The sequence below is a fragment of the Helicobacter cetorum genome (assembly GCF_900198405.1).
In the GTDB taxonomy this organism is placed as follows: Bacteria; Campylobacterota; Campylobacteria; order Campylobacterales; family Helicobacteraceae; genus Helicobacter; species Helicobacter cetorum_C.
In genome coordinates, this window is sequence record NZ_FZMR01000004.1 from 1 (window position 1) to 57671 (window position 57671).

A 57671-nucleotide genomic window follows, 5' to 3' on the forward strand; every position below is an offset into this window, starting at 1 on the left:
GAAGATTGTAATTCGTTATAAGTGTTGAGTTTGGGGGGTAAAGCCATAAAAGTAAAATGCAAGGCTTGTTGGTCGGCTTTGGGAAGAGATGCGTTGATGTTGTTAAGGATTTGCTTGATTTGGTCTTTGTTGGGATAACTCCATTGTGCATCTGAATTAGCCGTATTGTTTGTTACTGCTATACTACCTTGTTGGAAATGGGGGTATTTACTCCACATGGTATTGTAGTAGTTTGAAAACTTATTGACAGCTATACCTATTTGTTGGTTATTATTAGACATAAGAGAGCTAATAAGATTGCTTAATTCACTAAACCATTGCAAGATATCTTGATAAAGTTGTTTGTTGCTGATACCTTTTGCATTGACAATGGGGATAGAATTAAAATATTGTCCAAATCCTTGCGTGCCTTCAATATCGCAAAAAACAGAACAAGCCCAGCTAGCAATCTTAAAAATAGGATTATTTGTTTGCATAGTAGCTTGTATGTCATTATATAAATTACCATTTAGAGTAAATAATTGATTGATAGCAAATAGAGCTGATGTAGTTTCTTTTGAGGTTGGCATGTTTGTTAATGATTCTTGTAATTCGTTCAAAATAGGAATAATAGAATCATAGTAAGCGGCTAAGGCGCTTGAATCATTTTTGAAATTACCATTGAGATAAATTTGTGCATAAAGCTTGGGAATTTGGGCATAAATTTTATTGAGATGGGGGTTATTAATTGTTTGTAGAATGGTTTGCAAAGCTGAGGGAGAATTGATTGTTTGGCTAGAATGTGTATTATCGGGTTTAGCATTATAGGGGTAGTGAACAATGGTATTTTTAGTAATGGTATAAGAAGGATTATATATGCTTGATTGGATTGCAGAGAGTAGTTGTTGACTTAAAGTTCCTGAAGTTTGACTTGGTGGGTTAGAACTTTGGGGTTGATTAAAGGCTTCAATAATTAATAATGGGGTATAATCTATACTTGATTTTTGTTCTAAAATTTCTTTAAAGGTTTCTAAAATTTTTGTTCCTAAAACCCCTTGACTAGGACCTACTAGACGTCCATAATAATTATTGACATTTGGCGTAAATTTAGGATTGTAATTTGGGTTACCTTGTGTTGCTTGAGCAAGCTGATTGATAGCTAAATCAATTTCTTTAATAGCTTGTTGGATTATTGCAGAACGCTTGGTTACAGAAATATTTGAACCATTTGTTAAGGGTGTAAATAATTTATTGAGTTTTTTAAAAATAGTATTGTTGTTATCATAGACATCCATTGAATCGGCAACATAGGGTAATACGGAATAACATATAGCACTACAATTTGAATCAATAGATGATATCCAGCTAATTTGAATGTTTTGCAAAAGATTGATAGTATCCAAATAGGCAGGACTTTTTTGGTCTATATTTTTATCATTTTTTAACTCTTTTAAAATTTTTCTAGTATAGTATAGAGGCATAAAAAGGTTTTGAACATAGGTGTTTGTTAGATTTGCATAAGGCTCAAGCCCTACGCTATATTGTAAAAGTCTCACAAGGTTTTTTAAAGAATGGTTTTTTGTTAAAATAGAGCTATCTTGAATATGTTCTAAAAAATCAATTACGCTTTGTTGGACATAATAACTAGGATTATTCTGTTTTCCTAAAGTTTTAATTTGTTGTTTTAGAGCTTGCAATTGTTGCTTGTTAAGAAGTTTTAAATTGTCTATATTTAGCAATCGTTTATCACTTAATGGAGCAAAGGTGTTACCCCCCCCCCCCCCAAAGAATTGTTGGGGTTGTAGTTTGGATTAGTCATAGTAGAACTTTGACTCATTTGTGCCATTTGATAGTTAGCCCCTAAAAACCAAGCACTTTCTTCAACCATTAAAGAACTAGCTAGAGATAAACTTAAACTTAAAGCACTAAAAAATTTTAATCTGTTATGAAACATTAAGAAATTTCCTTTTTTAAATGATTTTACGAATGGAATAAAAATAAGTTTTAATTGTAGCATAAAGGGGGGGTAAAAAATCGTGTTTTTAAAGCTAGAAACCTAAAGAACGCAAAGAGAAACGCTTAAAAAATTCTGTATATAAAGCAGATATTCCACTAACTGAGCTACAAAACCCCTTAAAAGCAAAACAGCATCACAAAAAACAATGCCATAAACACTTGATAAACTTAGGTATAAACATCTAAATGGGGTCTGTTATAGATTTGCTCCACATTTTCCCCATTAGAGTCTAAAAGCGTGGGTTCTACTAAAGATTTATCTTGGATACTCCCATCATTATTGATAGTTTCTAAGGCTTGTAGTCTGTCAAAATTAGGAGCGTTGTTAGAATTAGCAGAAGAAAAGCCATCTTGAGCGCTCGTTTTTTCTATGTTTTGTTCTGCTTGACTTCTATCTCTAATATTGCTATCACCATTAATATCGTTTAGGGTTTGGAGTTGGGTAAAGTTTGGGGTGTAGTAATTAGTGTTAATATTCATAAGTTATCCTCATTTAAATATTAAAGCGTTCGTCGCCATTATAGCAACAATCCATTAAATCGCCTAATCGTAAAACCTTGCATGAATTTTCAATCAAATCAAAAATTTCCATAAGCCCATGCAACTCCCTATGGTAGGCAAAAATCCCACACCCCTTAATGAATACAAAAAACTTCCCACTCTCTTGTAATTGGCGTAAAATTTCAATATTAGCCCTTTCATACCAATTATCATAATCTCTAGGGTCATAGATAGGCACTTCTTCGCCTAAAAACCTATGCCCTAAATAATCTCTAGGCAATAGTTTCTCATGCCTTAAAGAATAAGCCAAGCTATAAGGCGGTCTTGCATACGCAATGAATTTAGCATCCAAAAATTCTTGATAAACACTTGCATGGATTGATGAATCAATACTAGCCTCTCTCCAGCGATAATCCACCTTATCATGCAAAACCAGCAAAGTATTTTCATTAAGATGGTCAAATACTGCATCTCTTTTATTGATGATAAATTGATTTGTGCCAATTCGTGCTGATATGGAGCCTTGATAAAGTCCAAAAAAACCTTTCCTAAACATAGACAAGGAAATATCTTTGAGCGCAACAATTAAATCGGTGTCAATCCCTCTAGTGTGCATGTTCATGCTTGGCATGATAACAAGTTTTAACCTAATTTATCCTAACCTTGAAAACTTGATTAAGTTAAATCAATATACTAAGTAATTATTACTTAGTTACTATCATTAAACTTTATACTACTAAACTAAACTTATAAGAAAAATCCCATAATTTTTAGCGTTTTTAGCAATCAAGTGATAATTTATTAACTTTTTATGCTACAATTCACTCGTTGTTTCATCAAACTAGTATGAACTAACGAGATTTTTAATTTTAATGGTGTTTAAAAAGTTTAGCTTTGAGGTTTATTTGAATGGGTAAAAAAGAGAGCATCTTAGATTTGTTTGTCAAACACTATGTGCAAACCTTAGAACCCATTAGCTCCAAACGCTTGAAAGAAGCCCTAGATTTAAAGGTATCTTGCGCGACCATTAGGAATTATTTTCAAGCCCTCTCTAAAGAGGGAGCGTTGAAACAAGCCCATTGTAGTAGTGCACGCTTACCGACTTCTAAGGCATTAAAAGAATATTGGCAAAGGTCATTAAGATTAGAGCCATTAGACTTAAAAGAAAAAGCCTTAAAAGAGGCGAGCGAACGATTTGGTATCTTTAGCCTAGTTAAAAGACCTAATCTAGCGTGCTTAAATGCTGTCATAGCATATGAAAAACGCTTTCTGATTATAGATTTTAAGGCGTTTGCTTGCGTTCTAGATTATAGTGCTAAAATGCAAGATTTTTTGCAAAAACTTGTAGGCAAGAGCGCTATAGAAGTGCGTCAAATCGCCATTTCTGTAAATGCTCTAAGTTTGGCCAAACAGCTAGAGAACTTAGAATATTCTAATCTCTCACGCTTTAATACGCCAAAATTAGAGCCACTTATACAAAGTGCCTTGTTTTTTGAGGTGCTAGATGGCAGAATCTTAGAGCGTTTGAAAGAGGGCTTGCATTTTATAGAGCCTAACAGCATGCTAGTGGTGTGTTCGCTCAATAATTTGGGTGCTAAACTGCTATGCTTTGGAAAATTAGAATGCGACTATACGCATTTTTTTAAAACCATTTCTTAAGGAGGAAAGGTATGAAAGATTGTTGCAAAAACCAGCAAGAACATGACCAAAAGCAAGATGAAACCCCTTGTGGTTGTGCTTGTGATGAAAACCAAGATGATAAAGGCGAGAGCCAAGAAAATCATGCACAAAAAGAGCCAAAAGATGAAGAAAATTTTGAGCTTAAATACAAAGAAATGCACGAAGAGTATTTAAGAGTGCATGCGGATTTTGAGAATGTGAAAAAACGCTTAGAAAAAGACAAGAGCATGGCATTAGAATATGCGTATGAAAAAATCGCACTAGATTTATTGCCTGTGATTGACGCGCTTCTTGGAGCCCATAAGAGTGCCACAGAAGAGAATCAAGAAAGTGCGATTTCTAAAGGCTTGGAACTTACGATTGAAAAGTTGCACGAAGTTTTAGCCAAGCATGGCATTGAAGGGATTGAATGTTTAGAAGAATTTGACCCTAATTTTCACAATGCGATTATGCAAGTTAAAAGCCAAGAGAAAGAAAATGGACAAATCGTGCAAGTTTTACAAAAGGGTTACAAGTATAAAGAAAGGGTTTTAAGACCTGCAATGGTAAGCATTGCTAAAAATGACTAATTAAGAGTGATTAAATTTATTTTATAAAGAAAGGATAACACATGGGAAAAGTTATTGGAATTGATTTAGGGACAACCAACTCTGCAATGGCTGTGTATGAAGGTAATGAAGCTAAGATTATTGCTAATAAGGAAGGTAAAAACACCACTCCATCTATTGTAGCATTCACCGATAAGGGCGAAATTTTAGTGGGTGAGAGTGCTAAAAGACAAGCGGTTACTAACCCAGAAAAGACTATTTATTCTATTAAGAGAATTATGGGCTTGATGTTTAATGAAGACAAGGCTAAAGAGGCTGAAAAACGCTTGCCTTATAAGATTGTAGATAGAAATGGAGCTTGTGCGATTGAAATTGCAGGCAAGGTTTATACCCCCCAAGAGATTTCAGCCAAAATTTTAATGAAACTTAAAGAAGATGCTGAGAGTTATTTAGGAGAGAGCGTTACAGAGGCGGTTATCACTGTTCCGGCTTATTTTAACGATAGCCAAAGAAAAGCGACTAAAGAGGCAGGCACCATTGCGGGGCTTAATGTTTTAAGAATTATCAATGAGCCTACTTCTGCGGCATTAGCTTATGGCTTAGATAAAAAAGAGAGCGAAAAAATCATGGTTTATGATTTGGGTGGGGGAACTTTTGATGTTACCGTGTTAGAAACGGGCGATAATGTCGTAGAAGTTTTAGCCACAGGGGGCGATGCATTCTTAGGGGGCGATGATTTTGATAATCGTGTGATTGATTTTCTAGCAAGTGAATTTAAAGATGAAACAGGCATTGAGATTAAAAACGATGTTATGGCGCTCCAACGCCTAAAAGAAGCCGCTGAAAACGCCAAGAAAGAATTAAGCTCTGCAACTGAAACTGAAATCAATCTGCCTTTCATCACAGCAGACGCTACAGGACCTAAGCACTTGGTAAAAAAGCTTACTAGGGCTAAATTTGAAAGTTTGACAGAAGATTTAGTGGAAGAGACTATTTCTAAGATTGAAAGCGTGATTAAAGATGCAGGGCTATCTAAGAATGAGATTTCAGAAGTGGTTATGGTGGGTGGTTCCACTCGTATTCCTAAGGTTCAAGAAAGGGTAAAAGAATTTATCAACAAAGACTTGAATAAGAGTGTGAATCCTGATGAAGTCGTAGCTGTGGGTGCGAGCATTCAAGGGGGCGTGTTAAAAGGCGATGTGAAAGATGTGCTTTTATTAGATGTTACACCATTAAGCCTAGGGATTGAGACTTTAGGGGGCGTGATGACCAAGGTCATTGATAGAGGCACTACTATTCCTGCTAAAAAATCTCAAGTGTTCTCCACTGCAGAAGATAACCAACCGGCTGTGTCTATTATGGTTTTACAAGGTGAAAGAGAATTAGCTAGAGACAATAAATCTTTGGGTAAATTTGATTTGCAAGGCATTGCTCCAGCTCCAAGGGGTGTGCCTCAAATTGAAGTAACCTTTGATATTGACGCTAATGGTATCTTAACCGTATCTGCACAAGATAAAAATACTGGCAAAAGCCAAGAGATTAAAATTTCTGGTTCTAGTGGCTTATCTGATAGTGAAATTGAAAAAATGGTTAAAGACGCTGAGTTGCATAAAGAAGAAGACGCTAGAAGAAAAGAAGTTATTGAAGCAAGAAATCAAGCCGATAGTCTTGCACACCAAACGCAAAAGAGCCTTGATGAGCATAAAGCGAATTTGAATGAAAATGATGTGAATGAGATTCAAAATGCGATTAACGCTCTTAAAGATTGTGTTAAAAATGATAACGCTACTAAAGCTGAGCTTGAAGATAAATCTAAGGCCTTAGCTCAAGTGGCTCAAAAACTAGGCGAGGCTATGGCAAATAAAAATAATACCGAAGGGACTAAGAAAAAAGATGATGATGTGATTGATGCAGAAGTGGAGTAAAACGCATTTTTAAAAAACAAGGGAATTAAAGCTCCCTTGTGCTTATCTCTTTTAAAATTTCAAACCTTTTTTAGGGTTGTGAAATGTTTAAAAAATTTGTTTTCTATCTTAACTCACACTTTTATAAAGCACTATTTGCAATCTAAATAATGATGATTATAAGTATTATGAAAGTATAATTATGATTATAAATTGTAAAATAGAGCGACCATGAAAAAAGAAAATAAAATAGCAGTATTTTTTGACTGCGAAAATGTATCTGCAGAATATGTTGACTTTGTATTTAACGAATTGCAAAATCGTGGTGAAGTGATTATCCGACAATCGTTTAAAGATTGGGACAGCAATTTGGAATCAAACAGCACTAAGGCTTGGGATAGAAAATTGCATGAAAAGTTTGCCATAGAACCTATACAAGTGTTTAGTAAAACCGGGAAAAATTCTTGCGATTTAAGAATACAAAGAGCCATACTTGAAACAATCAATCAAGACCATATTGATACCATTGCTTTGGTGTCTAGTGATGGCGATTTTAGAGATTTGATTATCACTGCAAAATCAAAGGGTTTTGATTTTATCGGTTTTGGAGAGCAGTCAAAAGCACCTAATTGGATTGGAAAAACTTATACAACTTTTATCAATCTTGAAAAACAAAGAACCATACAAGATGAAGTGATTTTAGAGGTAATAAAAAATACCATAGAAGAAAATAAACAAGATAATGGATATATGCTTGCGAGTAATTTGGGTGATGCGTTGCGGAAAAAGAATGCAAGTTATATTGCAAAAAACTTTGGCTCAAATTCATGGGGTGAGTTTTTGAGAAAATATGATGCCATTTTTGAAATAAAAAGCATCAGTAAAAACAATAATGGCATTAAGGACACCTTAGTTGTCAAAATAAAATAGTATATCTTACCCCCTATAGCAAGATATAATTTCATCGCTAAGTTATTAATTTGTTGTTGTTTGAATGAGAATAAGGCATAAACCACCATAAAACCTTTTCATTTGGTTTGTTCTCCATTCTTTTTATGCAGTAGTTTTCAAACAACTGAGTTTAAATTTTTGTTTTAACGCACCCCTAATTTTTCTAGTGTGGGGGCAACATGTGCTTAAAGACTTCGCCTCTTGGATTAAGTGATAAAAGACTTTGATTTACCGAATATAATTAGGTGTAGTAAAAATCAAAAGAGCGGTAGCTGTTTAAATCATTTTTTAAATGGGCGATAGCATAAGGAGCGATTAAAAATTCAAAGCCAAAGAATTGTTTTAAAAGGTTTTTAGGCTTGTATTTGGGGCTATTTTTTTCTTTTTGAGAAATATCTAGCGCTTTTCTAAACGCTTCTAATAAAAAAGTGCCTGTGCCTGTAGCAAAATCTAAAAGCGTGATATTTTCATTATCTAAGGCACTAGATAAACCTTTAGGGGCAATATTTTTAAAATGCTTGGACAAAAGGCTATCTAAAGAATGGATAATAAATTTTACTACAAAACTAGGGGTATAATACACGCCTTTTCCCTCTCGTAATTCAGGGTCATAAACACTTAAAAAAGTTTCATAAAAGTGTAAATAAGGGTCTTTACTCTCATTATCTTTATAATTATTCAAATCTCTAACAATGCTACCTACATCAATATAATTGATTAAAGTAATGATTTCTTCTAAAAGCCATTTAATCTCTTTAATTTCATTCAAATTGCCTAAAAAGTTCGCCATTTCTCTAATGAGCGAAAAATTTTTAGGGATTAAGCGTTTAACATTATCAAGGTTGATTTTTTGGTTAGGATTATTGAGTTTAGCTAAAAAGAGGCTATAAGTGAGCGTTTGAGCGAATGAATCGCTAAAGTCATTAAAACTTAGCTCTTTGTATAGATATTCTCTAAAATTATTAAAAATCATTTCAATATCAGAGTTTTCTTGGTTTATGATTAAAGAATCTTTTAAATAACGAGTGCGTATGCTTAAATGAGTGGCAAAATCTTTTGCGGTAGTGATTTGATTAACTTCTTGATTTAAAAATTCATTAAAAAGTTCAACAAGGTTTTGTTCTTTTTTAAGATTGGGTTTTGATAACGCCAATTCTTCTTTACTAGCGACTTGTATTTCTTTAACCACATAAGGATTATTCCTTTCATCTTTTTTAACCCAAATAAAATTAAGATAATCTGTTAATATCAAGTTAGGACTTAATTCTAAATATTTAGCGACTTGTTCGCCATTAACTAGGCTATTTAAATTCGTTCCTAAACGCTTATTTTCTACATAGCCTACATTAAGCCCTTTGTAATAAATACGAAAATCAGGTGCCCCTCTTCCTTGATTGTCTCGGCGTGGCTCGTGTTCTAGCTCATATTCGCTATTGAATTTTTTAATGAGCTTTTTTAGTAGAGTGTGTAATTCAGGGCGGTAAGTGTGTTCGTTGGTGTTATTATCAATTCCCTTAAGTTCTTGTAAATAAGTTTTTAACATTCTATATTCCTTAATAGCGTTCTTGGCGAAATATCCGCCTTTTCTAAAGGGGTAAATTTTTCCATTTTATAAGCTTCTAGACTTGCTCGCCCTATCATGGCTGCATTATCACTACAAAATTCTAAAGGAGCTAAAACAAGCTTGCAATCAAATGCACTACATAAATTTTCAAACGCCTTTCTTAAGGCTAGATTTTGACTCGCTCCTCCCACAATGCCAAAAATTTTGGGGCGTTTGGTTTTAAAATAGCGTTTAATCTGAGCGATTAAATGCTCTATCGCTACACTTTGAAAATGATAGCAAATCTTACTTTTTACTTCATGGTTTAAATTGTGAGCGTTTTTTTCAATCTCTAAACGCACCGCATTTTTTAAACCTGAAAAGCTAAAGGCTATTTGTGGGCTATTTCTTAAAGGAATGGGAAACATTAAAGGCTCATTTTTATACGAGTAATCAAGGGCTAATTTTTCTACTATAGGACCTCCCGGATAGCCTAAATTTAGCATTTTAGAAACCTTGTCAAAGCTCTCTCCAAAGCTATCATCTAAACTAGAAGCCATGATTTTAATGTCTTCATAGCAACTAGCCTCTAAAATCAAAGAATGCCCCCCTGAAACCAGTAGCACGCTTAAAGGCATACAAGTTTGCTTTTCATTGATAAAGAGCGAATACACATGCCCTCTCAAATGGTCTTCTAAAATTAAGGGTAAATTTAAAGACAAGCTCAAGGCTTTTGCCATCATCAAACCTTCTATTAAGGTTACACTCAAACCCGGCTGACTCGTAATAGCTATGGCTTTAAGCTTAGAAAAATCATTATTTAAGCTCATTTTAATGCGTTCTAACAATAAGGGCAAACTCTCAGCATGAAGGCGTGATGCAAGTTCAGGCACAACGCCCCCATAAACACTATGGTGCTTTTCTTGAGAGATTTTAAAATGAGCGATGAGTTTAGCACTCTTTATATCCGTAAGAGCTAAAGAGCTGTCATCACAAGAACTTTCAATACTTAAAATCATTATTTTTGTCTTTATGTGTTATTTTTCTTAAGATTATACCTTGTTAGCACACATTTTAAATCCTTTAAACTAAAACTAACTAATGCTATTTTATAATCCTTTTAAAAAATCAAAGGTTATTGATTGCTTGTTTCTAGCTTTTTAAATCAAATAGACCTCTTTAATTTGGGGGTGTTGTTTAGCCGTTTTCAAATTAAAAATGGTCGTATTTATGGGGTATGTTCTTACAAATCTTCAAAATTTGTCAGCGACTATGAAGAAAGCAAAGAACAAGTTTTAAACGCTCTTAATACCTTAAGTGTGCATAAAATTTGGCAATTTAATAATGAGAAACTTACAAAAGTTAAAGGCACTTTTGTTTTTGTCTTAGAAAACAACTTGAATTTAAATGAAAATTCATTTTACAAGAAACTTTTAAATTTACTCATAGATAATGACTTTTTTAACCCTGAAAATTCTCATTCAATCACCCCTAATCAAAAACTCTTTTTAAGTGGTTTCTTTGAAAGTAGGGGTAGTATTGACACGCAACGCAATTTTTTAACTTTGGATTATTTTTTCCATAATTCCTTAGAGTTTAAAAAATTCAATTACTTAATAGATAATTTGAATATCCCTAGTGAAGTATTAAATTTTAATTTTAGAGAATTGCAATTTCAATACACACAAGGCATTAATCAGCGTAACGCTCAATTTAGGATTTATTTAAATTGGTATTTACACTTTATTGGGCTATTTAACCCCTATAAAGCACAAATTGTTAATTATATTTTAAAAAATACTCTCACTTTTGAAAGCGGTTATTACAAACTAGATTTTAAGCCCACAACCACTTATCGTGGTAATGGCTTTACAGAACGCACCCATTTTTATTTTAAAAATATTTACCAACAAGATTTAGATAATAAAAGCATTGAAAATTTAAGAAATCAATTATGGTCTTTAGAACATAGCGACGAGTTTAAGCGAGATAGCAAAATCATCAATTTTTACCGCCTTTTTACGCCTAATCTTTGCAGTGCATGTTGTGATGATTATGATATTAAAGTAAGAAGTTTTATCTCTTTGCCTTTATACAAAATCACACAAGACCCTAACGCTTACTATACCGAAATACACCATGTTATTTCTTTAGGTAAAGACAAAGAATTAGATGTGTTAGACAATCTCGCTAAGCTTTGTCCTACTTGTCATAGGGCTTTAAAAAGAGGGGCTAGTAGTAAAGAGCATCAAAAACACTTAATTACAAATATTTTAAACCATAACAAAGATAATTTAGAATTCGCACAATTGCGTTTTAATACTAATGATTTTTCAACGCTTATTGATAACATTTATGAAAGCCTAAAATGAATTATAGAATTTTAGATTTATTTTGTGGGGCTGGGGGGTTTAGTGCTGGGTTAGAACAATTAAGAGAATTTAAAACTTTAATAGGACTAGATTTTGACAAACAAGCCTTAAACACTTTTAAAAACAACCATAAAAACGCTATTTGTATTTGTGGGGATATTACACAACAAGACATTAAAAAAGAAGTGATACAACACGCTAAAAATTTAAAAATCAATATGATAATTGGCGGGCCACCTTGCCAAGGCTTTTCTAATAAAGGGAAAAATTTAGGTCTCAAAGACCCTAGAAATTTTTTATTTTTAGAATATATAGAAATTGTAAAATCCTTAAAACCTGAGATTTTTATCATTGAAAATGTGAAAAACTTAATTTCGTGTGCTAAAGGCTATTTTTTAGAAGAAATCAAGGCGCAGTTTAACGCCTTAGGGTATCAATTAAGTTATAAAATCCTAAATGCTAAAGATTATGGTGTGCCTCAAAGTAGAGAAAGGGCTTTTATTGTCGGAGCTTTAAATTTTAGTTTTGATTTTAATCATTTAGAAATTTGTAAAAGCGTGGATATAAAAGAGGCTATTAGTGATTTAGCTTATCTTAATTCTAATGAAGGTGCGTTTGAAAGCGCTTATTTAAACCCAGTTGAGTCTAGTTATCAAGCTTTAATGCGAGAAAATAGTAAAAAACTCTATAACCACCAAGCGACTAATCATAGCAAAGTGGCTTTAGAAAAATTAAAGCTTATCCCTAGCGAGCAAGGCAAAAACTACCTCCCCAAAAACCTGCATGGCAAACAACAATTTAAAAGCACATGGGGGCGTTTAGCTTGGTCTAAGTTAAGCCCTACGATTGATACAAGGTTTGATACCCCAAGCAATGGCACAAACTCTCACCCAGAATTACACCGCTCTATCACGCCAAGAGAAGCCGCTAGGATACAAAGTTTTAAGGATAATTATATTTTTTATGGCAATAAAACAAGCATTTGCAAGCAAATCGGTAACGCTGTGCCTCCGCTCTTAGCCCTAGCCTTAGGAAAAGCTCTTTTAAAAAGCATAAAATAATGATACAAATTTACAACGCTAACGCCTTTGAAATCATAAAAGACTTTAAACAACAAAATTTAAAAGTAGATGCCATAATCACTGACCCCCCTTATAACATTTCGGTTAAAAATAATTTTTCTACCCTAAAAAGCGCTAAAAGGCAAGGCATAGATTTTGGAGAATGGGATAAAAATTTTAAGCTTTTAGAATGGATTAAACACTACGCCCCCTTAGTTTCTAAAAATGGCTGTATGGTTATTTTTTGCTCGTATAGATTTATAAGCTATATCGCTACTTTTTTAGAAGAAAATGGCCTAATAGTAAAAGATTTTATCCAGTGGGTTAAGACTAATCCTATGCCTAGAAACACAAATCGGCGTTATGTGCAAGATAGCGAATTTGCTTTATGGGCGGTTAAAAAAGGGGCTAAATGGACTTTTAATAAACCTAGTAGTGAAAAATATTTACGCCCTTTAATTTTAAAAAGCCCAGTAGTGAGCGGAATTGAAAGAACTAAGCACCCCACACAAAAAAGCCTAGCTTTAATGGAAAAAATTATTTCTATACACACTAAGGCTAATGATATTGTGCTAGACCCCTTTATGGGGAGTGGCACAACCGGTCTAGCATGTAAAAATTTAGGGCGCAAATTTATCGGTATAGAATTAGAAAAAGAGTATTTTTCAATCGCACAAAAGCGTTTGGGCTAGTTTTTAAAAAAATCTCATCTTGTAAAGATTGTGTTATAGTTTCTTAAAAATATAGGATTTTTTAATGAAAAGAATGTTAGCAGAATTTGAAAGAAACCAAGCGATTTTAATGGCGTTTCCCCATGAGTTTGGCGACTGGAATTATTGTATTAAAGAAGCCAGAGAGAGCTTTTTAAACATCATTCAAACCATAGCAAATTACACAAAGGTTTTAGTGTGTGTTCATACTAACGATAATATCGGTTATGAAAGGTTAAAAAATTTATCTAATGTGAATATCGCACGAATTGATACAAATGACACATGGGCGAGAGATTTTGGAGTTATCAGCATTGAAAATCAAGGCGTTTTGGAGTGCTTGAATTTTGGTTTTAATGGCTGGGGGTTAAAATACCCATCAAATTTGGATAATCTAGTGAATTTCAAACTCAAAAATTTAGGGTTTTTAAAACACCCCTTAAAGACTATGCCCTATATCTTAGAAGGTGGGAGTATAGAAAGTGATGGGGCTGGAACTATTTTAACCAACACTCAGTGCCTACTAGAACCAAATCGTAACCCCCATTTGAATCAAAACGACCTAGAAAACATGCTTAAAAAGGAATTAGGAGCTAAACAAGTGTTATGGTATGAGCATGGCTATTTAAAGGGTGATGATACAGATAGTCATACCGACACGCTCGCTCGGTTTTTAGATAAAGATACCATTGTTTATAGTGCATGCAATAATAAAAATGATGAGCATTATGAAGAATTAGCCAAAATGCAAGAAGAATTAAAAGCCTTTAAAAAACTTGATGGCACACCTTATAAACTAATCCCTTTAGAAATCCCCGAAGCGATTTTTGATGAGAACAACGAACGATTACCGGCTACTTATGTAAACTTCTTATTTTGTAATAACGCCTTAATCGTGCCAACTTATAACGACCCTAAGGATACACTCATTTTAGAGACCTTAAAACAACACACTCCCCTAGAAGTAGTAGGCATAAATTGTAACACCCTAATCAAGCAACATGGAAGCTTGCATTGTGTAACGATGCAACTATATTAAATAAAATCACGCTTTTTGGCGTGGTTCAAGGCGTAGGCATGCGCCCTTTTGTAGTCGCCCTAGCTCAAAAATTAGAGCTTGTAGGCTTTGTGCGTAATGTCAGCACTGCCCTAGAAATTGTCTTGCCTAAAAACAAGACCGAGTTATTTTTAAACGCTTTAAAAAACAATTTACCCCCCTTAGCTTTGATTGAAAAAATTACAATTAACCCTTATCACAAAGCACTAAATTTTAATGGTTTTAGGATTTTAAAAAGCAAGACTAAAGCTTTAAATTTGCGTAGTCAAATCCCCAAAGACTTGGGCGTGTGTAAAAATTGCTTGTCTGAAATTAAGGATAGACACTCCCCCTATTTTCATTATGCTTTTAATTCTTGTGCGAAATGTGGGGCAAGATACAGCCTTTTAAACGCCTTGCCCTATGACAGAGAAAACTCTGCTTTAAAACCTTTCAAACTCTGTGAGTTTTGTTCTTCTATTTATAAAGACCCCACAAATAAGCGATTTCATATTCAAGGCATAAGCTGTCAAAAATGCGGTATTACGCTTAACTATAAAGAATTAAAAGATTATGACGCCCTTTTAGAATGTGCTAAAGATATTCAAAAGGGTAAAATCATCGCTCTTAAAGGCTTAGGGGGTTTTGCCTTTATCTGCGATGCGAGAAATCAAGTAACTATAGAAAAATTACGCCTTTTAAAAAATCGCCCCTTAAAGCCATTCGCACTCATGCTTAAAGATTTAAACACAGCACAACAATATGTGTTTTTAAACGAGTTAGAATGCGAGAGCTTAAGCTCTTTTAATGCCCCCATACTCTTAGCCCATAAAAAAACTAACACTCCATTAGCCCCAAATATCGCCCCTAACTCCCCTTTTTATGGCGTCATATTGCCCTATACCCCTTTGCATGCTTTATTATTAGATTTATTAGATTTTCCTATTATTTTTACGAGTGCGAATTTTAGCTCCCAACCTTTAGCGAGTAATGAAGAAGAAATTAAAAAACTGCATTTTCTCTATGATTTTAAGCTCACGCACAACCGCTTTATTATTCATAGGATTGATGATAGTATCACGCAATGCGTGGATAATAAAATCCGTTTAGTGCGTTTAGCTAGGGGGTTTGCCCCACTTTATATTACCTTACCAAAGCCCCTTAAAAAGAAAGAAAAAATTTTAGCTCTAGGTGCGGAGCAAAAAGGGCATTTTAGCTTGCTAGATAGCGAGACTTCCACGCTTTTACTCTCGCCTTTTTGTGGGGACTTGAATGTTTTAGAAAACAAAAACCACTTTAAAGAAACTCTAAATTTTATTTTAAACACCTATGATTTTAAGCCCACGCTTTTAGCTTGCGATAAACACCCAAACTACACCACCACTAAAATGGCTCTTAATTTTAACATACCCTTATTACAAGTCCAACACCACCATGCCCACTTTTTAGCAAGTATCCTAGACGCATTTTTACAAGATAAATCATTGAAAGACACGCAAGTTTTTATAGGCATTATCTGGGATGGAAGTGGGGCTTATGAGAATAAGATTTATGGGGCAGAATGCTTTATAGGGGATTTTAAAGAAATTAGAGAAGCCGCTAGATTTGAAGAATTTTTGCTTTTAGGGGGCGAGAAAGCTATCAAAGAGCCTAAACGCCTAGTTTTAGAAATCGCTTTAAAATACCAACTCAACAGGCTTTTAAAACGCATTCAAAGGCATTTTAACGAAAATGAATTAGAGGTTTTTAAACAAATGCATGAAAGACAAATTCAAAGCATAGCCACAAATTCCATAGGGCGTTTGTTTGATATTGTGGCGTTTAGTTTAAGCTTAGTAGAAAAGATTAGTTTTGAAAGCCAGAGCGGTCAAGTTTTAGAAAATTTAGCCAAAGAGAGCAGTGAAACTTCAATTTATCCTTTTGAAATTAAGGACAATATAGTGTGTTTAAGAAAATTTTATCAGGCGTTTGAAAATGATTTGGATATTTTAGAACCTAAACATATCGCTAAGAAATTTTTTAATAGTTTAGTAGAAATCATTATCGCTTTAATTGTGCCTTTTAAAGAGTATGCAGTGGTGTTTGGTGGGGGCGTGTTTTGTAACAAACTATTATGCGAGCAATTAGCTAAACGCTTAAAAGAGCTTAAAAGAGCTTATTTTTTTCACAAAAATTTTCCGCCTAATGATAGCAATATCGCTATCGGTCAAGCTTTAATGGGGTATTATCAAACTCAAATTATCAAAAAGGATTAACAATGGATAGCGTAACTCTAGCATGTGGGAATGGGGGGCAAGAAACTAATGCGTTAATTGAGCAAGTGTTTATGCCTTATTTAAAAGAATTTATTAGTGCTTTTAATGAAGATGCCCCTAAGTTTAGGGCTAATGGGGAGTATTGTGTCAGCACGGATAGTTTTGTCATTACGCCCTTAGTTTTTAATGGGGGCGATATAGGGAAACTCTGTGTTTGTGGGAGTGCGAATGATGTGAGCATGCAAGGGGGCGAACCGCTTTATTTGAATATAGGCTTTATTTTAGAAGAAGGCTTAGAAATCACTCTTTTAAAACAAATTCTACACTCCATTCAAAGGGAGTTAGCCAAAGCGAATCTAAAACTGCTCTCATTAGACACTAAGGTCGTGCCAAAGGGGAGTGTGGATAAGCTTTTTATTAACACAACCTGTATCGGTAAAATCATAAAGCCAGAGATTTCTTCACAAAATCTAAAAGCCAATCAAGTCATTATTATAAGCGATAGTATCGCAAACCATGGGGCAAGCTTGTTTGCTATGCGTAATGAAATCAAGCTAAAAACGAGTTTAGAAAGCGATTGTCAATTACTCTATCCCTTATTAAAACCCCTATTTTTAAGCGATTTAAAAATTTATGCTCTAAGAGATGCAACTAGGGGCGGACTAGCAAGCGTTCTAAATGAATGGGCGAATAGTTCAATTGTAAAAATCATTATAGAAGAAGATAAAATTCCTTTGAAAGAAGAAACTCAAGGCATTTGTGAGGTTTTAGGGCTAGAACCCTACGCACTAGCTAATGAAGGGGTATTTGTCCTAGCTATGGATAAAAAAGACGCCCCTAAAGCTCTAGAACTCTTACATGCTGACAAAAAAGGCAAAAACGCTTGCATTATAGGCGAAGTGTTTGACAACCCCTATCCTAGTGTAACTTTAAAAAATGCATGGGGTTTTGAAAGAATCTTAGAAATGCCAGAAGGTGAAATCTTACCTAGGATTTGCTAGATAAAAAGAAATTCAAGCTAAAATGTGGCATAATCGCTCTTAGTAATTTGAAGTTAGAAAGGTTTAAGTGTTAGCTCTCTCTTAGTAGAAAACGCCCTTTTTAAAACACGAACGCATGAAACTATATAGCTTTCCACAGATTAAATCTTATTTTGATATGCTTAATCAAAAAGTATGGAGACAATATTATGGCAAAAAATAAGAATATTGTAATTTTAAAAAATATTGATGACTTGAAAGATGAAATTGATTATAAAGACTTTGAATATAAAGAGCATTTTAACTTGTTGTGTGAATTAATCCCTAACAATGATTTAGAAAAATTAGAAATTAAAGCTATTGATGAAAAGAACATGAAGACTGAAGGGCTTGTATATGTGTTTGTTATTCAAGGTAAAATTTTCAAAATCGGTCAAAGTGTCAGAAACATAGGAGGGCGTGTATCAAATTATAATGGTGGTAAAAACCCTCGTAATGATACAAATCATTTTATATTAAAATCGCTTTTAAAAATTAATAAAATCGTGCAAGTATATGCGTTTTTCCCAGAAAAACATACTTACACTTTGTTTGGTGAGACCCATCAAGATAGCCCTACTAGGCTAGCCGAAAAAATAATTACAAAAAATTTTAAAGATAAGCACAAAAAACTTCCTATCGGTTGCAAACAAAACTAAAATATCCAACCATAATTAAAATAAATATGCATGTTTTTTGGCGTCTCACTTAATTCTACTTCGCTTATAGTGGTGTCTTGCACGCTTTTAGCGTTGATGTTTTGCTTAAGTAAGGGCAAGGCTATGCCAATAGAAAACTTAGAATGCTTGTAGCGGTAATTAATGCCGGTTGTAAAATGGATATTCCCTAAGTTTTTATTGAGTTTAATTAGCCCATTGCTCTTATAATTATTCCATAAGCCCCTAAGACCACCAAAAATCCCAAAAACACTACGAACGCTGTCATTAGTATAACTCGTATAAAAATCTATAAGCAAATTGCTCCCCACTCCCAAACCTAATTGCGTTACTTGATTTAAAACACCTTTAAGATTTGCATTATTGTAATTAAAAAAGCCGTAGTAGGATAATCCTATATAGTCATTAAAATATTGCTGATAGCCTAGCATGGCATTAAAGCCTAGCATAGGGGCTTTAAGGGTTTGTTCTTTGGTGCTAGTTTGAATATCATTATTATTTGCTTGATTTGAAAGTGCGATAAAAGCGTTGCTTAAATGCTCGCTAAACATAGAACTTAAGCTTGCATTGATAGAACTTTCTGTGCGGGTGGTGCTATTATCTTGGCTAGGAAGTTGCAAGTAGCGAGATGATACGCTTACTTGAGCATGTTGCAAACCTTGCTCTTTTTGTGCTACAACAGAGATGCTTGGAATATGTTCAAGGGGTCTGCATTCTGTTTTATTATTTACATTAATCCCATCACAATCGTATCGTTTTGCTTTATTTTCTCCAAGCTCATGCTTTACCTTACTTACATCATCAACTACTTCTACTTGTCCTTTACCATCAAAATAAATAGGCAATTTGCCTTTAGCCCCTAATTGTATCCACGCATCAATAGTTAGAGCCGGAAAACCATCGCTTAAAGAGCTTGTCATATTGCCCGTATGAGAGCCACCATTTCCAAGTGCATATCCTTTAGTGTGTGCAAATTCATGTAAGACAACATGAGCGTTACCATATTTTTGCATACAATTTCCAACAGCAAGTTCATTAGGTGCGTCGCAATATTTATTATCTTTTAGTAAATCTAGCTTGCCAAGATTTAGAAATTCAGATTTTACAGCAAAATAACTACCTCCTGCTTTCGCCTGTCCTCGCACATTGCTTGTATTGGCAAGCACTCTTAAGCTTAGGTTTGGGGCATCAGTTCTAAACTTATCAATAACCGTTTGTGGCTCAATGATACCCCCTTTCCAACCATTCCAAAACTTAAAGGGTGCATTTCTTACCATATCTTCCCATTCTTTTGAGTCTATTACATACGCTATGCTTAAGAAAGTATTAAAATAATTTTTAGCATCTTCTGTTGTCATTTCCACTACACATGGATAAAGATTATTGGGTTTAGTAGAAACCCCTCCATTCTTACAATAACTCCAATGTTGTTCATTGCTAAAATGCCCACTAATATTAGTTGTAATAGTATTAATGGCTTCTAAAACCCTTTCAGTATTGCCATCAGCTCCACTACCTGCCTTTATTATAAAATCTTGAGGGTCAATAGAACCCTCAAAATATTCTTTTAAATTAGGAAATTGACTAGGGTCTAGCAATACTTCTTTATCCGCACCTAGTTTGGCAATCGTAGCGATTTTAATCTCTTTTGCTTGGGAATTATCTGTAGCTCCATTTTCCAAATACTTGACTACCACATTAACATTTTCTAAATCATAAGGCAAGAAGTTTTGAATGCTGACTTTACCTTCTTTATTTTCAAGCGTGATTTTAATGGGTGCAGTAGTGCTAAAAGCACGAGAAGGGTCTGTGATATTGTCTTTCGTAAAAAGTTCTTGGCTATTAGAAGTATCAATCGCTTTTATATCTTTCTCTAGTTGCTTAATATCAGCTCCATTTTTTAAAGTAGGGTATTTTAAAACAACTTGTTCAGGCTCATCTATTTGAGGTTCATCTGCTTGGGGTTCATCTATTTGAGGGGAAGAGCTTATTTGGTCTTTATTTATGCTTGCTTGGGGTTTATTTATTTGAGAGTTATTGCTATTGCTTTGGTTATTAGGAAATGCTAATGAGGGAGGGTTACTAATTGGGGTCAATCTTTTTGCTCTTTCTCTTTGCCTAGCTTGTAATTCGCCGGTTTCAAACCCACCCTCTACAAAAAAGCCGTCTTTTGGGTGGGCCTCTAAGTTACTCAATAACCCTACAAATACTAAAGCCACGCTTTTATTTAGCTGTTTTAAATTCATTATAAGATTTTTATTATTTTTCAAAATATTTTGCCTTTTACTCTCTCTTTTTCTCTCTCGTTTAATCATGGTTTATCCTTATAGTTTATCAGTGCTATTATTGTCTTAATTTTCTTTATTTTTGATTAAATTAATTAAAAGCTATTAAAAAATAAGAGAAATAAAAGCAAAAAGCAAAAATTAGAAAAGATTGTAAATATGAAAGAAAGGGGGGGACAAGCACCGCCCCCAAAGATAAAAAGGCTTAGTGCTGTTTGAAAGGGTTGTCTATGACTTTTTTTCTATCCACAATATAAGGGATTAATGCCATATGACGAGCTCTTTTAATCGCTACTTCCACTCTTTCTTGCCATTTTTTGCTATTACCTGTCAATCTTCTAGGCATGATTTTATAGCGCTCTGATAGCGTGTGCTTGAGCATGTCTAAGTCTTTGTAATCAATAAAATTGATTTTAGCCTCAGTGTATTTGCAGTAGCGTTTTGAATAGCGTTTTCTTTCCATAATTTTCTCCTTAAATTAACCCTTAAAAAGGGATTTCTTCTTCATCTATATTGATTTCAGGCACGCTGTTTTGGTATTTAGGTGGCTGTGCCTGAGGTTTTTCTTGTGCATAAGCGTTTTGGTAATTAGAATAGCCATTAGAGGGGCTTTGAGAAAAGTTATCATGGCTTGTATAGGCGTTATTATAAGAATTAGTCCCAAAAGAAGAGTTGTCATGATGAGCTTGCTCTTCAGTAGGTTTTTTATCCATAAATTGTAAGGTATCAGCCGTAATGGTGTGGCGTGAATTTTTCTTACCCATTTGGTCTGTCCAACTCTCCAAAGTCAAGCGTCCTTCTACAAGCACACTTGAGCCTTTGTGTAAAAATTGGTTAGCGATTTCTGCGGTGCGCCCAAACAAACGCACATCTATAAAACAAACTTCTTCGCCTTGCGTGCCATCTTGTTTTTTAAAACGCCTATTTGTTGCTAAGCCAATGGTTGCAGCTGCTGAACCACTTGGCAAATACTTTAATTCTACATTCCTAGTCAAGCGTCCTACCATAATCACTTTGTTATACATAATTAAAGTCTCTCTTTAAAGGTCTTTCCAATTTAACAACGCTTACTCGCTGTGAGCCTCTGTGCTTTCTTGCGGTTTTTCGCCATGCTCACTATGCTCATGATGATGTGTCTCATGATGATGGTGTGCATGTTCAGATTTATGGCTTTCTTTAGCATGAGTTGGCTTTTTATTAGCTTTATCCACTAAAGAATGCCATGCATCTACTTCTTTTTTGCTAGTGTATTTAACAACAATAAAGCGTAAAACATCTTCATTAATGCGATACAATCTCTCAAGCTCTAAAATCATTGACGGAGGAGCTTTAAAATAAATCACATAATAATAGCCTCTCTTATGTTTTTTGATTTCATAAGCCAAGTTACGCATACCCATATCTAAATTGGTCTCAATCGTTCCGCCATGCTTAAGAATGACTTCTTTATAGAAATCAATTTTTGCCTTGATTTCTTCTTCTACTAAAGTAGGTTTGAGGACAAACATCGTCTCATAATGCCTCATTAATTCTCCTTGTGGTTGTATAGCCCTTTTTTTACTAAAAAAGGGCAAGGTCTAAAAAACTCTGCATTTTATCGTAAATAGCCTTGAATTTTTATTAAATACAATAATCCTAGCTCTTTTTTACCTTGCATGCTTTGGATATGCCATAATTTAAAAATCTCAAAAACTTTCTTATATCCTATTTCTTTCAAGCGTAACGCTCGCTTAGTATAGCCATCTATTATAGCTTGTGGGGGGGCATAGCCAAGAACTTCTAAGGCGTTGACAGCCCCTGTTGTTTTAATATGGGCAAAAAATAAAAAAAGCTGGTAAAAATACCTTTCTACCCCCCTTAAAATATCTAAATCTTTTACCCCCTCTTTAAGCAAATATTGATAAGTTGCAAGCATTTCATTTTGATTTTTGCCAAAAAGTGTCTCAAAAAGCTTTTGCAAATCCATATCCCCCGCACAGCTAGAAAGCTCTTTAATATCTTCTATGGTAATAGGGCGTTCTAAAATGGCTAATTTTTGCAAATCGCTATGCGCAATACTCAAATCATTGTTATCAATTTCAAGCAAGGCACTTAATAAATGGGCGTTGATTTCTATTTGCAAACTTGTTGCACTCGCTTGCAAAAAACCCAAGCTTTCTGAAAGATTAGGCATAAAAAAGCGTGCGTAAGTCATTTCATCTTTTAATGAGCTTTTATGAAAAGCTTTTAATAGCGTCTCACTAAGGCGTTTGTATCTGCTTGCATCATCACTCTTAGCCCCATAAAGCCCTATAATCAATCCATTGGCACTATGACGCTCTAAGGCTTTTAAAAAAAGACTAATATATTCTTCTCTAAATTTTTTGCGTGCTTTTTGCAAAAGTGCACTTTCAAGCTCTAAAACTACCAAACTAGGCTCGCCAAACAAAGAATCTTGCTCCAATAGAGTTAAGATTTTATCTGGCTCATAATCAGTGGTGTAAATAAGATAAGTTTCTACGCTAGGGTTTTTTTGAGCGATTAAAGAGCGGATTTTTTGCGTGTAATGTTTGATAAAAAAATCAGATTCTCCATATAGCAACACTGCTTTTGGAAGCTTTGTTTTTAAGTAAGTGTCTAAATCGTTGCGATAAAGTTTGCCTAATCTTTTATTGCGATACATTCAAATCCTTTGTTTAATCTCGCCTCTAATCTCGCCTGAAACTAAATCTGCTTGAGTGATTTTTATGCACACTTTTTCTAGCGTATCAAAAAGGTGTTTGGATTTTACTAAAACTTTAGCCCCTATTAGCCTCTCTCTTAACCCTACAACAATAAATTCCTTATTTTCTAAAACCACACCCTCAAATTCTTCATTAAGATGTTCTAAAGCATAGCGAGCGAATTTGCGTTTTCTAAAATCTCTTTCAATCAAAGCCACATTTTTTTGCAACGCATTCAATTCAGCGCATAAGACTGAGACTTCTTCAAGCAAGTAAGCAAGCTTTTTATCATTTCCAAACAACAATTCTTTTAATATTCTATGCAACATTAAATCGCTATATCTTCTAATAGGCGAAGTGAAATGCGTGTAACTCTCAAATCCTAAGCCAAAATGCCCCTCATTGATAGGGCTATAGCGTGCCTCTTGCTGAGCTTTGATAATAATATGCCCTACTTCATTTTCTAACCCCCTCTCTTTGGCAAGCTCTAAAACATGGCTTAAAAAATCATGCAAAGACATCTTTTTAGAGCGTTCAAATCCATAGCTAAAAAGCTTAGCACTCAAGCGTTTTTGCTGTTCTAAAGTGGGTTTTTCATGCACACGATAAATCCCTTGCCCCCCTAAAGCCTTATCTAAAAGTCTTGCACTCGCTTGATTAGCTAATAGCATAGCCTCTTCTATAATGCTATGGGCTATCCCCTCTTTATCCAAACACAAGCTTTCTAAACGCCCCTTATTATCTAAGCAAAGCATTCTTTTATCATTGACAAAATCAAACCCTTTTTTTAAACGCTCTTTTCTTAGTTCTAACGCTAAGGGTAAAAAACTTAAAAGGCTTTTTTGAATGTTTTTAGACAAAGCACAAGTTGTAGAATGACTTAAAAAATCCTCTATTTCTTCATAGCTAGTGTTAGCCCGCACTTCAATAATAGCTTGAATGAGCTTAGCCTCTTGCAAAGCGTTAAGAGGAATTTCCCACACCATAGCAAGGCGCTTTTCTGTAGCCCTCAATGAACAAGCCCCTTGGCTAAGGCTAGGGGGCAACATAGGATAGACATGGTTAGGAAAATACACGCTAAAGCCCCTTGTTCTAGCCTCTAAGTCTAGCACTGAATGCAATGGCACATACGCGCTCACATCAGCAATCGCTACAAAAAGCGTGTTTTTTTCTTGGTCATAAAAAATCGCATCATCAAAATCTTTGGCATCTTTTGGGTCAATAGTGATAAAAGGCAAGCGCGTATAATCTTGGCGTTTTACAAAGCCTTGTGCTGGCGTTTGAGAAAAACTTTGTGCCATATTTAAGGCATCGTTAGAAAATTCTGTTTTTCTACTCAAAAGGCTTAAGGATAATTTTTCATCTATTAGAGGGTCTTCTAAAGCCCCTAAAATCTCTATAATTTTACGCTCTTTAATATCTATTTCAACCACACAATGTCTAGGCAGTTCTAATAAGGATTTTTGGCTATGCTTTAAAATAATGGGTGTTTTTAAGGGGTCTTTGAAACTTAAAGCGACTATTTTTTGGCGGACTTTAGCCAAATAGCACACCATAGAAGAATGCGTTTTGATAGAAAGAGTGGCAATATAGCGTGCTATAGGGCGTTTGCGATTAAAATGGATAGAACACAATATAATGGCATTAGGGGCAACATGCTTAGGAAGTCCTTTAATAATGGGGTCTTTAGAGTGGTTAAATCCTAGCGAGATTAAAAACGCTCGATGCTCTTTAGCGTAATCAATTCTACCAATATCAAAACCTTGTTTTAAAATAAGATGATTTTTTTTAATCTCTAAAACTTCTTTAATCGCACTATTTTCTAAAAAAGCTGAGAATTTTTTAGGAACACTTTTTACCCCATAGAATAACTGCGTCAAAAAGCGTTGCATTACAAGACACTTTGCATTATTTTAAAAGCCTCTTCATAGCTTATTGTGTGATGACTAAAATATTCAAAGCTCAAAGACGCTTGAGCTAAAAGCATGTTTGTGCCATCTTGAATTTCTATCCCCATAGAATGCGCTAAGGATAAAAAGGGCGTTAAGGTGTTATACATCAAATCATACGCTAATTGAGACTTTTTAAGAAGTGTTATTAAAGGCTCTGAGGCTAGAGGTAGTTTATTATCCAAGCTCGCTGAAGTGGTGTTGACTACCAATTCAAAAGATTTTTGAGGTAAATCTTGCCAAGTTTTGCATTCACAGCCAATTTGTTTAAAAAATTCTAATTTTTCCTTAGAGCGATTTAATACGCTCACTTCTATACCTTGTTTTAATAATTCACATGCCAAAGCCCTCGCACTCCCTCCAGCGCCTAAAATAAGAGCGTTTTTAAAAGGGTATTTTAGAGTGCGATAAAACCCAAGTGCATCCGTGTTATAGCCTATAATTTCATCATTCTCTAAAATAAGCGTATTAACAGAACCGCATTGTTTAGCAATGCCCTCCACCCTATGACAAATCTTAAAAGCCTCTTCTTTAAAAGGCAAGGTAACATTCGCTCCACAAAGTCCTAAATTCAAAAAAACTTTTTTAAGACTTTTTTCTAAAGGAAGTAGCAAGGGGTGGTAATGCCCCAAAAAACCAAGCTTATCTTTATAAGCTAAAAAACAAGCGTTATGGATTAAGGGTGATTTAGAGTGCTTGATAGGATTACCAAAAACCCCAAAAGATTTTAAAATCATCTTTTAAAGCTCTTTTTAATGCAAGGTCTCTTCATGGGTTATTTTTTTTAAAAGCTTAAAAAATACATAACCTTGCATAGAAGAAGAAAATTGGATTTTTGCCCAATCGTTTTTTATCTCTAAAACTTGCACGCTTTGGTCTTTTAAAAGCCCTCCAATAACCTTACCCCTAGTGCTAGGTAAGGCACGCACATTCACGCTTGAAGGAATAACCGCATAATCGCCTAAAATATGCATGTTTTCTTGCGGTTTTTCTAGGGCATTTTCTTTGATTTCTACTTGCGAATTTTCTATATTAGGAGTGGCATCTATAGAATGATCGCTTTCATCAACGCTTTGATTTTGAGATGGCGCAACTCCTTGAATAGGGGTTTCTTTTAAAGGTTTTTGTTCTATGCTCTTATCAATATTCAAATCACTATGTGTAGGCGTATTTTCTACAGCTGGGGTTTCAACCACTTCTAATGTCTTTGAAGTCTGCTTTGTAGCATAAACTCCTCCCATATATACCAACACATACCCCAATAAAAAAGCTATAAGCACCAATAAAGGTTGTGCATAAAGCCTAAAAAAAAAGTTCATCTTTACTACCTCAACACAACAAAATTTTGCGTATTTTTTAACTCTAAAGTCCCTATTACACACGCATGATTACCTAATGTTTCAAGCACCTCTAAAAGCGCCTCCTTGCCTACAATTAAAACCATTCCTATCCCCATATTAAACACTCTAAATGCCTCTTTCTCGCCCACTTGTTCTTTAAGAATAGCAAAAATTTCAGCAAAATTTAACGCTTGCTTATGAATAACAGCGCTTAAATGCTTAGGCAAAATGCGTGCCACATTTTCTAATAACCCCCCTCCTGTAATGTGAGCTAGGGCTTTAAGATGTTTTTTGACGCTCTCTATCTCAGCCACATAAATTCGTGTAGGCTCTAACAGCACATCTATTAAAGGCTTATCGCCCAACATAGTGTGATACTTAAAATTCAAATCCTCTAATAGAATTTTATACGCCAAAGCATAACCATTGCTATGTAACCCTGAACTTTTAAGACCCACTAAAACATCGCCCTCTTTTAATGTCTTTGGGCATTCTAAATCCTTTTCTTCACAAATTCCTACTGCAAAACCCGCTAAATCAAAGTCTTTATGCGTATAAAATCCGGGCATTTCAGCGCTCTCGCCCCCTAAAAACGCTATATTCGTCATCAAACAACCTTGCGTAATACCCCGAACAACTTCTATGGCCTCTTCCTTGATTAGTTTCGCACTAGCATAATAATCCAAAAAAAATAGAGGCTTGGCAAAATGACACAATAAGTCATTCACACACATTGCCACTAAGTCAATTCCAATCGTATTAAAACGCCTTGTTTCAATAGCTAAACGCAATTTTGTCCCCACTCCATCAGCGCATGCTAAAAGCACAGGCTCTTCATACCCCTTAGGCAATTTGAACGCCCCAGCAAAACCTCCAATACCCCCTAAAACTTGCGTATTAAAAGTGGATTGTGCCAAAGGCTTAATCCATTCTACCAAAGCATTCCCTTCATCAATATCCACACCCGCTTGCTTGTATGTCTTATAAGCCATTCTTTCCTTTCTTAACGCTTTTCAAAATCAATTCTAGGGTCAATCACAGCACAAAGCAGATCACTTGCTAAACTTGCAAGCAATCCTAAAAGCGTAAAAATATAAAGCGAGCCAAAAATAACCGGATAATCCCTACTTACAATACTTTCATACCCTAATAACCCTAGCCCATCTAAACTAAATATAATTTCAATGAGTAAACTTGAGCTAAAGAATATGCCTAAAAAAGCTTGAGGAAACCCAGATACCACTAATAAAATCGCATTACGAAATACATGCGCATAAAAAATACGCCCCATTGAACAGCCCTTAGCTTTAGCGCTCACCACATAAAGCTTTCCCATTTCATCTAAAAAAGAATTTTTAACTAAAAGCGTGAGACTTGCAAACCCACCCAAAGAAATACAAAGAACAGGCAAGGTAATATGCCACAAATAATCCTTTATCTTGCCTAGCGTGCTTAAGCTTTCAAAATTATCGCTCACTAGCCCCTTTAAAGGAAACCAATGCAAATAATTCCCCCCTGCAAAAAAGATAATCAACACTACTGCAAATAAAAACGCTGGAATAGCATTAGCAATAATAATTGCCATACTACTAAGCACATCTAAAGGTTCATTATTGTGTCTAGCCTTAAAAATCCCCAAAGGAATAGAGATCAAATAAATTAAAAGCGTGCTAAAAAGCCCTAAAGAAATAGATACAGGCAATTTTTCTTTAATCAAATCTACCACTTTAATTTGGCGATAAAAGCTCTCCCCAAAATCAAACTTCAAATAGTTTTTAAGCATTAAAAAATAACGCTCGCTAATAGACTTATCAAACCCATAGAGTTTTACCAATGAGGCGTATAGCTCAGAATCTAAGCCTTGAGCGCCTCTATAAGTGCGTTCTTTATTGGCAATACTAAGCGATTCTTTAGAAGAGGCATTATCAAGCTTTGCCATTATCTGCTCTATAGGACCTCCGGGTGCGGTTTGAATAAGAAAAAAATTAATCGTAATAATTCCAAGTAAAGTAGGCACAATAAGACACAAGCGTTTGAATATATAAGCTATCATTTTGAACTCTTTATTGTATTATCCCACCACAAATAAGGGGAGAATCCATAGCTAGGGGTGTAAGTTGGCATGCCAATTTTTTTCCAAACAGCCAAACGATAATTAGGCAAGTAAAAATGTGGCACAACATAAAACCCCCACAATAACACTCTATCTAACGCTCTAGTGGCATTAACCCGTTCATCATGGGTTTTTGCCATAATGACTTTTTCAATCAAATTATCCACAGCTTTATTAGAAATGCCCGCATAATTTCTAGAGCCTTTTTCTTTAGCACTATATGAACTAAAATAAAAGCGTTGCTCATTGCCCGGAAAAGGCGATTGCCCAATCACGCCTACAATCATATCAAAATCAAAACTTTTAAGGCGGTTCATATATTGGCTCAAATCCATGCGTTTGATTTTCATCTCAATGCCTAAAATCTTTAAATTCTTAGCATACGCTAAAGCCAATCTTTCAAATGCGGGGCTATTTAAAAGCAGAGTAAAACTAAAAGGTTTATGGGTTTTAGGGTCTATCAAACGCATGTTTTTGAAAGTGTAGCCGGCATTTTTTAAAAGCTGTTGGGCATATTTTAAATTCTCTCTTAAATTATAGTTTAAAACATCTGCACCATCAGTTCTTGGCACGACAAAAGGCTCATTAAAAACCCTTTCATCTAAGATTTTTTGATAAGGGGTCAATAGGGCTTTTTCTTCAGGGCTTGGTAAAAGAGATGACGCATAAACAGAATTGTTAAAAAAACTCGTGGTGCGTTCATATTGTGAAAAAAACAAGTTTTTATTAGCCCATTCAAAATCAAAGGCATAGAATAAAGCCTCACGCACCCTCTTATCCTTAAAAACTTCACGGCGTGTGTTAAAGAAAAACCCTTGCATGCCACTTGGCATTTTATGATGGATTAAATGCTTAATGATTTCTTTATTTTCTATTGCCTTACCGGTATAGCCTCTAGCCCAAATTTTAGCCACGCTTTCAATCCGCCAGTCATACGCTCCGCTTAAAAAGGCTTGTAAAGCAATGGTTTCATCTTTGTAATACTCAAATCTCACTTGATTGAAATTAAATTGCCCTTTTCTGCTTGGAAGATTCTTAGCCCAATAATTAAAATTACGCCTATAAACAACTCTTTTGCCAATATTAAATGAAGAAATCACATAAGGACCACTAGATACCGGAATTAACAAAGGGTTTTTATCAAAATAATCTTTTTGAAAAGCTTTTTTAAAAAAGATTTGTAGTTGCCCTAAAATCAAAGGCAACTCTTTATTTTCAGTGGTTTTAAAGATGAATTTAACACGATGTTTGTCTAAAATAACGCATTTTTCTACATCTTGGTAGTATTGCTTGTAAATAGGCGAACCAAGTTTCATAATCGTATCAAAGCTAAATTTTACATCAACAGCCAAAATGGGAGCGTTATTGCTAAATCTTGCTCTTTTATCTAGGGTAAAAATCACATAACTATTATCCTTAGCCACTTCTGCATCTTTAGCAATCAAAGGATATTCTGCATAAGGCTCATCTAAACTTTGTGCCATTAAAGTATCATAAATTAAATCCAAGCCTTCTACTTTAGTGCCTTTAATAATAAAAGGATTTAAACTATCAAAAGTCCCTATTGCATCATTTCTTAAGACCCCACCTTTTGGGGCGTTAGGATTAACATACTCAAAATGCGTGAATTTATCCTTGTATTTAGGTTCTTCGCCCAAATACAAATAGGGCGTTGCTTTTAAAGTATAAAATACCCCTAAAAATAAGCCCAAAATTTTAAAAAACACTTAAATTAGCCCCATTAAATCTTTAGCTTTTTGATAAGTCTCTTTAGCTAAGGGTCTAGCTTTTTCTATACCTTGATTTAACACCATTCTCACTTCATCATCACTAATTTCTTTATATTTTTCTTGTATGGGTTTTAAGGCTTGGATAATCACTTCAGCTAATTCTTTTTTAAAATCCCCATAGCCCTTATTTCTAAAACGCTCTTCTATATTTTCTTTGCTTTCATGACTTAAAAGCATATAAATGTTTAAGAGATTAAAAATACCTTCTCTATTTTCATCAAATACAATTGTGCCAATAGAATCCGTAGTGGCTTTTTTGATTTTTCTAAGAATCACATCAGGTTCATCTAAAAGAAAAATCGCATGATTTATTCCCTTATGCGATTTACTCATCTTAATACTTGGTTCATCTAGTCCCATAACTCTTGCCCCTACTTTTGCAATCAAAGGTTCAGGCACTTTAAAGCATTCTCCAAAATCCCTATTAAACTTCTCTGCTACATTTCGTGTGAGCTCTAAATGCTGTTTTTGGTCTTCTCCCACCGGCACCAAATCCGTTTGATACAATAAAATATCTGATGCCATTAAAACAGGGTAATTAAAAAGCCCCACATTCACACTTTTTGGGTTTTTTAAAGACTTGTCTTTAAATTGCGTCATGCGTTGCATTTCCCCCATAGACACTTGACAATCTAATAGCCACGCTAATGCTGGGTGTTCATCAATTTCACTTTGAATAAATAACCCTGATTTGCTAGAATTAATCCCACAAGCTAAAAGTAATTTGACTAATTCATAGCTTTGAAATTTTAAAAACTTAGGCTCTATGGGTAGAGTAATGGCATGCGAATTGACCACACAAAAAAGGTTTTCATATTCATCTTGCATCCTAACCCAGTGTTTAATCGCTCCTAGATAATTACCCAAATGGATTTGTCCTGTAGGCTGAATGCCTGAAAAGACTCGTTTTTTTTGCATGCGTTAATTATCCTTTTTTAAATTAATTTGACCAAGATATTTTAAATTCAAATATTGTAGCAACCTAATTCTAATATTTCAATGAAACCTTTTAAGAACGCCTATTACCCCAAAAGAGTAGCGCCTCATAGCTTAATCTCTCAAAAGGCATGCGTTTAAAAAGGCACTTTTTTTGCGCGAAAGTCAGCATTGAGCCTCCTAAAAGTCCGGATTTTTTAAGATGATTAAAAAAATCTTGCTGACTCTTAAATTCTAAAACCATGCGTTTTATCTCTATATCAATATCAAAACCTAAAAAAGCGTTTTGAAGTAGGGTTTTAAGTGTATTAAGATTTCTCAAAGGCGAAGTCGTGCCTAAAAACTCATGCACTTCATGCAAACTAAAATCCGTATGAATGACTAACGCCACTTCCTTGCTAGAAAAAGCAATTTTTTCTAAAACATCTTTTAAATCCTTTGCCCATTGCAACGATGAAGAAGAAACAATTAAATCATAAGTTTTAAAAGCATATTTTTCAAAATCCGCATGCTCTAAAAAAACTTTTTGAATATTTTTAGAATGCGTGGGGTGTAGTTCAAGCATGTTTATAGAATTATCTAGGGCGATAAAATCCTTAATGCTAATAGAATATCGCTCTAAAATTTGAGCCACCGTACCACTGCCTGCGCCCAAATCTAAAACTTTTACATAAGATTTTTGATTTAAGCGTTCAAGCAATAATAAAGCAAAGTTTTGTTGCACAATAGAATTAGTGCCATAGGTTTTAGCATGCTTATTAAAAGAGTGAAGAAAACTTGGCATTGCCCCTAATACTACCTTAATGGTTATAGTTAGATGAAATTTTAGTGTATTCTTAGCAAATTTTAGATAAGATTATAGGTAATTTTTGCTAAATTTTAGGGATATTAAGGAATTAGTGTTTATGACAAGCGTGCTGTTTTGGTTGCAAATTGTTTTAGCTGTATTGATTGTAATTGTGGTCTTGTTGCAAAAAAGCTCTAGTATTGGACTTGGGGCTTATAGTGGGAGCAATGATTCTTTATTTGGTGCAAAAGGACCAGCAAGCTTTATGGCAAAACTAACCATGTTTTTAGGCTTGTTATTTGTGATTAATACTATTACACTTGGCTATAGCTACAATAAGGAATACAATAAAAGTATTTTAGATGATACCAAGACAAAAAAAGAGCTTTCACCTTTAGTCCCATCATCTGGTTCTCTAAAGCCCTTAGAGACGCCAACTAATTCTTCTCTAAACCCTCTTGCTCCAAAAACAGAACTAGCCCCCTCTTTAGAGCCAACGCAAGCCCCAAAACAAAATCCAATAGAAACGCCAAAGCCCCAAAAACAAGAAGATTTACAAAAAGAAACTACGCCTAGTAAAACTAAGTCTCAAAACAGCGCTCCAAAAAAGCAAGAAACTAAAAACAATAAACCCACTCCAACCAAAACTACCGATAAAAGCACTCCAAAACCTACCACGCCCAACACCAAAGTAAAAAAGGAAGACAAATAATGCTACAAGCTATTTATAACGAAACCAAAGATTTGATGCAAAAAAGCGTTCAAGCACTAAGTAGGGAATTTTCTACTCTAAGAAGTGCAAAAGTTTCAGTGAATATTTTAGACCATATTAAAGTGGATTACTACGGTACACCTACAGCCTTAAACCAAGTAGGCTCAGTGATGAGTTTGGATGCAACCACCCTTCAGATTAATCCTTGGGAAAAAAACCTACTCAAAGAAATTGAAAGAGCCATTCAAGAAGCCAACATTGGCGTAAATCCTAATAATGATGGCGAAACAATTAAACTCTTTTTTCCGCCCATGACAACAGAACAAAGAAAACTCATCGCAAAAGATGCCAAAGCCATGGGCGAAAAAGCTAAAGTAGCTGTGCGAAATATCCGCCAAGACGCTAACAATAAAGTGAAAAAACTAGAAAAAGATAAAGAAATCAGCGAAGATGAAAGCAAGAAAGCCCAAGAACAAATCCAAAAAATGACTGATGAGGCCATTAAAAAAATTGATGAAAGCGTGAAAAACAAAGAAGATGATATTTTAAAGGTTTAAAAAGAATGGATATTAAAGAATGCTATAAAAACGCTGGGGCATTGCTAGAAGGGCATTTTTTACTTAGTAGTGGGTTTCATTCTAATCACTATTTACAATCTGCTAAGGTATTAGAAAATCCTAAACTAGCCGAACAATTTGCCCTAGAATTAGCCAAACAAATTAAAGAGGCTCAAATAGATATTGAATGCGTATGCTCACCTGCCATTGGGGGCATACTTGCTGGATATGAACTCGCAAGAGCTTTAGGCGTGCGTTTTATCTTTACCGAAAGAGCCAATAACATAATGACTTTAAGGCGTGGCTTTGAAGTCAAAAAAAATGAAAAAATCTTAGTGTGTGAAGATATTATCACTACTGGAAAATCTGCAATGGAGTGTGCGAAAGTCTTAGAAGAAAAGGGAGCTAAAATTGTAGCTTTTGGAGCTTTAGCTAATAGAGGAATTTGCAAACGCACCCATTCTCATTTAGAGGCACAAAAGGGTGCATGCTTGCCTAGCAATTTACCTTTTTTTGCGTTAGAAGACTTTGTTTTTGAAATGCATGAACCTAGTGCTTGTCCTTTGTGTGCTACAAGCACTGCTATAAAGCCCGGAAGTCGTGGCAACTAAAAAAAATCGTGCTAAAACTCTTTTAAAACCCTCGCCCATTAAAAACACCACAAAAAATACCTACCAACCCCACCTTTCAAAAGAACTTGGGGTTACTCTACGCTTAAAAGCTTTTATAACCGACATTTTTATGATTTATACCCCCATGCTTTATTTTATGACTTATATTGTCTTGGGGAGTGCAGAGAATTTTAGAGAAAATCAAGGAGCGATTTTTTTATGTCTGTGTTGGTATGCCATTGTGCATAGCTTATTTATCGCTTTTAAAACTCAAAGCCCCGGAATGCGTTATGCGAATTTTAGATTAATCAAAAATAATAGCGAAAAAGTGGGCTTTTTCTTGGCTCTATGGCGTTTTGTTATATGGATATTTAGCATGGGATTACTGATAGGATTTATTGCACCTTTTATTTTTAAGTTTTTCTTGCATGACAAACTCAGTGGCACTCACATTGAAATCATCAAGGAATAAGAATGAAAAACTTAGTTGTCTTAAGCGGAGCAGGGATTTCTGCAGAAAGTGGGATTAAGACCTTTAGAGATTCTAATGGCTTATGGGAAGATCATGATATTATGGAAGTTGCCTCGCCACAGGGTTGGGAAAAGAACCCACAAAAAGTGCTAGATTTTTATAACGCTAGACGCAGACAACTTTTTGAAGTTAGCCCTAATGACGCTCATAAAGCTTTAGCTGAATTAGAAAAATATTATCAAGTTAATATCATCACTCAAAATGTAGACGATTTGCATGAAAGAGCGGGTTCTTCTAAGGTGTTGCACTTGCATGGGGAATTATTGAGTGTGCGCAGTGTTAAAAATCCTAATTTAGTCTATAAATGGGAAAAGGATTTACAAATAGGCGATTTAGCTGAAGATAAATCGCAACTACGCCCTGATATTGTATGGTTTGGCGAAGAGGTGCCATTCTTAAAAGAGGCTATCTATTTAATTAAAAGAACTCATGTTTTAATCATTATTGGCACTTCATTACAAGTCTATCCAGCAGCTAGTCTTTTTACTTATGCTCCTAAAGATACCCTTATTTACTACATTGACCCTATGGCTAAAAATGCTCGTATGCCTAAAAATATTCAATGTATTAATGATAGTGCAGTGAATGCTATGCAAAACTTAATGCCTAGACTCATTGAAATAGCATAGCTACTTTAGAGTAATAAGCATAATTTTTGCATTTTTCAGCTAAGGGTTAACAAAAATATGGTTTAATCTATTTCATCTTTTGCTAAAAATAATAAAAAGGAGTTTGAGAGCCTAATGCAACAAGCCACAGAAGCATTGAATCACCCCTATTTTGGCGTTTTTGTTTTGTTGGTATTCACTTTTTGGGTGTTTAACTTAACCTTAAGAATCCAACGCTTTTTAAGCCGTAAAATGGCTCAAAAAAAAGGCGAAAAGCTTAAACTTGCTCCGTATGAGTGCGGACCTGTGGCTCTCAAACAGCCTAATAGAGTTTCTCATCATTTCTATATTATGGCCATGCTTTTTATTTTATTTGATGTAGAAATCGTTTTTATGTTTCCTTGGGCGATTGATTTTAAAAAGTTAGGCTTGTTTGGGCTAATTGAAATGCTAGGCTTTGTCTTCTTTTTAACTATCGGTTTTATTTATGCTCTCAAGCGAAACGCTTTGAGTTGGCAAAATTTAGAGGTGAAATAATGCAACAAGCACCAATTGTTCTAAGCACTTTGGATAAATTATTGAATTGGGGGCGTTCTAATTCGCTTTGGCCTTTGACCTATGGCTTGGCGTGTTGTGCGATTGAGATGATGGCAACAGGGGGTTCAAGGTTTGATTTTGATAGATTTGGCACGATTTTTAGAGCCAGTCCTAGACAATCTGATGTGATGATAATTGCTGGCACACTCACTAAAAAACATGCCGAGTTTATGCGTAGACTCTATGACCAAATGCCTGAACCTAAATGGGTGATTTCTATGGGAAGTTGTGCAAATACCGGCGGAATGTTTAACACTTATGCGACCGTTCAAGGGGCTGATAGAATCATTCCAGTGGATATTTATTTGCCCGGTTGTGCACCACGCCCAGAGACTTTACAATACGCTCTTATGGTTTTACAAGATAAAATCAGACGCTCTAAAGCGATTAAACAAGATGCCCCTAAAAGGTTAGTGTAATGATAAGAAAACAATCTCCCTATGAAGATGTGCAAAGAAAATCACGCCAACATGACCGCTATAAAATCATAGAGCCTACCCCTAAAAAATATTTAGAAGGCAGTGCTTATGAAGTCATCTATAACCATCTCTCTTACAAGCATGAAATTTTAGACAAATACATAGAGACTAATACGGCTGTATTTTGGATTAAAAAAGAGGATATTTTTTCTATCGCTACGATTTTAAGGCATTTGGGTTATGAGGCTTTGAGTGAAATGAGTGCGATAGATTTGTGTGCTAAAAAAGGGCATTTTGAATTGTTTTATCAATTTGTAGGTTTTGGCGATAATTGTAAGAATCGCCGTAGGGTGCGCATAAAATGTATTTTAAAGCCTAATGAGAGCGTGGATTCCTTAAGTTTTTTATACCGCTCAGCGAATTGGAGTGAAAGAGAAGCTTATGATATGCTTGGCATTGTGTTTGATAAGCACCCCTATTTAAAACGCATTATCATGCCTAATGATTGGGTAGGACATCCTTTGTTACGCTCTTATCCACTTAAGGGTGATGAGTTCGCTCAATGGTATGAAGTGGATAAAATCTTTGGCAAAGAATACAGAGAAGTCATTGGCAAAGAGCAACGAGATAGTGCTAGGGTAGATGAAAAAGATACTTTCAATTTTGCAAAAGTTGGCTATGAGCAAGGCAAGGGCGAAGCATTAAAAGAAACAGAAGAAAAACATGCGTTTAAGAAAATTCCTTTTGTTAAGGATTTGCACAAACTCGCTCCCACTATTTTAAAGAAGAGGCTATAAAATGGCTCAAAATTTTACTAAACTCAACCCCCAGTTTGAAAACATCATTTTTGAACATGATGACAATCAAATGGTGCTAAACTTTGGACCCCAACACCCTTCTAGTCATGGACAATTACGCTTGATTTTAGAACTAGAAGGTGAAAGGATTATTAAGGCTACCCCTGAAATTGGCTACTTGCATAGGGGCTGTGAGAAGTTAGGCGAAAACATGACTTATAATGAATACATGCCTACCACAGACAGGTTAGACTATACTTCTTCTACAAGCAATAATTACGCTTATGCTCATGCCGTAGAGACCTTGCTAGATTTAGAAATCCCACGCCGAGCCCAAGTGATTCGCACGATTTTATTAGAATTAAACCGCATGATTTCACACATCTTTTTTATCAGTGTGCATGCCTTAGATGTAGGGGCGATGAGCGTGTTTTTATATGCGTTTAAGACAAGAGAGTATGGGCTAGATTTGATGGAGGATTATTGCGGAGCAAGATTAACGCATAATGCCATAAGAATCGGAGGTGTACCTTTAGATTTGCCTCCTAATTGGCTAGAAGGCTTAAAAAAATTCTTAGGCGAAATGAGAGAGTGTAAAAAACTCATTCAAGGTTTATTAGATAATAACCGTATTTGGCGTATGCGTTTGGAAAATGTGGGCGTTGTAACGCAAAAAATGGCGCAAAGCTGGGGTATGAGCGGCATTATGCTAAGAGGGACTGGCATTGCCTATGATATTAGAAAAGAAGAACCTTATGAGCTTTATAAAGAGCTTGATTTTGATATACCGGTGGGTAATTATGGCGATAGCTATGATAGGTATTGCTTGTATATGCTAGAAATTGATGAAAGCATTCGCATTATTGAGCAACTCATTCCTATGTATGCTAAGACTGATACACCCATTATGGCTCAAAATCCGCATTATATTTCTATGCCTAAAGAAGATATAATGACTCAAAACTACGCCTTAATGCAACATTTTGTCTTAGTAACTCAAGGTATGCGTCCACCGGTTGGAGAGGTGTATGCCCCTACAGAAAGTCCTAAGGGTGAATTAGGGTTTTTTATCCATTCAGAAGGTGAACCCTACCCTCATAGGTTAAAGATTAGAGCCCCAAGCTTTTATCACATCGGAGCTTTGGGCGATATTTTAGTAGGGCAATATCTAGCTGATGCAGTAACCATTATTGGCTCAACCAATGCGGTATTTGGCGAGGTGGATAGATGAAACGCTTTGATTTACGCCCCTTAAAAGCGGATATTTTTGAACGCTTAATAGAATTGATTGACAAAGAAATGCAAGTTAATGAAGTGGCGATTTTTATGTTTGAAGTGGGAGATTTTTCTAATATTCCTAAGAGTGCTGAATTAATTCAAGAAAAAGGGCATGAATTACTCAATTCTTTGCGTTTTAATCAAGCCGATTGGACGATTGTTGTGAAAAAGAAGGCTTAATTTTGAGTGCTTTTAACCCCCATTCTCTTTTAGAAGTAAGCTCATCTCTTAGCTTAGAAGAAGCCTATTATTTGGAGCAATTATCTCTCAAAAAAGGGTTTCAGATAAACTATAAGATGACTAAAGATGACCTAAAGCTTTTAGAAAAAAGCGATTTATGTATTCTATTTGGGGGATTTTCAAACGCTTGTTTGAATGCTAATGAGCGTTTGTTATTAGAACATATCCATCAATCAAAACTTAATTACGCCTTATTAAGACCCTTACAAGACACTAGAGATTTAGAAGAAACTTGTTTTTTTATGTCTTATGAGATTAACACTGAAGTGGCAATTTTAACCCTAATTTTAAGGGGCATTCTAGAAAAAAAATCACAATTAAAAGGGCATGTTTTAGAAAATATAGATGTGGGGTATCTAAGCTCTGAAGCTAATATGAGTGAAGAAGAACTACAAGAGCTTATTATGCTCATTTTTAAAGCTCAAAAGGTGGTGCTTGTGTTAAATAGAGAAATCACAAAGCATGCTAATGGCGTATTTTTATACACTCTTTTGAGTGAGTTACAAAATTACCTAGAAATTTTGCATATTCCTTGCAATGATTTAGATGCAACGCCTACTTTTTATCATTCAAAAGACAAAGAGCTATTATTAACAACAGCCCTAAAAGAACAGATTCTACCTTTTGAACCACAACTCAAATCAAAAGATTTAGAACCTTTAGAACAAATCCATGAGGCTAATGGCTCATTTGTCTATCTTGCTTATAGCAGTGCTAAAAACCCAAAACTATATTTTTCTAAACAATTTAAAATGGCAAATAAAATCAATTACTCTAAAGCACAACTTCAAATCTTAAATAAAACGATAGAATGCGAATTAAAAGAAAGCCCTTACTTGAAAGGCTTAGTTGCGATTTTAGAAGGGGCTTTTTTTGAAACTTATCCCTACGCCCCCATTACTAACTTATCCCACTCTCAAGGAAATTTATGATTAAAGTAACCATCAATGGTAAAACAATTGAATGTGAAGAGGGACAAAGCGTTTTAGAAATTGCTAGAAGTGCTGGCATCTACATTCCAGCCATTTGTTATCTAAGCGGTTGTTCGCCCACTGTTGCTTGTAAAATGTGTATGGCTGAAATGGATGGCAAACGCATTTATAGTTGCAACACTAAAGCCAAAAATAATGCTGTGATTCTCACTAATACCCCTACCTTAATGGCTGAAAGAAAAAGCATTATGCAAACCTATGATGTAAACCACCCCCTAGAGTGTGGCGTGTGCGATAAGAGTGGGGAGTGTGAATTACAAGATATGACGCATTTAACGGGCGTAGAACACCAGCCCTATGCGGTTGCTGATGATATGAAAGAATTAGATACATGGGCAAAAGCCTTGTATGACCCTAATTTGTGTATCATGTGTGAGAGATGTGTAACCACTTGTAAGGACAATGTGGGCGAAAACAATCTCAAAGCCACTAAAGCCAACTTACACGCCCCGGATAAATTTAAAGACAGCATGCCAAAAGACCCTTTTAGTGTGTGGAGTCGTAAGCAAAAGGGTATTATTTCTTTTGTGGGTAGTGTGCCTTGCTATGATTGTGGGGAATGTATTGCGGTATGCCCTGTGGGTGCTTTGAGTTATAAAGATTTCGCTTACACAGCTAATGCATGGGAATTGAAAAAAATTCATTCTACTTGCACGCATTGTTCAGCGGGGTGTTTAGTCCAATATGATGTGCGTCATTTTGATACTCTAGGTGAAGAATCTAAGATTTTTAGAGTGTTGAATGATTTTTATCATAACCCTATTTGTGGGGCGGGGCGTTTTGCCTTTGATGTGAGCTCTAGCTCTGAAGGTAGCATCAATCTTAAAGAAGCTCAAAACGCTCTAAAAGAATGTAATGCGGTGCGAATAGGCGGAGATATTACGAATGAAGAAGCGTTTTTAATAGAGCGTTTGAGAAAGCAACTAGGTTTCAAAATCTATAATGAAGATTTATATCATTTCCAACAATTTTTGAAAGTATTAGGCGAAATAAAATATCCTAGTATCGAAGAAATCAAAGCTTCTAATCTAGTCATTACGCTTGGGTCTTCTATCAAAACAGAAAACCCGCTTGTGCGTTATGCTATCAATAACGCTCTCAAACTCAATAAAGCAACTTTAGTGGTTCTGCACCCTATCAAGGATAATGCGTTAGCGAATTTAAGCCGAAGTGTTCTAAATATCACACACAAAGTGGGGGCTGAAGAAATTCTTTTAGGCATGCTTTTAAAAATGCTTAATATTGAAAGCGTGTGTTTAAAAAGCCTAGAAGATTCCAAACAAAGCGTTGTAGATGAAGTAGCTCTAAAAAAATTAGAAGAAGAGCGTCAAAAAGCCCTAGAAGAAAAGAAAAATAAACAAGAAGAAAATAAAGAAAAAAACGAACTCCCAAACAACGAAGAAGTAGCTACACAAGAGCAAGAACAAAAGCAAGAAGAGCCAGAAAAAGAAATTGAAGTGCCTACAAAAACCACTTATTCTATGCTTGAAGAAATAGGCATAAACCTAGAGACTTATGAAAAAATTCTCGCACTCTTGCAAAAATCAAGCAACACCTTGCTTGTCATAGGCGAAGAGATTTATAGCCATAAACAAGCTTTAAATATCGCTAAAATGTTGCGTTTATTAGCTCAAAAGAGTGCTATTAATCTCACTCTTATCCCACCTAGTGCGAACGCTTTAGGTATCGTTTCACTTTGTGAGTTAAGCGTGCAAGATTTTGAAGATGAAAAAATTGTAGGCATTCGCTCTCAAGGGGATTTTACAATCAATAGCGATGACAAGGTCTTTGAAAAAGGTGCAACTAACGAAGTCAATTTCATTTTACCTAGTTTAAACCAGCTAGAAGGCACTATAACCAATATTGAAGGGCGTGTTTTACCTTTAAAACCGGCTTTAAATTTTGAAGGCTATGACTTGAGCGATATTATGCAAGGCTTTGGCTTTATTGAAGAAAATTTAATAGAATGCACTAAGCAACTTCCTACAGAAGCTGGTTTTAAAGCCATAGATTTTGATGGCTTGACTAATTATTTTACTAATGATAGAGCTAATCATAGGGGCTACAAACTAGAATCAAGTCATTTTGAAAACAGCGCTAAAGAATATGAGAAGACAGAATGCGAACCTATCAAACCCCTAAAAGAGAAAATCACATTCAATGCGTATTTGAAATACCCAGAAACGCAATTCAACCACGCTACTAATAAAAGTGAGAACTTGCAATTAAAAGCCGGCATTTATGTTTCTAAAGCTTTCTTAGAAAAATTGAATAAGGAAGTGGGACAAAGCATTACTTTAATTAAAGAGCAAGATGAAGTTACAGGCATTTTGTATTTAGATGAGAGTTTAGAGCAAGATGTGTTTGTTATTTCACCCTGTCTTTTAGATAGTGTTTCAAACCTTTTCAAAGAGAGCGTATTTGATAGCGTGAGCTTAAAGGAGCAAGCATGAGTGCTTACATCATTGAAACTTTGATTAAAATCTTAGTCTTAGTAGCTGTTTTTTCAGCCCTAGGGGGCTTTGCCACTTATATTGAGCGAAAAGTGTTAGCCTATTTTCAACGCCGTTTAGGGCCTTGTTATGTAGGGCCTTTTGGGCTTTTGCAAGTCGCTGCTGATGGTATTAAACTTTTTACCAAAGAAGACATTATTCCCCAAGGGGCAAATAAATTCATTTTCACCCTAGCCCCCATTATTGCTATGGTGAGTGCGTTTGTGTCTATGGCGCCCATTCCTTTTTTCCCTAATTTCACTTTGTTTGGGTATGAAATCAAGCCTATTATTTCTGATATCAACATTGGCTTTTTATTTTTCTTAGCGGTAGGTTCAGCAGGTATTTATGCACCTATTTTAGCTGGACTTGCTTCTAATAATAAATACTCTTTGATAGGTTCAGCAAGAGCTACCATCCAGCTACTTAGTTTTGAAGTGGTAAGCACCTTAACCATTTTGGCTCCCTTGATGGTAGTAGGCTCGCTCTCTTTAGTAGAGATTAACAACTATCAAAGCGGTGGTTTTTTAGATTGGCTCGTATTCAAACAGCCTTTGGCTTTTATTTTGTTTTTAATCGCAAGTTATGCTGAGCTTAATAGGACTCCTTTTGACTTACTAGAGCATGAAGCAGAGATTGTAGCAGGCTATTGCACCGAATATAGTGGCTTGAAATGGGGCATGTTTTTCTTAGCAGAATATGCGCATTTATTCGCCTTTTCTTTTGTGATTTCTATTGTATTTTTTGGCGGATTTAACGCATGGGGCTTTATTCCGGGTGGCATAGCCATTTTAATTAAAGTGTGCTTCTTTGTCTTTTTATCCATGTGGGTTAGAGCGACTTTTCCGCATGTTAGACCTGACCAGTTAATGGGCATGTGCTGGAAAATTATGTTGCCTTTAGCGTTATTAAACATTGTGCTAACAGGCATTATCATTTTGATTTAAGGAAGATTTTATGGCAAAACAAGAATACAAGCAACTTCCTAAACGAGCCGAAATTCAAAGTGCTACAGAGCATTTTAAAGATACTATAAAAACAAGTCTGGGTTTGGATTTGTTTAAGGGCTTAGGGCTTACGATTAAAGAATTTTTTAGCCCTAATGTAACCATTCATTATCCTATGGAACAACTTCCTTTAAGCCCACGCTATCGTGCGGTGCATAATTTGCAACGCCTTTTAGACTCAGGCTCTGAAAGGTGTATTGGCTGTGGGCTGTGCGAAAAGATTTGCACGAGCAATTGCATAAGAATTATCACGCACAAAGGCGAAGATAACCGCAAAAAGATTGATTCTTATACAATTAATTTAGGGCGTTGTATTTATTGTGGGTTATGTGCGGAAGTCTGCCCTGAGTTAGCGATTGTTATGGGTAATAGGTTTGAAAATGCCAGCACCCAACGCTCTCAATATGGCTCTAAAAGTGAATTTTTAACTAGCGAAGAAGACGCTAAAAATGGCTCGCATAAAGAGTTTTTAGGTTTTGGTTCAGTAAGCCCTAATTACAATGAGCGCATAAAGGCTACTCCTTTAGATTATATAGAAGAGCCTAAAGAAGAAGTAAGCACAGAAAACAGCACACAAGAAAACGCTAAAACAGAAGAACAATCTACAGAAAATACCCCACAAGCGCCAAAGACTGAAGAAAAAACTAAAGAAACCCCTATTCAAGGCACAGAAACCAACAAAGGAGATGCGTAATGTTTGAAACAATTGCCTTTTATTTCTTTGCTATCCTTACTTTAAGCATGGCATTAGTAGTCATCACTACGACTAATATTCTCTATGCCATTACCGCACTAGCTAGTAGCATGGTGTTTATCTCAGCCTTTTTCTTTTTGCTTGGGGCTGAGTTTTTAGGCGTGGTGCAAATTACGGTTTATGTAGGGGCTGTCATTGTAATGTATGCCTTTGGCATGATGTTTTTTAACTCGGCTGCTGAAGTAGTTGAGCGTAAGCAAAGCCCTAAAATCTTGTGCGTGCTTTCGTTTGGAGTAGCGCTACTGCTTACCTTAATTTTTAGTGCACCTAGCATTGGAGAAAAGCTCGCTCATCTTGGAAACGCTCAAAACGCCATTGATTCAGAAATCCCTAACATTAAAGCAATTGGTTATGCGCTCTTTACTAATTACTTGATTCCTTTTGAAACGGCGGCTTTAATGCTTTTAGTGGCTATGATTGGAGGAATCGCTACAGGGATTCAAAAAATCCATGGGAAAAATAACGCGCAATTTGTAAAGGAATCTCTATGATAGGCTTAAACCATTATTTAATTGTTTCAGGGCTACTCTTTTGCATTGGCTTGGCTGGAATGCTTAAGCGTAAAAACATTTTGTTGCTCTTTTTTTCTACAGAAATCATGCTCAATGCGATTAATATCGGCTTTGTAGCGGTTTCAAAATACAAGCAAGATTTAGACGGGCAGATGTTTGCACTCTTTATTGTTGCAATTGCTGCTAGTGAAGTAGCAGTTGGTTTGGGTTTGGTGATTTTGTGGTTCAAAAAACACAAGAGCCTAGATATTGATTCTTTAAACGCTATGAAAGGTTAAACATGCAGTATTCTTCTTTATTATCTGTCGTATTGTTTTTGCCTTTAATTGGTGCGGTTTATGCGGGGCTGTTTGGAGCTAGAACTAAAGTATTGCATGTAGGCATCTTTAATTCTTTATGCGTGCTTATTTCTTTAGTAAGTGCTGTTATTCTTTTCATTCAAGCATGGCATAATCAAAGCTATGAAAAATATTTATTTGATTGGATTAGTATTGGACATTTTAAGGTCGGCTTTTCTCTTATGCTAGATAATATCAATGCTGTGATGATTGTAGTTGTTACTTTAGTCTCTTTTTTAGTGCATGTGTATTCCATAGGTTATATGGAACACGATGAAGGGTTTAACCGCTATTTTTCTTATCTTTCTGGCTTTGTGTTTTCTATGCTTATTTTGGTTTTGAGCGATAATTTCTTAGGACTTTTCATTGGCTGGGAAGGGGTTGGATTATGCTCTTACTTACTCATTGGCTTTTGGTATCACAAGAAAAGCGCAAATAACGCTTCTATTGAAGCCTTTGTGATGAATAGAATCACAGATTTAGGCATGCTTATGGGTATTATTTTGATTTATTGGAATTTTGGCACTCTTCAATATAAGGAAGTTTTTAACGCCCTTAATAGCGTGGATTCTCAAATGCTCTTTTATATTAGCGTTCTGCTCTTTATTGGTGCTATGGGAAAAAGCGCGCAATTTCCTATGCACACATGGTTAGCAAACGCTATGGAAGGGCCTACCCCTGTATCTGCTCTCATTCATGCTGCAACTATGGTAACCGCTGGAGTGTATCTAGTCATTAGGGCTAATCCCTTGTATAGCGCTGTTTTTGAAGTGGGTTATTTTATCGCATGCTTAGGGGCGTTTGTGGCTTTCTTTGGAGCGAGCATGGCCTTAGTCAATAAGGATTTGAAACGCATTGTGGCTTATTCTACGCTTTCTCAATTGGGTTATATGTTTGTAGCGGCGGGTCTTGGAGCTTATTCTATAGCTCTCTTTCATCTATTCACGCATGCATTTTTTAAATCACTTCTTTTCTTAGGCTCAGGAAATGTTATGCATGCTATGGAAGACAATTTAGATATTACCAAAATGGGAGGGTTATACAAGCCTATGAGAGCTACAGCTATTTTTATGATTATAGGCTCAGTAGCGTTATGTGGTATTTATCCCTTTGCAGGATATTTTTCTAAGGATAAGATTTTAGAAGTGGCTTTTGGAATGCACCATCATGTTTTATGGTTTGTGCTTTTGATTGGAGCGGTTTTTACTGCCTTTTATAGTTTTAGATTGATTATGCTCGTATTTTTCGCACCCAAGCAACATGCAATCCATCACCCCCATGAGGCTAAAAATTTCATGCTTTTAAGCATGTTGCCCTTAGGAATTTTAGCTGTTATTGCTGGGTTCTTTGAAGAGCCGTTCTTCCATTTTATTGCTAAAGTTATCCCTAATGTTGAGGAATATCCAGTCCCTTTAGCTCTGTTAATTAGTATCACTACTATAGTGGTATTATTAAGCATTGCTTATGCAATTTTTAAATATAAAAATGGTATCACTTCTAAAAAAGAGGGTGGCTTTTTATACAAACTATTACTCAATCAATATTATATCCCACAGCTTTATTTAGGGATTGTAGGTATTTTTAGCACTATAGCAAAGTTTTTACACCAAGTTGTAGAATTAAAAATCATTGATACGATAGTAGATAGCATAGGCAGAAGCACTTTTGTTATAGGGCGTGCGTTTAGGGCTTGCCAAGATGGAAATTTAACTTCCATGTTACGCTTTATGGTAGTTGGGGTTTTAATCTTGTTAGTATTTGTGGCTGTTTTTGGGAGATAAGAAATGGAATATTTACATACACATCTTTTAAGTGTGGTGATTTTTTTTCCCATGCTGAGTGCTGTGTTCGCATTCTTTATGAGTGCGCAAGCTAGTAGAGCGTATGCAATTGTCATTGCTTTGATTGAATTATTGCTGGCGTTGTTACTTTGGCATGGGTTTGAAAATCAAGCCATAGGCATGCAATTTGAAGAGACTAAAGAATTGATTTATCAAATTGGCGTGAATTATCATGTGGGTATTGATGGGATTTCACTCTTTTTGTTGCTTTTAAACGCTATTGTAGTGCTATTATCTGTGATTTATGTTAAAGAGCATCGCAAAGACTTCGCCATTTGTCTTTTGCTTTTAGAGGGCATTTTAATGGGCGTGTTTTCCTCTTTAAATGTGATCTTATTCTACACTTTTTGGGAAGTCTCGCTTTTACCGGTGCTTTATCTTATTGGGCGTTTTGGCCGCAACAATAAAGTCTATTCTGGCATGAAATTTTTCCTTTATACCTTTTTAGCATCATTACTCATGCTCTTAGGCATTTTATACATTGGGTATGACTACGCACAAAATTATGGAGCATGGAGCTTTAATATTTTAGATTGGTATCAATTAAGTTTTCCTAAAGAAGTCAAAATTTGGCTCTTCTTAGCTTTCTTAGCAGGGATTGCGGTTAAAATTCCGCTCTTTCCTTTACACACATGGTTACCCTACGCTTATTCTAACGCTCCTACTTTAGGTTCTGTTATGCTCTCAGCCCTACTTTCTAAAATGGGAACTTACGCGCTATTACGCTTCTTGCTTCCGCTTTTTCCCAATCTCTCAGAGATGTATTTAACCCCTATCGCTTTTTTAGCGCTCTGTATGATTATTTATGGAGGCTTTTTAGCTTACACTCAAAAGGATTTAAAAACTCTCATCGCTTATAGCTCTTTTTCACACATGGGTGTAGTGGTGCTTGGGATTTTTTCTTTTAATATTGAGGGGATTTCTGGGGCGGTGTTTATGATGTTTGCGCATGGCATTACAGCTATGGGATTATTCATGCTCGCTGGCATTTTAGAAGAACGAACGAGCAGTTTAGAAATCGCTCGCTTTGGGGCGATTGCCAAAACGGCTCCTATTTTTGCAACCTTTTTTATGGTGGTCTTAATGGCAAATGTTGGCATGCCCTTAAGTATTGGTTTTGTAGGGGAATTTTTAAGTTTGCTAGGCTTTTTTGCAGTCCATCCAATTTTTGCCATTATTGCTGGAACGAGCATCATTTTATCAGCAATTTATATGCTTAGCTCTTATAAAAATATCTTTTTTGGAAAATTAAAAGCAGGAAGTAATCAAGTGAGCGTATTTGAAGACTTAAATGCTCGTGAAGTAGGAGTTTTAAGCGTTATTTTAGCTTTAATTTTAATCTTGGGGATTTATCCTAAATTGCTCTTAAAACCCATTGAACAAGGCTCCAATCAGCTTTTAGAGATTATGCAAATTCGTGCAACACCCCTAGTGGGTCTGTTGCAAGAGAACCCTAAAAATAAAGAGGCCACCCATGTTGTTAAATAGCATTCACATTCCATTTGATGCTTTCAAGCTCCAAAGTATTTTGCCCATGCTCGTTGTAGTGTGTGGAGGGATTTTCACGCTTTTAATCAACGCATTCACTTCAAAATTTTCACGCAATTTGAATGTGTTTTTATGCATGCTCTTTTTAGCCTTAGATTTTTTAGTTACTCTAGGTCTTGAAGAACAAGATAGTGCGTTTTTTGGGTTTTTAACTTTAGATAATATTTCGCTAGTATCACAAATTATCATCTTAACTTCAGCCTTTTTACTCATCTTCTTAGCTCTCTCTAAAGAACGCTTTAATGAATTTCAAACCGCTGAATTTTACCCCTTATACTTATTTATTGTAGCTGGTTTTCAATTTATGGTTTCAAGCGATCACTTGCTCTTAATGCTTATTGGATTAGAAACGGCATCTTTGCCTATTTGCGTTTTAATGGCATTAAGCAACAAACGCTATGGCTTAGAGGCTGGCATTAAGTATTTTACTATGGGGGCTATGGCGAGTGCGTTTTTTTCTATGGGGGCTATGGCACTTTATTTACTTAGCGGTAGCTTAAACCTTAATGATATAAGCATTCATTTTAGCACAGAGGGTATCACACACCCCATGCTTTTTGCTATAGGGGTTATCTTTCTTATTGGAGCGATTGGTTTCAAGGTCTCTTTAGTGCCTTTTCATACTTGGATGCCTGATGTGTATGAGGGCAATAACCCTATTTTTGCAAGCTATATTTCTATTGTGCCTAAAATCGCTGGTTTTGTTGTTGCTACTCGCATTTTTGGAGTGTTTATGGATACCCACATTGCTTGGGTAGAAAATGTTTTTTACGCTCTTATTCTTATTACCATTACTCTTCCAAATTTTATTGCTCTATGGCAAGAAGATGTTAAAAGAATGCTTGCTTATAGCTCTATCTCACATTCTGGTTTTGCTCTAGCTTGTGTGTTTATTCACACCCCAGAGAGTCAAAAAGCTATGTTTGTCTATTGGTTTATGTTTGCATTCACTTACATTGGCACTTTTGGTATTTTATGGCTCTTAAAGAGTAGAGAAAAAACATGGGATGAGCGCTATGACCACCCCTATTCTAAATTCAATGGTCTTATCAAAACGCACCCCTTAGTCGCTATCTTAGGCGCTATTTTCATCTTTGGTTTAGCTGGTGTGCCACCTTTTAGCGTATTTTGGGGGAAATTCTTGGTTATTGAAAGCGCGTTAGAAAACCACTATGTGCTCTTAGCACTTGTTATGCTCATCAATAGTGCAGTGGCTGCTTTTTATTACTTCCGCTGGCTAGTAGCGATGTTTTTTAACAAGCCTACGCAAACTCAAGGGCATGGCGATATTTATACCCAAAACGCCACTATGCCTATTTATGGAGTAGCAGCCTCTATGGCACTTATTTGTTTATTCTCAATTTTTATGGTGCAAGGGTTATTAGAATTTGTGGGTTAAATCATCAAGGATTTTTTATTGCTTAATCCTTGCAATTTTAAATGCTTATTCTCTCCAAGCCTTAAGTTTCACTCTCACTCAAGGCAAGGAAGAGGAACAAAGTTTTTCTGTTCTAACCTTACGCCATAGCGACGCCTTTTCTTGTGCGTATAGCGATGAAAAACCCCATAGTGGAATAACTGCCCCCCTTAAAGTGAAACGCCCTATAACTTGCATGATAGATTCTGTTCCTAAAGAGGGTTTTACTCCTGTAGAAAACGCTTTTTTTAAAATCACTTCTTCTGTCTCTAAAGGGCATTTCTATTTGTATATCAAGCCAAAACCTTTACGCCGACAAGCGCTTTTTTCTTTTGCTAGAGATTATAAAAATGCAGTGCCACTTTTTCAAGAAAACGACTCCAAGGCTAAAATGTGGCAAATCATAGGCTATAACCAAACCTTGCCTTTTTTAAGCGAAAAAAGCACCACTCAAAAGGGGTTGAATTTTCCTATCGTCATTGAAGATGTGCAAACCCCTATCATTCAAGAATTAGACATTGATAGCAAGCCCCTAGTAACTACCAAAGGCTATGATTTAGACGCCTATTTAGAGGCAAAAAATCAAGTGGAGGCACAAGCGTATTTTGATGCCTTGCGCACCATTAGTCGTATTTTTAAAAATTACCCCCAAACCATTTTTAAAAAGGATTTGTATCAATTAGAAATCATTGCCTTAAGCAAACTAGGCATTAAAAAAACCTTGTTAATAGATATTGGCACTAAATGGGTTAAAAACTATCCTACCGACCCCAATATCCCTGAAGTGCTATACTATGTAGCAAAAGCTTTAGATGAAAACAACAATTATAAGCAAGCTATCCGCCATTACAAACGCATTCTTTTAGAATACAAACACTCTCGCTACGCTCCTTTAGCTCAAATGCGTTTAGCCATTGAGGCAGCTAATGCTACGGACTTAAGCGGGGCAACCTCTATGTTTAAACAAGCGCTCTCTAGCGCTAAAGACAAAGAGAGTGCAAGCGAAATTGCTCTGAGCTGGGCTGAAATAGAAATTATGTATCAAAATTTCAATAACGCCAATCTTCTCATTCATAAAGTCATTCAAGCTAACCCTTCTTACATCTCTAAACATGCTCAATTAGGTTTAGAACTGCTTGCTATGCTTAAAAAAAATCAAATGAATGAAAGCGCTATTGAAGTAGCCAAGCTACTTATCCAACAAGATGATAGCTTAAAGATTAAAGAACAAGCGCTCTATGATTTAGGGGCGTTGTATGCAAGGATTAAGGATTTTAAGAACGCTCATCTTTATAATCTAAAGTATTTAGAAACCTATGGAGACTTAGCGCATGCACCTATTGTAAGGACTAGAGATGAAAATGTGCTTTTTTCTATGAGTGGGAACACGCAAGAAAAAATCGCTCACTACGATAAAATCATTCAAAATTTTCCTAACTCTAATGACGCCCTAAAAGCTACTGAATTAAAAGCCCAATTACTCTTTGATGAAAAACGCTACACCGAAGTTTTAAACATGCGCCAAGCTCTACCTAAAGATTTTCCTCTCATTCAAAAAACTCTCAACACCCTTTCTAAAGAAATGTTAAGTAAAAACAACTGCAAACAAGCCTTAAAATACCTAGCTCAAATCAAAGAGTTTTCTTTAGAAAAAAATCAGCAAGCCGATGCATTTGATTGCTTGTATTTTGCTTCACTTAATCAAAAAGCACAAACCATTGCCTTAAACGCTTTAAAAATAGCTAAAACCCCTAGTGAGAAATTGCCATGGCTTTATCGTTTAGGGCGTAATTATTACCGCTTAGGGGATTTTAAAAATTCCACTCTTTCTTCTAAAGACGCTTTAACACTCGCTCAAAGTTTGGATAAAAAAGAGTTCTATAATATCGCTTTTATTTTATTTGCAGACTATATACAAAATAATGAAAAAAATTTAGCTTTAGAGATTTATGCGTTTTTAGAAAAGCATTTCAAAGACGATAAGCGTATGACATTAGTCTATTTTAAACTATTAGAGAATGAAAAAGACCCCAAAAGTATCAAAATCTATGCCACAAATCTTTTAAAACTACAAGATGCCTACAAGGACTATTCTTACACACCTTTTAGTGAATTTGCTCTTATTGATGCTTATAGAATGACCAAAGACTATCTCAAAGCCTTAGAAGTGCTAGAAAAACTTTTAACCCACAAACTTTCTGTAGAAAATCATCAAAAAGCCTTGTATTTACAATCTAGTTTATTAGATTTAAGCAACCAAAAAGCAAAGTCTAAAGAGAGCTTAGAAAAATGTGTCAAATTAAAACAAAAAGATAAAACAAACCCATGGCAAAGCTTGTGCGAGCAAGGTTTAGATTTACTTAAAAATAAGGAACAATAATGGATACAAGTATTTTTAGAGAATATGACATTAGGGGCATTTATCCCAAAACTTTAGATGAAAATATCGCTTTTAGTATCGGCATAGAGCTAGGAAAAATCATGCAACAATATAGCAAGGGTGTGTTTGTGGGCTATGATGCAAGGGTGCATGGAAAAAAACTTTTTGAAGCTTTGAGTGCAGGATTACAACAAGTGGGTTTAAAAGTGTATGATTTAGGGCTTATTCCTACGCCGGTGGCGTATTTTGCGACCTTTAATGAGATAGATAGCATTCAATGCCCTAACTCCATTATGATAACTGGCTCTCATAATCCAAAGGAGTATAACGGCTTTAAAATCACACTCAATAACAACCCTTTTTATGGCAAGGATATTCAAGCTTTAAAAGACACGCTTTTAAACACCACGCAAAACGCCACATATGAAGTTAAACCCCTAAAAGAAATGCCTTTAAAAGTCAATGCCCTAGAAGCTTATCATAACTATTTAATCAACGATTTTAAGCATTTAAAAGATTTCAAACACAAAATTGCCCTAGATTTTGGTAATGGTGTGGGAGCGTTAGCCTTAGTGCCTATTTTAAAAGCACTAAATATTGATTTTAGCAGTCTTTATAGTGAACCTGATGGCAATTTTCCTAACCACCACCCAGACCCAAGTGAATCTAAAAATTTACAAGACTTACAAGCACATATGCAAGAAAATGCTATTTCTATAGGTTTTGCTTTTGATGGCGATGCAGATAGGATTGCCATGCTAGGGGCTAATCATATTTATGCAGGCGATGAATTAGCCATATTATTTGCTAAGCACCTATACAATCAAGGCATTACCCCTTTTGTGATAGGTGAAGTCAAATGCTCTCAAGTGATGTATAACACTATCAATAGTTTTGGTAAGACGCTGATGTATAAAACCGGGCATAGCAATTTAAAAGTCAAGCTTAAAGAAACTAACGCACATTTTGCAGCCGAGATGAGTGGGCATATCTTTTTTAAAGAGCGTTATTTTGGCTATGATGATGCCCTTTATGCAGCTTTGAGAGCTTTAGAATTAATGCTTAAGCAAACCCCAAATGATTTAGAAAATACTATTAAAAATCTCCCCTATTCCTACACCACGCCTGAAGAAAAAATCTTTGTGAGCGAAGAAGAAAAATTTGAAGTCATTCAAAATTTACAAAATAAACTTCAAAATGTGCCAGAAAACTTCCCTAAAATCAAAGAAATTATCAGTATTGATGGTGTGAGAGTGGTTTTTGAACATGGTTTTGGACTCATTCGTGCGAGCAACACCACCCCATGTTTAGTCACTCGCTTTGAAGGTAAAGATGAAAAAACGGCGTTAGAATATAAAAGGGCGTTGTTGGGGCTACTTCACACCTCTTCTATAAAATAATCTTTATCTACATTAGGCGGGATATTATCTCTTAGCAAGTGGGGAGCGTGCTTTTTAATGCATTCTATAATGGCATTAGGATTAACTAGGTTCACATCTAAAGGACAATCTAAAAAAGAGGCAATAGCTAGATCCATACCATTTTCTCTGTCTAGAAGGTCTTGAAATTCTTTAGGATAGATGGTATGATGACTACCATGAAACTCTTTGGGATACGGGTGAGCAAAAGAATAAGCAAGTCCGCTACTCACAATAAAGACATGAGGCACATTTAGCACACAAGCGAAATGTGCAATACTTGAATCATTACCTATTGCAAAACTAGCATCTTGAATAATATAGGCAAACTCTAATAAACTGGTCTGATTGACCAAAGAAATACAGTTAGAATGATGCCTTTGAATCTCTCTTGCTAATTTCTCATCCTCTGCACCCATTCCGCAAATAACTAGCTGAAACTCCAAGTTTAAATATCTAGCAAGAATGTGAAAACGCATAAAACATTTGGACGAAACGCTTGAACCTAGCGCCAACACACCGTAAGGGTATTTTAAAGAGCACTTGACACTCTCAAACTGCGGAGTTACCAAAGGAGGATTGGGCAGTTTTAGTGAGAACTTAACCGGATCTAAATTAATATTTTTAAAAGTCCTTAAAAAGCTTTGAAAAAAATCATTGTTACGATTAAACATAAATGTTGGAGTTTTTGCTGGGTAAAACATATGTGTGTAAAAAGCACTTCTTGTTCTATTAGTGTTTCTTACAGAAATATTTAGGGAATGGTTTATGGGGATTTCAAAAAAAGCACCAACTTTGATAGGAGCATTTAAATGCTTAACTACAACATCCTCCTTGATGGGGTCATTAAAATACATGACATTAGAAATAATAATTTCATAGTCTTGCTTTCTTAGCCTCAGAAGGTCACTATAGCGTGTTAAAATAAATTGAGGTAGGTAGAAAAGTAAATCTTTTAATCTGCAAGAAGAATTCATAATAAGTAAATATTTTTCCCAATATTTATCTTCTAAAAAAATAAATTCATCTACTATTTGACCATCACAGGCTGTAGCAAGAGTCTTATTTGTAGAATTAAGAATAAGTGTAATCTTATAATCACTATAATGTGCCCTTAATGGCACTAAGAAATTACGCCACAATAGATAGTCTCCAATTAAATCTAACCGTACAATGCACAACGATTTTTTGCAATTTTTTGGAGTTTTAGATGAGGTCATGGAAAGCATTTTATCCACAAGTTTTTGAGAATAAACAAAGGTTTTTGAAGTCATAGATTGTAAAACCCTATTAGATAAATTCCTAAGCACCCATAAAAAAGGAAAAAAAATTATCCCAAATAGAACTAATATTCCATAAAAAACATAAAAAAGAGAAGAATTGATAAGTTTTTCAATCATGCAATTAAATCTCACTCCATCTGCATTGTCCTACTCGAATTATATCTAATAATTAAGATAACTCATAAAATAAAAGATGTATTGATAATATTATATAAAATAGTTCTAAAATTTAAATAATATATTAATATTATAATAATATTTATTTCCTAAAAATAACAGATTAAATCAGAAAATATCATTAGTGGTTTTTGAACATGGTTTTGGACTCATTAGAGCAAGCAACACCACCCCATGTTTAGTTACTCGCTTTGAGGGTAAAGATGAAAAAACGGCATTAATTTATAAAAAAGCGTTGTTAGGACTATTAGAAAAATGATTTTGAAATAGTAAGCTTGGGATAATCTCATTTTATATCCCTTGCTCTTAAAATATTAACCCAATCAAACAAATGGTTTTAAAGCCACACAAACTATAAGACCCCAAAATTTTTACACTATTTAAGCAAAGGCAACTATAATGAATAATGACTGAAAAGTCAAATTTGAATTAGGAGCTTTAAATGCCTAAGATTAAAAAATACTATAAGAGAGGCGATGATTTTCATAGCACAACAACCCATAGAAAATTAACAGGTGGTGCTAGAAATAATTGCGAGTTTAGTGAAATGGGAGGTCAAGAAGCCGTGATGAAATGTGCCAAAGCTGCTCCCATGCTCATTGAGCTTGTAGTCGAGCAAGATAAACAAATTTCTTCTCTCAAACAAGCAATAGTGGCAATGAGTCCAACAATATATGAAAAAATGCAAAGGAATTTTAAATGACACAAGAAAATTTTAAACAAGCAATCGAAAACATTGAAAGTAAATATCAAGCGAAATTGATTTTTGAAGCAAGTGGTTGCAAAAGCTTTTATCCAACAGATGATGATGACTGCAAAATAGATGGACCAGAATGCGAAAGAGGTTAAAATTTGCCAACCATAACCAATGAATTTCTTGGTTTTTTAAAGAATTTAAACTACCAAGTCCATAACCATAAAACTTCTAGTCCTTTTAGGCTAGAAGAAGTTGTTAAAGACCCAACAATGCTAGAAAACCATGTTGGCGAGATAGAAAATTTGGCTAATTCTTCACAATTTTTCTTAAAGAAAGTGGGCGATAAATGGGAAAAAACTTATAGAATTGAAGAAATAGCCCAAAGAACCTTAAAAGAATTGCAAAAAGATAATTTGCATAAGCAAGTTATAGAAATGCTAGAAGATAACCCACTAATTCTACACCAAGAGTTTGAGCGTTGGTTAAATACCAAACATCAAGGAATGCTTTCTACAATCATAGATAAATATTGGCATAACTTTATTATCTATACTTACGAATATCAATCTTGGTGCTTAGACAAATACAATCGCTTTATTCATCATCTCCCCACTCCAAGTTATGAGAAAGAAAGCTCTGACAACCTTGAAAATTTAAAGGGCATTGCATGTTATTTTAAATCCTACCAACAACAATACCCCCTAGATGAAAGTATCTTACTCTATAACTTTCCATACAGATTGCTCTATCAAGAAAAATCTTTTGAAACAATACGAGCGATTATTATAGAATTTAGCGAGCTTGTATAAGCTTGCTAGTATTTTTGATACACAAGCACAACGCTTTTAGGCATAGAATATAAGCTAAAAAAATCATGCGTAGCTTCATTGAGCGTTCCACAAAATAGCGTGTTTAAACGCAAATCTTTTAAAGGGTATTTGAGATTTTTGGAAGTGAATTTAGTCTCAAAATCCAAGCTAAAAAGTGAAATTTGCCCCCCTTTAAAACTAGGCAGAGTAAAAGGGGTTTCTAGCACCCTAAAAATACCATAATCGCTAATCGCTTGGAGTTTCTTGCAAAATTTAAAATACTCAAACAATAAAAAAATATTCGCTAGGGCGTGGTCTTCTCGCTTACCATTCAATCCTAAGAAAATAAAATCATTATAGCCCTTATTTAAGGCATAAAAAAAGGCTTTGGATAAATCGTTGCTATTTTGTTCGCTTATACATATGGGGTTATACAAGGCTTTTAAGTTTGAGTCAATGCTATCCAAATCGCCTATCACTACACTTGGTTTAATTTTTAGCTTATGCAAGGGTAAAATAGCCCCATCGCATGCGATTAAAAAAGGGGCGTTTTTTAAAATTTCTAAGCATTTTTTTGACTTAGGAAACTCCCCATTAGCTAAAATCACTGCTTGCATGACCCGTTCCAGCGCTTAAAATAATACATGCCAATAAAAAGAAATAAAATCGTTGTGAGAAGTTGTGTTAAGCTCTTTGTAGAGATTTGAAAGATACAAAACCACACGATAATAGAGGCTACATTACCCAAAGTTACCAAAAAATAGCTCTCTACAAAACGCAACACCTGCAAAATAAAGGCTACAATAAACGCCACAAAAATAAAACTCTCTAACAAAATATAATTAGATTGTATCCAGTCAAAAAAGAATACGCCCAAATAGGTTAGAACCCCTATACTAAGTGCTAATACAACACGCATTTTTAAGTCTAAGGCTCTAATTTTTACTTCCCCTAAATTCTCTAATTTTTTCCATGAGATTAATCCATAAATTCCCATAGGCATATATAAAAACAGATTTAAAATCACTTCCGCTTTCAACCCCCATAAATAGGCTAAAATAGCATAGGAAATATTATAAACAAACCCAAAGAAAAAACAAACAACCTTTTTCTCTCCAGCAAAAAATGCGTATAACACCCCGCTTAATGAAGCTATAAGATTAAGGCTTGAACCTTTAACCAAAAAATTTGCGGCCATTAAAAAAGCGCAAGCTAAAAAAAGTGTAAAATAAAATGTCTTGGATAAATTCATTTTTAAAAAAAACAATGCCTTTTGGTTTGAAAAAGTATGCTTTGTAAAAACACTTAATATAACATAAAGAGCTAAAAATTAAAAAACGATTTTTTTACTATTCCCCCCCACTCAAATCCCTTGCTAGTCCTATAATTTCTAACACCCCTAAATTTTTCACGCTATTTAAGCTAAGTCTAAGTCTACTATAATGAAAAGTTTTTAAATTAAGTAAAAGGATTTTTTATGGATAAGAAAAAGAACGCATCT

The 57671-nt window shown here is 35.2% G+C and carries 57 protein-coding genes and 2 pseudogenes (1 of these 59 running past the window's edge); 37 read left to right on the forward strand and 22 right to left on the reverse strand.

Features of this window, described 5'->3' with window-relative positions; translation table 11 throughout:
- The 4 genes from C6H25_RS01630 to C6H25_RS01645 all read right to left on the reverse strand — a co-directional run.
- Positions 1-1676: hypothetical protein (locus tag C6H25_RS01630; RefSeq protein ID WP_158653850.1), on the reverse strand; the 1676-nt coding region annotated here is incomplete at its 3' end.
- A 53-nt stretch (positions 1677-1729) separates the two neighbouring features.
- The gene (locus C6H25_RS01635; protein ID WP_104747755.1) at positions 1730-1933 is read right to left on the reverse strand and encodes a hypothetical protein; all 204 of its coding nucleotides are present in this window, start codon (positions 1931-1933) and stop codon (positions 1730-1732) included.
- A gap of 230 nt (positions 1934-2163) precedes the next feature.
- Positions 2164-2475: a hypothetical protein gene (locus C6H25_RS01640; protein ID WP_104747756.1), complete on the reverse strand. Its 312-nt coding sequence runs from the start codon at positions 2473-2475 to the stop codon at positions 2164-2166.
- A gap of 13 nt (positions 2476-2488) precedes the next feature.
- A complete protein-coding gene (locus C6H25_RS01645) occupies positions 2489-3127 on the reverse strand; it encodes a class II aldolase and adducin N-terminal domain-containing protein (RefSeq protein ID WP_104747757.1) in 639 nt (212 codons plus the stop codon).
- 278 nt (positions 3128-3405) lie between these two features.
- Here C6H25_RS01645 and C6H25_RS01650 point away from each other — a divergent pair, with 278 nt between their 5' ends.
- The 4 genes from C6H25_RS01650 (at position 3406) to C6H25_RS01665 (ending at position 7558) form a co-directional block, all read left to right on the forward strand.
- Entirely contained in the window at positions 3406-4155 is a 750-nt protein-coding gene (locus C6H25_RS01650; RefSeq protein WP_104747758.1) for an HrcA family transcriptional regulator, read from the forward strand.
- An 11-nt stretch (positions 4156-4166) separates the two neighbouring features.
- The gene (gene grpE, locus C6H25_RS01655; RefSeq protein ID WP_104747759.1) at positions 4167-4745 is read left to right on the forward strand and encodes a nucleotide exchange factor GrpE; all 579 of its coding nucleotides are present in this window, start codon (positions 4167-4169) and stop codon (positions 4743-4745) included.
- 41 nt (positions 4746-4786) lie between these two features.
- Entirely contained in the window at positions 4787-6649 is a 1863-nt protein-coding gene (dnaK, locus tag C6H25_RS01660; RefSeq protein WP_104747760.1) for a molecular chaperone DnaK, read from the forward strand.
- 210 nt (positions 6650-6859) lie between these two features.
- Entirely contained in the window at positions 6860-7558 is a 699-nt protein-coding gene (locus C6H25_RS01665) for an NYN domain-containing protein (protein WP_104747761.1), read from the forward strand.
- Positions 7559-7868: 310 nt separating this feature from the next.
- Here C6H25_RS01665 and C6H25_RS01670 read toward each other — a convergent pair.
- Together C6H25_RS01670 and tsaD are read right to left on the reverse strand one after the other, a co-directional pair.
- Positions 7869-9122, reverse strand: a pseudogene (locus tag C6H25_RS01670) (N-6 DNA methylase); the annotation flags it as partial.
- Entirely contained in the window at positions 9116-10141 is a 1026-nt protein-coding gene (gene tsaD / locus C6H25_RS01675) for a tRNA (adenosine(37)-N6)-threonylcarbamoyltransferase complex transferase subunit TsaD (RefSeq protein WP_104747763.1), read from the reverse strand. The pseudogene C6H25_RS01670 and the gene tsaD, both read right to left, overlap by 7 nt.
- Before the next feature lie 123 nt (positions 10142-10264).
- On the opposite strand from tsaD, the gene C6H25_RS01680 reads away from it, so the two are divergent.
- The 7 genes from C6H25_RS01680 to C6H25_RS01710 all read left to right on the forward strand — a co-directional run bounded on the left by C6H25_RS01680 (position 10265) and on the right by C6H25_RS01710 (position 18234).
- Positions 10265-11494, forward strand: coding sequence for an HNH endonuclease (locus C6H25_RS01680; protein ID WP_104747764.1), 1230 nt, complete (start codon positions 10265-10267; stop codon positions 11492-11494).
- Positions 11491-12555, forward strand: a complete 1065-nt coding sequence (locus tag C6H25_RS01685; RefSeq protein ID WP_104747765.1) for a DNA cytosine methyltransferase — start codon at positions 11491-11493, stop codon at positions 12553-12555. The genes C6H25_RS01680 and C6H25_RS01685 overlap by 4 nt, the downstream gene beginning before the upstream one ends.
- On the forward strand, positions 12555-13247 hold the full coding sequence (locus tag C6H25_RS01690; RefSeq protein WP_104747766.1) for a DNA-methyltransferase: 693 nt from the start codon (positions 12555-12557) through the stop codon (positions 13245-13247). Before C6H25_RS01685 ends, C6H25_RS01690 begins: the two co-directional genes overlap by 1 nt.
- Positions 13248-13311: 64 nt before the next feature.
- Positions 13312-14304, forward strand: coding sequence for an agmatine deiminase family protein (locus C6H25_RS01695; protein WP_104747767.1), 993 nt, complete (start codon positions 13312-13314; stop codon positions 14302-14304).
- The gene (hypF, locus tag C6H25_RS01700) at positions 14280-16556 is read left to right on the forward strand and encodes a carbamoyltransferase HypF (RefSeq protein ID WP_104747768.1); all 2277 of its coding nucleotides are present in this window, start codon (positions 14280-14282) and stop codon (positions 16554-16556) included. Before C6H25_RS01695 ends, hypF begins: the two co-directional genes overlap by 25 nt.
- 2 nt (positions 16557-16558) lie before the next feature.
- The gene (gene hypE, locus C6H25_RS01705) at positions 16559-17557 is read left to right on the forward strand and encodes a hydrogenase expression/formation protein HypE (RefSeq protein WP_104747769.1); all 999 of its coding nucleotides are present in this window, start codon (positions 16559-16561) and stop codon (positions 17555-17557) included.
- Positions 17558-17745: 188 nt separating this feature from the next.
- Positions 17746-18234, forward strand: a complete 489-nt coding sequence (locus tag C6H25_RS01710; RefSeq protein WP_104747770.1) for a restriction endonuclease — start codon at positions 17746-17748, stop codon at positions 18232-18234.
- Here C6H25_RS01710 and C6H25_RS01715 read toward each other — a convergent pair.
- From C6H25_RS01715 to C6H25_RS01775, 13 genes are all read right to left on the reverse strand, one after another.
- A complete protein-coding gene (locus C6H25_RS01715; RefSeq protein WP_233707299.1) occupies positions 18231-20567 on the reverse strand; it encodes an outer membrane beta-barrel protein in 2337 nt (778 codons plus the stop codon). The genes C6H25_RS01710 and C6H25_RS01715 overlap by 4 nt on opposite strands.
- Before the next feature lie 175 nt (positions 20568-20742).
- Positions 20743-21000 carry a 30S ribosomal protein S18 gene (rpsR, locus tag C6H25_RS01720; RefSeq protein WP_104747771.1) on the reverse strand — a complete coding sequence of 86 codons (258 nt, stop codon included), beginning with the start codon at positions 20998-21000 and terminating at the stop codon, positions 20743-20745.
- A 22-nt stretch (positions 21001-21022) separates the two neighbouring features.
- Positions 21023-21562: a single-stranded DNA-binding protein gene (locus C6H25_RS01725; protein ID WP_104747772.1), complete on the reverse strand. Its 540-nt coding sequence runs from the start codon at positions 21560-21562 to the stop codon at positions 21023-21025.
- Between the two features lie 42 nt (positions 21563-21604).
- Positions 21605-22063, reverse strand: a complete 459-nt coding sequence (rpsF, locus tag C6H25_RS01730; protein ID WP_104747773.1) for a 30S ribosomal protein S6 — start codon at positions 22061-22063, stop codon at positions 21605-21607.
- A 68-nt stretch (positions 22064-22131) separates the two neighbouring features.
- Positions 22132-23199: a DNA polymerase III subunit delta gene (gene holA, locus C6H25_RS01735; protein WP_104747774.1), complete on the reverse strand. Its 1068-nt coding sequence runs from the start codon at positions 23197-23199 to the stop codon at positions 22132-22134.
- Positions 23200-25131 carry an RNB domain-containing ribonuclease gene (locus C6H25_RS01740; RefSeq protein WP_104747775.1) on the reverse strand — a complete coding sequence of 644 codons (1932 nt, stop codon included), beginning with the start codon at positions 25129-25131 and terminating at the stop codon, positions 23200-23202.
- Positions 25131-25925 (reverse strand): shikimate dehydrogenase, encoded by a 795-nt coding sequence (locus C6H25_RS01745; protein ID WP_104747776.1) that lies wholly within the window; start codon positions 25923-25925, stop codon positions 25131-25133. Before C6H25_RS01745 ends, C6H25_RS01740 begins: the two co-directional genes overlap by 1 nt.
- Positions 25926-25940: 15 nt before the next feature.
- A complete protein-coding gene (locus C6H25_RS01750) occupies positions 25941-26507 on the reverse strand; it encodes an SH3 domain-containing protein (protein WP_104747777.1) in 567 nt (188 codons plus the stop codon).
- A gap of 5 nt (positions 26508-26512) precedes the next feature.
- Positions 26513-27520 carry a phosphoribosylformylglycinamidine cyclo-ligase gene (gene purM, locus C6H25_RS01755; protein ID WP_104747778.1) on the reverse strand — a complete coding sequence of 336 codons (1008 nt, stop codon included), beginning with the start codon at positions 27518-27520 and terminating at the stop codon, positions 26513-26515.
- An 11-nt stretch (positions 27521-27531) separates the two neighbouring features.
- A complete protein-coding gene (yejB, locus tag C6H25_RS01760) occupies positions 27532-28581 on the reverse strand; it encodes a microcin C ABC transporter permease YejB (protein ID WP_104747779.1) in 1050 nt (349 codons plus the stop codon).
- Positions 28578-30368, reverse strand: coding sequence for an extracellular solute-binding protein (locus tag C6H25_RS01765; RefSeq protein WP_104747780.1), 1791 nt, complete (start codon positions 30366-30368; stop codon positions 28578-28580). The genes yejB and C6H25_RS01765 overlap by 4 nt, the downstream gene beginning before the upstream one ends.
- Positions 30369-31349 carry a tryptophan--tRNA ligase gene (gene trpS, locus C6H25_RS01770; RefSeq protein WP_104747781.1) on the reverse strand — a complete coding sequence of 327 codons (981 nt, stop codon included), beginning with the start codon at positions 31347-31349 and terminating at the stop codon, positions 30369-30371.
- Between the two features lie 91 nt (positions 31350-31440).
- Positions 31441-32151, reverse strand: coding sequence for a methyltransferase domain-containing protein (locus C6H25_RS01775; RefSeq protein ID WP_104747782.1), 711 nt, complete (start codon positions 32149-32151; stop codon positions 31441-31443).
- Between the two features lie 121 nt (positions 32152-32272).
- Between C6H25_RS01775 and secG the strand changes: the two genes are divergently transcribed.
- The 21 genes from secG to C6H25_RS01880 all read left to right on the forward strand — a co-directional run bounded on the left by secG (position 32273) and on the right by C6H25_RS01880 (position 53186).
- The gene (gene secG, locus C6H25_RS01780) at positions 32273-32866 is read left to right on the forward strand and encodes a preprotein translocase subunit SecG (protein ID WP_199768912.1); all 594 of its coding nucleotides are present in this window, start codon (positions 32273-32275) and stop codon (positions 32864-32866) included.
- Positions 32866-33423 (forward strand): ribosome recycling factor, encoded by a 558-nt coding sequence (frr, locus tag C6H25_RS01785; protein WP_104747784.1) that lies wholly within the window; start codon positions 32866-32868, stop codon positions 33421-33423. Before secG ends, frr begins: the two co-directional genes overlap by 1 nt.
- Before the next feature lie 5 nt (positions 33424-33428).
- On the forward strand, positions 33429-34034 hold the full coding sequence (gene pyrE, locus C6H25_RS01790; protein ID WP_104747785.1) for an orotate phosphoribosyltransferase: 606 nt from the start codon (positions 33429-33431) through the stop codon (positions 34032-34034).
- Between the two features lie 37 nt (positions 34035-34071).
- Positions 34072-34506: an RDD family protein gene (locus tag C6H25_RS01795; RefSeq protein ID WP_233707302.1), complete on the forward strand. Its 435-nt coding sequence runs from the start codon at positions 34072-34074 to the stop codon at positions 34504-34506.
- A 2-nt stretch (positions 34507-34508) separates the two neighbouring features.
- The gene (locus C6H25_RS01800; protein ID WP_104747787.1) at positions 34509-35195 is read left to right on the forward strand and encodes an SIR2 family NAD-dependent protein deacylase; all 687 of its coding nucleotides are present in this window, start codon (positions 34509-34511) and stop codon (positions 35193-35195) included.
- Positions 35196-35309: 114 nt separating this feature from the next.
- Positions 35310-35711, forward strand: coding sequence for an NAD(P)H-quinone oxidoreductase subunit 3 (locus C6H25_RS01805; RefSeq protein ID WP_021435513.1), 402 nt, complete (start codon positions 35310-35312; stop codon positions 35709-35711).
- Positions 35711-36190: a NuoB/complex I 20 kDa subunit family protein gene (locus C6H25_RS01810; RefSeq protein WP_104747788.1), complete on the forward strand. Its 480-nt coding sequence runs from the start codon at positions 35711-35713 to the stop codon at positions 36188-36190. Before C6H25_RS01805 ends, C6H25_RS01810 begins: the two co-directional genes overlap by 1 nt.
- Entirely contained in the window at positions 36190-36987 is a 798-nt protein-coding gene (locus tag C6H25_RS01815; RefSeq protein WP_104747789.1) for an NADH-quinone oxidoreductase subunit C, read from the forward strand. Before C6H25_RS01810 ends, C6H25_RS01815 begins: the two co-directional genes overlap by 1 nt.
- Position 36988: 1 nt before the next feature.
- Positions 36989-38218 carry an NADH dehydrogenase (quinone) subunit D gene (gene nuoD, locus C6H25_RS01820; RefSeq protein WP_104747790.1) on the forward strand — a complete coding sequence of 410 codons (1230 nt, stop codon included), beginning with the start codon at positions 36989-36991 and terminating at the stop codon, positions 38216-38218.
- Positions 38215-38445 carry an NADH-ubiquinone oxidoreductase subunit E family protein gene (locus C6H25_RS01825; protein WP_104747791.1) on the forward strand — a complete coding sequence of 77 codons (231 nt, stop codon included), beginning with the start codon at positions 38215-38217 and terminating at the stop codon, positions 38443-38445. The genes nuoD and C6H25_RS01825 overlap by 4 nt, the downstream gene beginning before the upstream one ends.
- A gap of 2 nt (positions 38446-38447) precedes the next feature.
- A complete protein-coding gene (locus C6H25_RS01830) occupies positions 38448-39437 on the forward strand; it encodes a hypothetical protein (protein ID WP_104747792.1) in 990 nt (329 codons plus the stop codon).
- Positions 39434-41950, forward strand: a complete 2517-nt coding sequence (locus C6H25_RS01835; protein WP_104747793.1) for an NADH-quinone oxidoreductase subunit G — start codon at positions 39434-39436, stop codon at positions 41948-41950. Before C6H25_RS01830 ends, C6H25_RS01835 begins: the two co-directional genes overlap by 4 nt.
- Positions 41947-42936, forward strand: a complete 990-nt coding sequence (nuoH, locus tag C6H25_RS01840; RefSeq protein WP_104747794.1) for an NADH-quinone oxidoreductase subunit NuoH — start codon at positions 41947-41949, stop codon at positions 42934-42936. The genes C6H25_RS01835 and nuoH overlap by 4 nt, the downstream gene beginning before the upstream one ends.
- Before the next feature lie 10 nt (positions 42937-42946).
- Positions 42947-43690, forward strand: a complete 744-nt coding sequence (gene nuoI / locus C6H25_RS01845; protein WP_104747795.1) for an NADH-quinone oxidoreductase subunit NuoI — start codon at positions 42947-42949, stop codon at positions 43688-43690.
- Entirely contained in the window at positions 43690-44241 is a 552-nt protein-coding gene (locus C6H25_RS01850; protein ID WP_104747796.1) for an NADH-quinone oxidoreductase subunit J, read from the forward strand. Before nuoI ends, C6H25_RS01850 begins: the two co-directional genes overlap by 1 nt.
- On the forward strand, positions 44238-44540 hold the full coding sequence (nuoK, locus tag C6H25_RS01855) for an NADH-quinone oxidoreductase subunit NuoK (RefSeq protein ID WP_104747797.1): 303 nt from the start codon (positions 44238-44240) through the stop codon (positions 44538-44540). The genes C6H25_RS01850 and nuoK overlap by 4 nt, the downstream gene beginning before the upstream one ends.
- A gap of 2 nt (positions 44541-44542) precedes the next feature.
- Complete coding sequence (gene nuoL, locus C6H25_RS01860; protein ID WP_104747798.1) at positions 44543-46381, forward strand: NADH-quinone oxidoreductase subunit L; 1839 nt, start codon at positions 44543-44545, stop codon at positions 46379-46381.
- Positions 46382-46384: 3 nt separating this feature from the next.
- Positions 46385-47929 carry an NADH-quinone oxidoreductase subunit M gene (locus C6H25_RS01865; RefSeq protein ID WP_104747799.1) on the forward strand — a complete coding sequence of 515 codons (1545 nt, stop codon included), beginning with the start codon at positions 46385-46387 and terminating at the stop codon, positions 47927-47929.
- Positions 47916-49388, forward strand: a complete 1473-nt coding sequence (gene nuoN, locus C6H25_RS01870; protein WP_104747800.1) for an NADH-quinone oxidoreductase subunit NuoN — start codon at positions 47916-47918, stop codon at positions 49386-49388. Before C6H25_RS01865 ends, nuoN begins: the two co-directional genes overlap by 14 nt.
- Positions 49378-51786: a DUF7494 domain-containing protein gene (locus C6H25_RS01875; protein ID WP_104747801.1), complete on the forward strand. Its 2409-nt coding sequence runs from the start codon at positions 49378-49380 to the stop codon at positions 51784-51786. Before nuoN ends, C6H25_RS01875 begins: the two co-directional genes overlap by 11 nt.
- Positions 51786-53186: a phosphomannomutase/phosphoglucomutase gene (locus C6H25_RS01880; RefSeq protein ID WP_104747802.1), complete on the forward strand. Its 1401-nt coding sequence runs from the start codon at positions 51786-51788 to the stop codon at positions 53184-53186. Before C6H25_RS01875 ends, C6H25_RS01880 begins: the two co-directional genes overlap by 1 nt.
- On the opposite strand, the gene C6H25_RS01885 is transcribed toward C6H25_RS01880, so the two are convergent.
- Entirely contained in the window at positions 53165-54433 is a 1269-nt protein-coding gene (locus C6H25_RS01885; RefSeq protein ID WP_233707303.1) for a glycosyltransferase family 9 protein, read from the reverse strand. The two genes, C6H25_RS01880 and C6H25_RS01885, sit on opposite strands and share 22 nt — an antisense overlap.
- A gap of 355 nt (positions 54434-54788) precedes the next feature.
- Here C6H25_RS01885 and C6H25_RS01890 point away from each other — a divergent pair.
- The 4 genes and pseudogenes from C6H25_RS01890 to C6H25_RS08790 form a co-directional block, all read left to right on the forward strand.
- Positions 54789-54923: pseudogene (locus C6H25_RS01890) on the forward strand (hypothetical protein); the annotation flags it as partial.
- Positions 54924-55106: 183 nt separating this feature from the next.
- Positions 55107-55367 (forward strand): hypothetical protein, encoded by a 261-nt coding sequence (locus C6H25_RS01895; RefSeq protein WP_104747804.1) that lies wholly within the window; start codon positions 55107-55109, stop codon positions 55365-55367.
- Positions 55364-55513 carry a hypothetical protein gene (locus C6H25_RS08705; protein ID WP_199768909.1) on the forward strand — a complete coding sequence of 50 codons (150 nt, stop codon included), beginning with the start codon at positions 55364-55366 and terminating at the stop codon, positions 55511-55513. Before C6H25_RS01895 ends, C6H25_RS08705 begins: the two co-directional genes overlap by 4 nt.
- Positions 55514-55516: 3 nt before the next feature.
- The gene (locus tag C6H25_RS08790) at positions 55517-56170 is read left to right on the forward strand and encodes a hypothetical protein (RefSeq protein ID WP_233707301.1); all 654 of its coding nucleotides are present in this window, start codon (positions 55517-55519) and stop codon (positions 56168-56170) included.
- A 5-nt stretch (positions 56171-56175) separates the two neighbouring features.
- Here the strand turns inward: C6H25_RS08790 and C6H25_RS01910 are convergent, their stop codons facing one another.
- Both C6H25_RS01910 and pnuC read right to left on the reverse strand, forming a co-directional pair.
- Positions 56176-56787, reverse strand: a complete 612-nt coding sequence (locus tag C6H25_RS01910; RefSeq protein ID WP_104747805.1) for a thiamine diphosphokinase — start codon at positions 56785-56787, stop codon at positions 56176-56178.
- Entirely contained in the window at positions 56775-57422 is a 648-nt protein-coding gene (gene pnuC, locus C6H25_RS01915; protein ID WP_104747806.1) for a nicotinamide riboside transporter PnuC, read from the reverse strand. Before pnuC ends, C6H25_RS01910 begins: the two co-directional genes overlap by 13 nt.
- Before the next feature lie 225 nt (positions 57423-57647).
- On the opposite strand from pnuC, the gene C6H25_RS01920 reads away from it, so the two are divergent.
- Positions 57648-57671, forward strand: the 5' end (the start) of a protein-coding gene (locus C6H25_RS01920) for a hypothetical protein (RefSeq protein WP_104747807.1). It continues 243 nt past the right edge of the window; 24 of the gene's 267 nt are visible here — the first part of the coding sequence; its start codon is at positions 57648-57650; its stop codon lies beyond the right edge, outside the window.

Excerpts from the sequence above, each read along its gene's own strand:
- C6H25_RS01635 (WP_104747755.1), bottom strand. The coding sequence starts at position 1,933 with ATGTTTCATAACAGATTAAAATTTTTTAGTGCTTTAAGTTTAAGTTTA.
- C6H25_RS01640 (WP_104747756.1), bottom strand. The coding sequence starts at position 2,475 with ATGAATATTAACACTAATTACTACACCCCAAACTTTACCCAACTCCAA.
- C6H25_RS01645 (WP_104747757.1), bottom strand. The coding sequence starts at position 3,127 with ATGCCAAGCATGAACATGCACACTAGAGGGATTGACACCGATTTAATT.
- C6H25_RS01650 (WP_104747758.1), top strand. The coding sequence starts at position 3,406 with ATGGGTAAAAAAGAGAGCATCTTAGATTTGTTTGTCAAACACTATGTG.
- grpE (WP_104747759.1), top strand. The coding sequence starts at position 4,167 with ATGAAAGATTGTTGCAAAAACCAGCAAGAACATGACCAAAAGCAAGAT.
- dnaK (WP_104747760.1), top strand. The coding sequence starts at position 4,787 with ATGGGAAAAGTTATTGGAATTGATTTAGGGACAACCAACTCTGCAATG.
- C6H25_RS01665 (WP_104747761.1), top strand. The coding sequence starts at position 6,860 with ATGAAAAAAGAAAATAAAATAGCAGTATTTTTTGACTGCGAAAATGTA.
- tsaD (WP_104747763.1), bottom strand. The coding sequence starts at position 10,141 with ATGATTTTAAGTATTGAAAGTTCTTGTGATGACAGCTCTTTAGCTCTT.
- C6H25_RS01685 (WP_104747765.1), top strand. The coding sequence starts at position 11,491 with ATGAATTATAGAATTTTAGATTTATTTTGTGGGGCTGGGGGGTTTAGT.
- C6H25_RS01690 (WP_104747766.1), top strand. The coding sequence starts at position 12,555 with ATGATACAAATTTACAACGCTAACGCCTTTGAAATCATAAAAGACTTT.
- C6H25_RS01695 (WP_104747767.1), top strand. The coding sequence starts at position 13,312 with ATGAAAAGAATGTTAGCAGAATTTGAAAGAAACCAAGCGATTTTAATG.
- hypE (WP_104747769.1), top strand. The coding sequence starts at position 16,559 with ATGGATAGCGTAACTCTAGCATGTGGGAATGGGGGGCAAGAAACTAAT.
- C6H25_RS01710 (WP_104747770.1), top strand. The coding sequence starts at position 17,746 with ATGGCAAAAAATAAGAATATTGTAATTTTAAAAAATATTGATGACTTG.
- C6H25_RS01715 (WP_233707299.1), bottom strand. The coding sequence starts at position 20,567 with ATGATTAAACGAGAGAGAAAAAGAGAGAGTAAAAGGCAAAATATTTTG.
- rpsR (WP_104747771.1), bottom strand. The coding sequence starts at position 21,000 with ATGGAAAGAAAACGCTATTCAAAACGCTACTGCAAATACACTGAGGCT.
- C6H25_RS01725 (WP_104747772.1), bottom strand. The coding sequence starts at position 21,562 with ATGTATAACAAAGTGATTATGGTAGGACGCTTGACTAGGAATGTAGAA.
- rpsF (WP_104747773.1), bottom strand. The coding sequence starts at position 22,063 with ATGAGGCATTATGAGACGATGTTTGTCCTCAAACCTACTTTAGTAGAA.
- holA (WP_104747774.1), bottom strand. The coding sequence starts at position 23,199 with ATGTATCGCAATAAAAGATTAGGCAAACTTTATCGCAACGATTTAGAC.
- C6H25_RS01740 (WP_104747775.1), bottom strand. The coding sequence starts at position 25,131 with ATGCAACGCTTTTTGACGCAGTTATTCTATGGGGTAAAAAGTGTTCCT.
- C6H25_RS01745 (WP_104747776.1), bottom strand. The coding sequence starts at position 25,925 with ATGATTTTAAAATCTTTTGGGGTTTTTGGTAATCCTATCAAGCACTCT.
- C6H25_RS01750 (WP_104747777.1), bottom strand. The coding sequence starts at position 26,507 with ATGAACTTTTTTTTTAGGCTTTATGCACAACCTTTATTGGTGCTTATA.
- purM (WP_104747778.1), bottom strand. The coding sequence starts at position 27,520 with ATGGCTTATAAGACATACAAGCAAGCGGGTGTGGATATTGATGAAGGG.
- yejB (WP_104747779.1), bottom strand. The coding sequence starts at position 28,581 with ATGATAGCTTATATATTCAAACGCTTGTGTCTTATTGTGCCTACTTTA.
- trpS (WP_104747781.1), bottom strand. The coding sequence starts at position 31,349 with ATGCAAAAAAAACGAGTCTTTTCAGGCATTCAGCCTACAGGACAAATC.
- C6H25_RS01775 (WP_104747782.1), bottom strand. The coding sequence starts at position 32,151 with ATGCCAAGTTTTCTTCACTCTTTTAATAAGCATGCTAAAACCTATGGC.
- secG (WP_199768912.1), top strand. The coding sequence starts at position 32,273 with ATGACAAGCGTGCTGTTTTGGTTGCAAATTGTTTTAGCTGTATTGATT.
- frr (WP_104747784.1), top strand. The coding sequence starts at position 32,866 with ATGCTACAAGCTATTTATAACGAAACCAAAGATTTGATGCAAAAAAGC.
- pyrE (WP_104747785.1), top strand. The coding sequence starts at position 33,429 with ATGGATATTAAAGAATGCTATAAAAACGCTGGGGCATTGCTAGAAGGG.
- C6H25_RS01800 (WP_104747787.1), top strand. The coding sequence starts at position 34,509 with ATGAAAAACTTAGTTGTCTTAAGCGGAGCAGGGATTTCTGCAGAAAGT.
- C6H25_RS01805 (WP_021435513.1), top strand. The coding sequence starts at position 35,310 with ATGCAACAAGCCACAGAAGCATTGAATCACCCCTATTTTGGCGTTTTT.
- C6H25_RS01810 (WP_104747788.1), top strand. The coding sequence starts at position 35,711 with ATGCAACAAGCACCAATTGTTCTAAGCACTTTGGATAAATTATTGAAT.
- C6H25_RS01815 (WP_104747789.1), top strand. The coding sequence starts at position 36,190 with ATGATAAGAAAACAATCTCCCTATGAAGATGTGCAAAGAAAATCACGC.
- nuoD (WP_104747790.1), top strand. The coding sequence starts at position 36,989 with ATGGCTCAAAATTTTACTAAACTCAACCCCCAGTTTGAAAACATCATT.
- C6H25_RS01825 (WP_104747791.1), top strand. The coding sequence starts at position 38,215 with ATGAAACGCTTTGATTTACGCCCCTTAAAAGCGGATATTTTTGAACGC.
- C6H25_RS01835 (WP_104747793.1), top strand. The coding sequence starts at position 39,434 with ATGATTAAAGTAACCATCAATGGTAAAACAATTGAATGTGAAGAGGGA.
- nuoH (WP_104747794.1), top strand. The coding sequence starts at position 41,947 with ATGAGTGCTTACATCATTGAAACTTTGATTAAAATCTTAGTCTTAGTA.
- nuoI (WP_104747795.1), top strand. The coding sequence starts at position 42,947 with ATGGCAAAACAAGAATACAAGCAACTTCCTAAACGAGCCGAAATTCAA.
- C6H25_RS01850 (WP_104747796.1), top strand. The coding sequence starts at position 43,690 with ATGTTTGAAACAATTGCCTTTTATTTCTTTGCTATCCTTACTTTAAGC.
- nuoK (WP_104747797.1), top strand. The coding sequence starts at position 44,238 with ATGATAGGCTTAAACCATTATTTAATTGTTTCAGGGCTACTCTTTTGC.
- nuoL (WP_104747798.1), top strand. The coding sequence starts at position 44,543 with ATGCAGTATTCTTCTTTATTATCTGTCGTATTGTTTTTGCCTTTAATT.
- C6H25_RS01865 (WP_104747799.1), top strand. The coding sequence starts at position 46,385 with ATGGAATATTTACATACACATCTTTTAAGTGTGGTGATTTTTTTTCCC.
- nuoN (WP_104747800.1), top strand. The coding sequence starts at position 47,916 with ATGTTGTTAAATAGCATTCACATTCCATTTGATGCTTTCAAGCTCCAA.
- C6H25_RS01880 (WP_104747802.1), top strand. The coding sequence starts at position 51,786 with ATGGATACAAGTATTTTTAGAGAATATGACATTAGGGGCATTTATCCC.
- C6H25_RS01885 (WP_233707303.1), bottom strand. The coding sequence starts at position 54,433 with ATGCTTTCCATGACCTCATCTAAAACTCCAAAAAATTGCAAAAAATCG.
- C6H25_RS01895 (WP_104747804.1), top strand. The coding sequence starts at position 55,107 with ATGCCTAAGATTAAAAAATACTATAAGAGAGGCGATGATTTTCATAGC.
- C6H25_RS08705 (WP_199768909.1), top strand. The coding sequence starts at position 55,364 with ATGACACAAGAAAATTTTAAACAAGCAATCGAAAACATTGAAAGTAAA.
- C6H25_RS01910 (WP_104747805.1), bottom strand. The coding sequence starts at position 56,787 with ATGCAAGCAGTGATTTTAGCTAATGGGGAGTTTCCTAAGTCAAAAAAA.
- pnuC (WP_104747806.1), bottom strand. The coding sequence starts at position 57,422 with ATGAATTTATCCAAGACATTTTATTTTACACTTTTTTTAGCTTGCGCT.